The organism is Streptococcus sp. 1453, assembly GCF_013276955.1.
Classification (GTDB): domain Bacteria; phylum Bacillota; class Bacilli; order Lactobacillales; family Streptococcaceae; genus Streptococcus.
Window position 1 is genome coordinate 57,672 of record NZ_VMLZ01000004.1, and the last position, 57,671, is coordinate 115,342.

Consider the following 57,671-nt stretch of genomic DNA (forward strand, 5'->3'; position numbering starts at 1 on the left):
ATTTACTTTTACCCTATTTGAGGAACAGGGAGGATGAAAATCAATTTCCGAAAGAGTTACTCTCTAAATTTATTGATAAATATAATATTTTTTCCTCTTGTGTAGATAGTCAGCTTGATGGGTCGACTGTACCTTTTCTAACTCTTATTCGTCTGATTGCAAAGTATTTTCCAGCATTTTCTACAATTTTATTGACTCAAGCTTACTATGGAATCTACCCTTTTATGCGTTTTGGAACCATAGACCAGCAGTCTCACTATCTTGAATCATTAGTAAAAGGTGAGAGATTAGTAGGCTTGGGATTCTCTGAAGGAAAATCCATGGAAAGTTTGTCAGTAATTGAAACTACTGCTGCGAAAACAGCTACTGGTTGGCGTTTATCAGGTGAAAAATCAATTGTGTCTAATTGTCGATTTGCTGATATTTTATTGATACTTGCGAAGATAGAAGCAGATGGGGGAAAAGATTCTTTTGGTTTTTTCATAGTCGATACAAGAGACCCAGGTGTTGTTATTGGTGATGACATTAGCAAACCAGGTCTAAAGGGGTTACCCATCAGTTCTGTTGCCTTTGACAATGTGCTTCTGACGCAAGACAGATTATTGGGTTTGAGCTTATCAGGTGCTGAACAATTGAATGATATTCTTCAAAAATTACAGCTTGGTCTTAGTGCAGTCTCCCTCGGAGTTGCTGAAGGTGCATTTGAAAAAGGATTGTCTTTTGTGAAAGTTAAACGTGGGTTTGGCAAGCGTTTACTAGATGCAACTGTTTATCAGTATCAGTTTGCAGACTTGTATACAAAATTGTGTTCAGCAAAAGCGTATTTTAATTCGTATCAAGATAACATGGGAGATGCACTTTTGTTTGTATGTCAGATTAAACTTTATACAACAAAAGTTGCCTTGGAGATTTCTGAGGATATTATTCGGTTGATGAGCCCCCTGCATACTGTGGAAGATATTCCCATTGACCGGTATTTAAAAGATGCTAAAACGCTTGAAATGTATGGTAAATCAGGAGATTCGATTCGCAAGCGAATTGCCTGTCAGTGGCTAAAGGAGTAAAGAATGACAAATCTCACACTACAGGAATACCAGTTCCATGATATGAAGTTGACTTGGCTACGTGGTGCAGATAAATTAACTGATGCAGGAACACTTTTTGGCCCTGTTCCTAAAGTTGTATGGTCGCGCTATTATCCAACCAATGAGGATAATATGATGGCTGAGCTAACAGATCCAATTTTGATTCAATATAAGGAGAAAAATTACCTTATTGATACTAGTTTTGATACAGCTAAATTATCAGAAAAACAAAGACGAAATTTAGGTATTTTATCAGAGAGCAGGGTTGAGGAGAGTTTGGAACTCTTAGGATTGACTACTAGTCAGATTGATGTTGTTCTCATGACTCATATGCATCATGATCATTCAGGTGGTTTAACCTATAGAGATGTCTCTGGAGACTTGGTATCCAAGTATCCCAAAGCAAAAATCATTGTAAACGATGTCGAATGGTATGAAATGCGAAATCCTAATAATCGGACAAAAGGCACTTATCTTAGAGAAAACTGGGAACCAATTGAAAAGCAAGTAACAACTTTTTCAGAATACATTAATGTGATTCCAGAAATTCAAATGATTCGTACGAGTGGTCATAGTAATGGTCATAGTATTATTCTATTGAAACAAGGAAAGGATACGATGATTCATATGGGAGATTTGATGTTGACACATGTTCATCGGAATTCTCTGTGGGTTCCTGCAGTGGATGATTACCCTATGAAATCAATCTTGGCAAAAGAGAAGTGGCTCCGTCAAGCTTTTGAAAATGACTATAAATTTTTCTTTTATCATGATCAATTTTTAGCAGTCGCCCAGTTTGATAAAGAAGGTAAAGAATTTGTAGATTATGTGCCACGCTCTCGACCTCCAATAATTCCTTTTACAGATAGGCAAGATCGCAAACCAATTTTTTTAGGATAGTCGTATATAAGGAGACAAATGATTTCATTTTCTTGTTGACTTGGATCAGGTGGGATGACTACCCATACGCCAACAAGAAGCAACAGAAAATAAAGGAGTATTCACATGTCTATTACAAAACTTTTACAAATTAAATATCCAATTTTTCAAGGAGCTATGGCTCAAATTTCTCATTATCAATTAGCTGCAGCTGTATCAGAAGCTGGGGGATTGGGAATTATTGCCTCTGGTGGGATGACTGGAGAACAGTTACGTGAAGAAATTCGTGAGTTAAGAAAGTTGACAGATAAGCCTTTTGGTGTCAATATTATGTTGATGATGAAGAATATCAAAGATATTGTTACAGTTATTATCGAAGAAAAAGTGCCTGTTGTTACAACTGGGGCGGGAACACCAAAACATGTCATGCCTTATTTGAAGGAAGCTGGAATTAAGGTTATTCCAGTTATTGCTAGTGTGAAACATGCTCAAAAAATGCAAGAACTCGGAGTTGATGCTGTTATTGCAGAAGGTTCAGAAGCAGGTGGTCACATCGGAGAAAGTAACACTATGGCCCTTATCCCGCAAATTGTAGATGCTGTTACGATTCCTGTTATCGCAGCAGGAGGAATTGCGGATGGTAGAGGACTAGCTGCAGCCATTGCTTTAGGAGCAGCAGGTGTGCAGATGGGAACTGTTTTTCTAGCTTCAGATGAGTGTCCGATTGCTACAGAGTACAAAGAAGCAGTTTTGGAGGCAAATGACACGGCAACTGCTGTTACTGGACGGATTGCTGGGGCACCAGTTCGTTGCATCCGAAATGCCATGACTGATCATTATATTGAATTAGAGCAAAAAGGAACTAACCGTGAGGAATTAGAGGAAATTACTATCGGATCTCTTTCTAAAGCGGTTTATGAAGGAGATACAGAAAATGGTTCAATGATGAGTGGTCAGATTGCGGGGTTAGTCAAAGAAATCAAACCTTGTAAGTTTATTATAGAGTCTATTGTAAGCCAAGCCCAAGAAAGATTGAAAGGTCTTCAGATAGAAGTTGGAGAATAGTCTCTTTTAGTTAAAGAAACTATCGTTAATGAAGAAAATAGAGGATGACTACTTCTTCCTCTATTTTTTATGTTCAAATCAAGAAGAAATAGAGACTGAATGTATAAACTCACAGCTAAACTGTTAATGCTAATAGCCATAAACTTCTTTAAAAGTCGCTTTTTGAGGGGGATTATGGTATAATGGGTGCCAAGAGGTTTGGAATGAAAAAATTTTATGTAAGTCCATTCTTTCCTATTCTAGTAGGATTGATTGCGTTTGGAGTCTTATCCACTTTCATTATTTTTGTTAATAATAATCTGTTGACGGTTTTCATTTTGTTTCTTTTTGTAGGAGGCTATGTTTTTTTATTTAAGAAACTGAGAGTGCATTATACAAGGAGTGAAGTAGAACAAATCCAGTATGTAAACCACCAAGCGGAAGAAAGTTTGACATCTCTATTGGAACAGATGCCTGTAGGTGTTATGAAATTGAATTTATCTTCTGGAGAGGTTGAGTGGTTTAATCCCTATGCTGAATTGATTTTGACCAAGGAAGATGGCGATTTTGATTTGGAAGCTGTTCAAACGATTATCAAGGCTTCAGTAGGAAATCCGTCTACTTATGCTAAGCTGGGTGAGAAGCGTTATGCTGTTCATATGGATGCTTCTTCCGGTGTTTTGTATTTTGTAGACGTATCCAGGGAACAAGCCATAACAGATGAATTGGTAACGAGTCGACCAGTGATTGGAATTGTATCTGTGGATAATTATGATGATTTGGAGGATGCAACTTCTGAGTCAGATATTAGTCAAATCAATAGTTTTGTAGCTAATTTTATATCAGAGTTTTCAGAAAAATACATGATGTTTTCTCGTCGGGTAAGTATGGATCGATTTTATCTCTTTACTGACTACACTGTGCTTGAAGGCTTGATGAATGATAAATTTTCTGTTATTGATGCTTTCAGAGAAGAGTCGAAACAGAGACAGTTGCCCTTGACCTTAAGTATGGGATTTTCTTATGGCGATGGAAATCATGATGAAATAGGGAAAGTTGCTTTGCTCAACTTGAACTTGGCTGAAGTACGTGGTGGCGACCAGGTGGTTGTCAAGGAGAATGATGAAACGAAAAATCCAGTCTACTTTGGCGGTGGGTCGGCTGCGTCCATCAAGCGCACTCGTACCCGTACTCGATCAATGATGACAGCCATATCTGATAAGATTCGTAGTGTGGATCAAGTGTTTGTAGTTGGACATAGAAATTTAGATATGGATGCCTTGGGCTCTGCTGTAGGTATGCAGTTGTTCGCCAGCAATGTGATTGAAAATAGCTATGCTCTTTATGATGAAAATCAGATGTCTCCGGATATTGAACGTGCGGTTTCATTCTTAGAAAAAGAAGGAGTTACGAAGTTATTGTCTGTTAAGGATGCAATGGGGATGGTGACCAATCGTTCTTTGTTGATTCTTGTAGACCATTCAAAGACAGCCTTAACATTATCAAAAGATTTTTATGATTTATTTACCCAAACCATTGTTATTGACCACCATCGAAGGGATCAGGATTTCCCAGACAATGCAGTTATCACTTATATCGAAAGTGGTGCAAGCAGTGCCAGTGAGTTAGTAACAGAATTGATTCAGTTCCAAAATTCTAAGAAAAATCGTCTGAGTCGTATGCAAGCAAGCGTCTTGATGGCTGGTATGATGTTGGATACTAAAAATTTCACCTCACGAGTGACTAGTCGGACATTTGATGTTGCTAGCTATCTCAGAACGCGCGGAAGTGATAGTATTGCTATCCAAGAAATCGCTGCGACAGATTTTGAAGAATATCGTGAGGTCAATGAACTGATTTTACAGGGGCGTAAATTAGGTTCAGATGTACTAATAGCAGAGGCTAAGGATACGAAATGCTATGATACAGTTGTTATTAGTAAGGCAGCAGATGCCATGTTAGCTATGTCAGGTATTGAAGCGAGTTTTGTTCTTGCGAAGAATACACAAGGCTTTATCTCCATCTCAGCTCGTAGTCGTAGTAAACTGAATGTACAACGGATTATGGAAGAGCTGGGAGGTGGAGGCCACTTTAATTTAGCTGCAGCTCAAATTAAGGATTTAACCTTGTCAGAAGCAGGTGAAAAACTGACAGAAATTGTATTAAATGAAATAAAGGAAAAGGAGAAAGAAGAATGAAAGTAATCTTTTTAGCAGATGTTAAAGGAAAAGGTAAAAAAGGCGAAATTAAGGAAGTACCAACAGGTTATGCACAAAACTTTCTTATCAAAAAGAATCTAGCCAAAGAAGCGACTGCTCAAGCTGTAGGTGAACTTCGTGGTAAACAAAAATCGGAAGAAAAAGCTCACGCTGAGATGATTGCAGAAGCAAAAGCAATTAAAGCACAACTTGAAGCAGAAGAAACGGTTGTAGAATTTGTTGAAAAAGTTGGTCCAGATGGCCGTACCTTTGGTTCTATTACCAATAAGAAGATTGCAGAAGAATTGCAAAAGCAATTTGGAATTAAGATTGATAAACGTCATATTCAAGTACAAGCTCCGATTCGAGCAGTTGGTTTGATCGATGTGCCAGTGAAAATCTATCAAGATATCACAAGTGTAATCAATCTTCGTGTGAAAGAAGGATAAATTTACACCTTCTTGACAAGATTGTAAAAGGAAGGGAAGTCTGATGGCAGAAGTAGAAGAGTTACGAGTACAACCTCAAGATATCTTAGCTGAGCAATCCGTTTTAGGGGCTATCTTTATTGACGAGAGTAAGCTTGTTTTTGTGCGAGAATATATTGAGTCTCGGGACTTTTTTAAGTATGCCCATCGTTTGATTTTCCAAGCTATGGTCGATTTATCCGATCGTGGCGATGCTATAGATGCAACAACGGTTCGTACCATTCTTGATAATCAAGGTGATTTACAGAATATTGGTGGCCTGTCTTACTTGGTTGAGATTGTCAATTCTGTGCCAACTTCTGCTAATGCGGAGTATTATGCTAAGATTGTTGCAGAAAAAGCAATGCTACGTCGTTTAATCGCTAAGTTGACAGAGTCTGTCAATCAAGCTTACGAGGCTTCGCAACCAGCTGATGAAATTATTGCTCAGGCAGAAAAAGGCCTGATTGATGTCAGCGAAAATGCTAATCGAAGTGGATTTAAGAACATTCGAGATGTGTTGAATATCAACTTTGGAAATCTGGAAGCTCGCTCGCAACAAACGACTGATATTACAGGGATTGCGACAGGTTATCGTGATTTGGATCATATGACGACTGGTCTGCATGAAGAGGAGTTGATTATCTTAGCAGCTCGTCCGGCGGTTGGTAAGACAGCCTTTGCCTTGAATATTGCTCAGAATATTGGGACTAAGTTGGACAAAACAGTTGCTATTTTTTCACTCGAAATGGGTGCGGAAAGTCTAGTGGACCGTATGTTAGCGGCAGAAGGTTTGGTAGAATCGCATTCTATCCGTACGGGTCAATTGACCGATGAGGAATGGCAAAAATATACCATTGCTCAAGGGAATCTAGCTAATGCAAGTATCTATATCGATGATACGCCAGGGATTCGGATTACAGAGATTCGTTCTCGTTCTCGTAAATTGGCTCAAGAAACTGGAAATCTTGGTTTGATTTTGATAGACTATTTGCAACTTATCACGGGAACTGGTCGAGAAAATCGTCAACAAGAAGTTTCTGAAATTTCTCGTCAGTTGAAAATACTAGCCAAGGAATTGAAGGTTCCAGTAATCGCTCTGAGTCAGCTTTCTCGTGGTGTAGAACAACGTCAGGACAAGAGACCGGTCTTGTCTGATATTCGTGAATCGGGATCTATCGAGCAGGATGCTGATATCGTAGCTTTTCTCTATCGTGACGATTACTATGAGCGTGGTGGTGAAGAAGAGGAAGGCATCCCCAATAATAAGGTGGAAGTTATTATCGAGAAAAACCGTAGTGGAGCTCGTGGAACGGTGGAATTGATTTTCCAAAAAGAATACAATAAATTTTCAAGTATCTCAAAAAGGGAGGCATAAAATGACAGATGCATTTACAGATGTAGCTAAGATGAAAAAAATTAAAGAGGAAATCAAGGCGCATGAGGGTCATGTAATCGAAATGACCTTGGAAAATGGGCGTAAGCGCCAAAAAAATAGATTGGGTAAGTTAATTGAAGTTTATCCATCACTATTTATCGTGGAATTTGGGAATGTGGAAGGAGATAAACAAGCTAATGTTTACGTTGAATCCTTTACTTACTCAGATATCCTTACAGAAAAAAATCTAATTCATTATCTGGACTAAAGTGAGAAATTTTCTCACTTTTTCTTTTTTCTCCGAATAGTTTAAGTGAAGGTAATCTTCGATTTATATTATTTTCAAGGAGGAAGAATGAAAATTTTACCGTTTAAAGTAACAGAGACAAGGTTTTCTTTCAGAAAATCAGCTAAAAAGATTGTTCCCTTTTTAGTAGTAGGATTGATGCTAGCAGCGGGTAATAGTGTATATGCCTATTCTGGAGGAAATGGATCGATTGCGCGTGGGGATGATTATCCTGCTTACTATAAAAATGGGAGTCAGGAAATTGATCAGTGGCGCATGTACTCTCGTCAGTGTACTTCATTTGCAGCCTTTCGCTTGAGTAGTGTCAATGGTTTTGAGATTCCAAGGGCTTATGGAAATGCGAATGAATGGGGGCATCGTGCTCGTCGTGAAGGCTATCGTGTAGATAGTGTGCCAACGATTGGATCTATTGCTTGGTCTACTGCAGGAACTTATGGTCATGTTGCTTGGGTGTCAAATGTAATGGGGGATAATATAGAAATCGAGGAATATAACTACGGTTATACAGAATCCTATAATAAACGAGTTATAAAAGTAAATACGATGACAGGATTTATTCATTTTAAAGATTTGGCTGGTGGCAGTGTTGGGAATAGTCAAACCTCAGTTTCAATAGGAGGAACACATTATTTCAAGTCTGAGTCTGCTATCAAAAATCAGCCACGAGCTAGCGCAACTGCGATTGATTACTATTATCCTGGGGAGAAGGTTCATTATGATCAAATTCTCGAAAAAGATGGATACAAGTGGTTGAGTTATAAAGCTTATAACGGAAGCTATCGTTATGTTCAATTGGAGGCTGTGAATAAAAATCCTCTAGGTAATTCTGTTCTTTCTTCAACAGGCGGAACTCATTATTTTAAGAGCAAGTCTGCTATCAAAAATCAGCCACTAGCTAGCACAACTGCGATTGATTACTATTATCCTGGGGAGAAGGTTCATTATGATCAAATTCTCGAAAAAGATGGATACAAGTGGTTGAGTTATACGGCTTATAACGGAAGCTATCGTTATGTTCAATTGGAGGCTGTGAATAAAAATCCTCTAGGTAATTCTGTTCTTTCTTCAACAGGCGGAACTCATTATTTTAAGAGCAAGTCTGCTATCAAAAATCAGCCACTAGCTAGCGCAACTGTGATTGATTACTATTATCCTGGGGAGAATGTTCATTATGATCAAATTCTCGAAAAAGATGGCTACAAGTGGTTGAGTTATACAGCTTATAACGGAAGTCGTCGCTATATCCAGCTAGAGGGAGTGACTTCTTCACAGAATTATCAGAACCAATCAGGGAATAGCTCTAATTATAGCTCAAATAATGGATCGACTGTTGGTTGGAAAAAAATAAATGGTAGTTGGTATCATTTCAAATCAAATGGTTCTAAATCAACGGGATGGTTGAAGGATGGTACCAGCTGGTATTATTTGAAATCATCTGGTGAAATGCAGACAGGATGGTTAAAGGAAAATGGCTCGTGGTATTATCTGGATAGTCCAGGGGCAATGAAAACAGGCTGGTATCAAGTTTCTGGTAAGTGGTATTATTCTTACTCTTCAGGCGTCTTAGCTGTCAATACGACGGTGGATGGCTACAGAGTAAACAGTGATGGAGAACGAGTATAGAAAATTGGAGTAGGAAATTTTTCCTGCTCTTTTCTGTAAGCAGTTTCCTTGACATTTTTCTTATTTTGCGCTATCATATATCTATATAATATATGGGAGTCTGTGTACAGTCTGAGAGGAAGTGTTAAACTTCGACCGCACCTGATCTGGGTAATGCCAGCGTAGGGAACGATACTTAGTCTATTCTTGACCTTTTCCATATATGGTAAAGGTTTTTCTTTTTGTCAAAGGAAAACGAGAAGAGGAGGTTTTTATGAAAGCAAGCATTGCCTTGCAAGTTTTACCCCTAGCACAGGGGATTGATCGGATAGCTGTTATCGATCAGGTCATTGTTTATCTGCAAGCTCAAGAAGTGACCATGGTGGTGACACCATTTGAAACGGTCTTGGAAGGGGAGTTTGATGAGCTCATGCGCATTCTCAAAGAAGCGCTGGAAGTGGCAGGGCAGGAGGCAGATAATGTCTTTGCCAATGTCAAAATAAATGTAGGAGAGATTTTAAGTATTGATGAGAAACTTGAAAAGTATACTGAGACGACACATTAGTCTATTGGGCTTTCTCGGAGTTTTGTCAATCTGGCAGTTAGCAGGTTTGCTTAAACTTCTCCCCAAGTTTATCCTGCCGACACCTCTTGAAATCCTCCAGTCTTTTGTGCGTGATAGAGAATTTCTCTGGCACCATAGCTGGGCGACCTTGAGAGTGGCTTTGCTAGGTCTAATTTTGGGAGTTTTGATTGCCTGTCTTATGGCTGTGCTCATGGATAGTTTGACTTGGCTCAATGACTTGATTTACCCTATGATGGTGGTTGTTCAGACCATTCCGACCATTGCCATAGCTCCTATCTTGGTCTTGTGGCTAGGTTATGGGATTCTGCCCAAGATTGTCTTGATTATTTTGACGACAACTTTTCCTATCATCGTCAGTATTTTGGACGGTTTTAGGCATTGTGACAAGGATATGCTGACCTTGTTTAGTTTGATGCGGGCCAAGCCTTGGCAAATCCTGTGGCATTTTAAAATCCCAGTCAGTCTGCCTTACTTTTATGCAGGTCTGAGGGTCAGTGTTTCCTACGCCTTTATCACAACAGTGGTATCTGAGTGGTTGGGAGGCTTTGAGGGTCTTGGTGTTTATATGATTCAGTCCAAGAAACTGTTTCAGTATGATACCATGTTCGCGATTATTATTCTGGTATCGATTATCAGTCTTCTGGGTATGAAGCTGGTCGATGTCAGTGAAAAATATGTTATTAAATGGAAACGTTCGTAGAATAAGAATATTTCTGAAAAAGAAAAGAGGAAAGAAAATGAAAAAAACATGGAAAGTGTTTTTAACTGTTTTAACAGCTCTTGTAGCTGTTGTGCTTGTGGCCTGTGGTCAAGGAACTGCTTCTAAGGATAATAAGGAAGCAGAACTTAAGAAAATCGACTTTATCCTAGACTGGACACCAAATACCAACCACACAGGGCTTTATGTGGCCAAGGAAAAAGGTTATTTCAAAGAAGCTGGAGTGGATGTTGATTTGAAATTGCCACCAGAAGAAAGTTCTTCTGACTTGGTTATTAACGGTAAGGCACCATTTGCAGTCTATTTCCAAGACTATATGGCTAAAAAATTGGAAAAAGGCGCAGGAATCACTGCCGTTGCAGCTATTGTTGAACACAATACATCAGGAATCATCTCTCGTAAATCTGACAATGTAGCTAGTCCAAAAGACTTGGTTGGTAAGAAATACGGAACTTGGAATGATCCAACTGAACTTGCTATGTTGAAAACCTTGGTAGAATCACAAGGTGGGGACTTTGAGAAGGTAGAAAAGGTTCCAAATAACGACTCAAACTCAATCACACCAATTGCTAATGGAGTATTTGACACTGCTTGGATCTACTATGGATGGGATGGTATCCTTGCTAAATCTCAAGGTGTAGAGGCTAACTTCATGTACTTGAAAGACTATGTCAAGGAGTTTGACTACTATTCACCAGTTATCATCGCAAACAACGACTATTTAAAAGACAACAAAGAAGAAGCTCGTAAAGTCATCCAAGCTATCAAAAAAGGCTACCAATATGCTATGGAACATCCAGAAGAAGCTGCGGATATCCTCATTAAGAATGCACCTGAACTCAAGGAAAAACGTGACTTTGTCATCGAATCTCAAAAATACTTGTCAAAAGAATACGCAAGCGACAAGGAAAAATGGGGTCAATTTGATGCAGCTCGCTGGAACGCCTTCTACAAATGGGATAAAGAAAATGGTATCCTTAAAGAAGACTTGACAGACAAAGGCTTCACCAACGAATTTGTGAAATAATGACAGAAATAAGACTAGAACACGTCAGTTATGCCTATGGTCAGGAGAGGATTTTAGAGGATATCAATCTGAAAGTGATTTCAGGTGAAGTGGTTTCTATCCTAGGCCCAAGTGGTGTTGGTAAGACCACCCTCTTTAATCTAATCGCTGGGATTTTAGAAGTTCAGTCAGGGAGGATTGTCCTTGATGGTGAAGAAAATCCCAAGGGGCGCGTGAGTTATATGTTGCAAAAGGATCTGCTCTTGGAACACAAGACGGTGCTTGGTAATATCATTTTGCCCCTCTTGATTCAAAAGGTGGATAAGGCAGAAGCTATTGCTCGCGCAGATGAAATTCTTGCGACCTTCCAGTTGACAGCTGTACGAGACAAGTATCCCCATGAACTTAGCGGAGGGATGCGTCAGCGTGTGGCCTTGCTTCGAACTTACCTTTTCGGGCACAAGCTCTTTCTCTTAGATGAGGCCTTTAGCGCCTTGGATGAGATGACCAAGATGGAACTCCACGCTTGGTACCTTGAGATTCACAAACAGTTGCAGCTGACAACATTGATTATTACTCATAGTATAGAGGAGGCCCTTAATCTCAGCGACCGCATCTATATCTTGAAAAATCGCCCTGGGCAGATTGTTTCAGAAATTGATCTAGATTGGTCTGAAGATGAGGACAAGGAAGTCCAAAAGATTACCTACAAACGTCAAATCTTAGCAGAATTAGGCTTAGAATAAGTAGAAAAATAGGGAGTTGGTGAAGATTATCCTTTACTAGCGCCCTTTTTCTTTTAAAAATGAGAAAATTTCGGTATAATAGTCAAAGATAGTCAAGGTTTAAAGAGAGAGGTGGGTTTGTAATGAGATTTAAAAATACATCGGATCATATTGAGGCCTACATCAAGGCGATTTTAGATCAATCTGGTATTGTGGAGTTGCAACGGAGTCAGTTGGCAGATACTTTTCAGGTTGTTCCTAGTCAGATTAACTACGTGATCAAGACACGCTTTACGGAAAGTAGAGGCTACTTGGTTGAAAGTAAGCGTGGTGGCGGAGGCTACATCCGTATAGGACGGATTGAGTTTTCTAGTCATCATGAAATGCTCAGGGAGCTACTTTACTCAATTGGTGAGCGGGTCAGTCAAGAAATTTATGAAGATATTCTACAGCTTTTGGTTGAGCAGGAATTGATGATCAAGCAGGAGATGAATTTGCTGTTGGCAGTAGCTTTGGATCGCGTTCTAGGAGAAGAGGCTCCAGTTGTTCGAGCTAATATGCTACGACAGGTCATACAAGAGGTAGATAGAAAAGGGAAGTAAGATGAACTATTCAAAAGCATTGAATGAATGTATCGAAAGTGCCTACATGGTGGCTGGCCATTTTGGAGCTCGTTATCTAGAGTCTTGGCACTTGTTGATTGCCATGTCCAATCACAGTTATAGTGTGGCAGGGGCGACTTTAAATGATTATCCATATGAGATGGACCGTTTAGAAGAGGTGGCCTTGGAACTGACTGAAACGGACTATAGCCAGGATGAAACCTTTACGGAATTGCCGTTCTCCCATCGTTTGCAGGTTCTTTTTGATGAAGCAGAGTATGTAGCGTCAGTGGTCCATGCTAAGGTGTTAGGGACAGAGCATGTTCTCTATGCGATTTTGCATGATGGTAATGCCTTGGCGACTCGTATCTTGGAGAGGGCTGGTTTTTCTTATGAAGACAAGAAAGATCAGGTTAAGATTGCTGCCCTACGTCGAAATCTAGAAGAACGTGCAGGTTGGACTCGTGAAGACCTCAAGGCTTTACGCCAACGCCATCGTACAGTAGCTGATAAGCAAAATTCTATGGCTAATATGATGGGCATGCCACAGACTCCGAGTGGTGGTCTCGAGGATTATACGCATGATTTGACAGAGCAAGCGCGTTCTGGCAAGTTGGAGCCAGTCATAGGTCGGGATAAGGAAATCTCACGTATGATTCAAATCTTGAGCCGTAAGACCAAGAACAATCCTGTCTTGGTTGGGGATGCTGGTGTCGGGAAAACAGCTCTGGCGCTTGGTCTTGCCCAGCGTATTGCTAGTGGTGATGTACCTGCGGAAATGGCTAAGATGCGCGTGTTAGAGCTTGATTTGATGAATGTCGTTGCAGGGACACGCTTCCGTGGTGACTTTGAAGAACGCATGAACAATATCATTAAGGATATTGAAGAAGATGGCCAAGTCATCCTCTTTATCGATGAACTTCATACCATCATGGGTTCTGGGAGCGGGATTGATTCGACTCTGGATGCGGCCAATATCTTGAAGCCAGCCTTGGCGCGTGGAACTTTGAGAACGGTTGGTGCCACCACTCAAGAAGAATATCAAAAACATATCGAAAAAGATGCTGCCCTTTCTCGTCGTTTCGCTAAAGTAAAGATTGAAGAGCCAAGTGTTGTAGACAGCATGACCATTTTGCAAGGCTTGAAGGCGACTTATGAAAAACATCACCGGGTGCAAATCACAGATGAGGCGGTTGAAACAGCCGTCAAGATGGCTCATCGATACTTGACCAGTCGCCATTTGCCAGACTCTGCTATCGATCTCTTGGATGAGGCAGCAGCAACAGTGCAAAATAAGGCTAAGCATGTAAAAGCAGACGATTCAGGTTTGAATCCAGCTGACAAGGCCTTGATGGATGGCAAGTGGAAACAGGCAGCTCAGCTAATCGCAAAAGAAGAGGAAGTGCCTGTCTATAAAGACTTGGTGACAGAGTCTGATATTTTGACCACCTTGAGTCGCTTGTCAGGCATCCCAGTTCAAAAACTGACCCAGACTGATGCTAAGAAATACTTAAACTTGGAAGCGGAACTGCACAAACGTGTCATCGGGCAAGATCAAGCTGTTTCAAGTATTAGCCGTGCGATTCGCCGCAACCAGTCAGGGATTCGCAGTCACAAGCGTCCGATTGGTTCCTTTATGTTCTTAGGGCCTACAGGTGTCGGTAAGACCGAATTGGCCAAGGCTCTGGCAGAAGTTCTTTTTGACGACGAATCAGCTCTTATCCGCTTTGATATGAGTGAGTATATGGAGAAATTCGCAGCCAGTCGTCTCAACGGAGCTCCTCCAGGCTATGTGGGGTATGAAGAAGGTGGGGAGTTGACGGAGAAAGTTCGCAATAAACCCTATTCCGTTCTCCTCTTTGACGAGGTAGAGAAGGCTCACCCAGACATCTTTAATGTTCTCTTGCAGGTATTGGACGACGGTGTCTTGACTGATAGTAAGGGACGCAAGGTTGACTTTTCAAATACCATTATCATCATGACGTCAAACCTTGGTGCGACAGCCCTTCGGGATGACAAGACTGTCGGATTTGGGGCTAAGGATATTCGTTTTGACCAGGAAAATATGGAAAAACGCATGTTTGAAGAGCTGAAAAAGGCTTATAGACCTGAGTTTATCAACCGTATTGATGAAAAGGTGGTCTTCCATAGCCTATCTAGTGACCATATGCAGGAAGTGGTGAAGATTATGGTCAAGCCTTTAGTGGCAAGTTTGGCTGAAAAAGGCATTGACTTGAAATTACAAGCTTCAGCTCTGAAATTGTTAGCAAATCAAGGATATGACCCAGAGATGGGAGCTCGTCCACTTCGCAGAACCCTGCAAACAGAAGTGGAAGACAAGTTGGCAGAACTTCTTCTCAAGGGAGAATTAGTGGTAGGCAGCACACTTAAGATTGGTGTTAAAGCAGGCCAGTTAAAATTTGATATTGCATAAAAGAATAAAAGTATCAGCATCTGACCATAAGTCACAGTGGAGTGAAACTCAATGAAAATCAAAGAGCAAACTAGGAAGCTAGCCGCAGGTTGCTCAAAACACTGTTTTGAGGTTGCAGATAGAGATGACGTGGTTTGAAGAGATTTTCGAAGAGTATGAAACTAAAACCTATAGCTTCTAAAGGATCCGTGGTTTTCACTATTCAACCTAAAATTCATATGTTTATTACCCTCCATCGTATTTGTCTTAGAGCGTGTGTAGTAGAAAAAGAGCAGTCTTATCTGAAATTTTTATCCTTTCAAAAGAGACCTGTTTCTTTTTTGCCTGTCAAGCCCGTTCTAGCTGGTATTTGAAAAATCAAACTAAGTTGCAAGATGAATGATTTTCTTGTATTGACGTTGTTGTTGACAACAAGTAGCGGATAAATGAAATCCATTCCATTAGCATATATGATAGGTTGGTAGGAAATTTTCAAATAACATACAGGAAATAGATGTGTGAAGTTCCGGTAGTAGAAAGGGAGAAAGATGAACATTTTAGTTGCAGATGACGAGGAAATGATTAGAGAAGGAATTGCAGCATTTCTGACAGAAGAGGGTTATCATGTCATTATGGCTAAGGATGGACAAGAGGCCTTGGAAAAATTTCAAGATCTCCCCATCCATCTCATGGTACTGGATTTAATGATGCCTAGGAAGAGTGGTTTTGAAGTGTTAAAAGAAATCAATCAAGAGCATGATATTCCTGTCATCGTCTTGAGTGCTCTGGGAGATGAAACTACTCAGTCACAGGTATTTGATCTCTATGCTGATGATCATGTGACAAAGCCTTTTTCCTTGGTACTGCTTGCTAAGCGTATTAAAGCGCTTATCAGACGTTACTACGTCATAGAGGATCTTTGGCAATATCAGGATGTGACAGTGGATTTTACCTCTTACAAAGCACATTATAAAAATGAAGAAATTGATCTCAAACCAAAGGAATTACTGGTACTAAAGTGTTTGGTTCAGCATAAAAATCAAGTTTTAAGTAGGGAGCAGATATTGGAAGAAATTTCAAAAGATGTAGCTGATTTACCTTGTGATAGGGTTGTTGATGTCTATATTCGTACTCTTCGCAAAAAATTAGCTTTAGATTGCATTGTGACTGTGAAAAATGTTGGGTATAAGATTAGCTTATGATAAAAAATCCTAAATTATTAACCAAGTCTTTTTTAAGAAGTTTTGCAATTCTAGGTGGTATTGGTCTAGTTATTCATATAGCTATTTATTTGACCTTTCCTTTTTATTATATTCAATTGGAGGGGGAAAAGTTTAATGAGAGTGCAAGAGTGTTTACGGAGTATTTAAAGACTAAGACAGCTGATGAAATTCCAAGCTTACTCCAGTCTTATTCAAAGTCCTTGACTATATCTGCTCACCTTAAAAGAGATATCTTAGATAAGCGGCTCCCTCTTGTGCATGACTTAGATATTAAAGATGGAGAGCTATCAAATTATATCGTGATGTTAGATATGCCTGTTAGTACAGCAGATGGTAAACAGGTAACGGTGCAGTTTGTGCAGGGAGTGGATATCTACAAAGAAGCAAAGAATATTTTGCTTTTGTATCTCCCCTATACATTTTTGGTTACAATTGCTTTTTCCTTTGTTTTTTCTTATTTTTATACGAAACGCTTGCTCAATCCTCTTTTTTACATTTCAGAAGTGACTAGTAAGATGCAAGATTTGGATGACAATATTCGTTTTGATGAAAGCAGAAAAGATGAAGTTGGTGAAGTTGGAAAGCAGATTAATGGTGTGTATGAGCACTTGTTGAAGGTTATTCATGAGTTGGAAAATCGCAATGAGCAAATTGTAAAATTGCAAAATCAAAAGGTTTCCTTTGTCCGTGGAGCATCGCATGAATTAAAGACACCTCTAGCTACTCTCAGGATTATCTTAGAAAATATGCAATACAATGTGGGGGATTATAAGGATCACCCTAAATATCTTGAAAAGAGTATTGATAAAATCGATCAGATGAGTTTCTTGCTAGAGGAAGTGTTGGAATCTTCTAAATTTCAAGAATGGACAGAGTGCAGTGAGATTTTAATGGTAAATACCGTTTTGACAGATGTTTTGTCTCGATATCAGGAATTGGCATTTTCTAAAAATCTTGTGATTGATAATCAGTTGACTACTGATACAAAAGTAAGGATGAGCTTGAAGGCTTTGGATAAAGTCTTGACAAATCTTATCAGTAATGCTATCAAGTATTCAGATCAATCTGGCATTGTGACTATTTCTGAGCAAGATGGTTATCTTTCTATTAGGAATACATGTGCTCCGTTGAATCAGGAAGAGTTAGAACATTTATTTGATATTTTTTACCATTCACAAATTGTAACAGACAGAGAAACAGGATCAGGATTGGGTCTTTATATTGTTAAGAATATCTTAGAAAGTCATCGTATGTCCTATAGTTTCTTGCCTTATGAACAAGGGATGGAATTTAAAATCTGCCTGTTACCAGATAGTTAGCTTTAGTAAGACTCTTTTCTTACTTGAGGATAATTTAAGGAAGCATAGTTTGAATGGTAGTGATAGAGTAAATCAAAGAACGGAATCAGTTTTCGTTCTTTTTCTTTTTCAATTCATATTGGGTTAACATAGAGATGTTACAGTAGTGGTAAAGAAAGGGGATCGTGATGATAGCAATAATCATTATCTGTGTATTTTTAATTCGCTTGTTGTTCCTAAAGAAATCAATTGCAAATGAAAAACGGCTTCGTAGGGATGGTGGGCGAGAATTTGGCATTAAAAATACCAAACGTCTTACCTTGGTTCATATTGTTTTTTATCTGGCTTGTTTTATGGAAGCCCTAGTCTATCGACCGTCTTTCAATATGATGAGTGTTGTGGGTTTGGTGCTCCTGATATTTTCTATGTTGATGTTACTACTTGTTATTCATCTGCTTGGGGATATTTGGACAGTCAAGTTGATGTTAGCACCGAATCATAAGTTTGTGGATCATGTCTTATTTAGGACAGTAAAACATCCCAATTACTTTTTAAATATCCTTCCTGAGTTGATTGGCTTGACCTTGCTGAGTCATGCCTATATGACTTTTGTTTTAGTTTTTCCAGTTTATGCAGTTATTTTGTATCGACGAATAGCTGAAGAGGAAAAGTTATTACATGAAGTTATAATCCCAAATGGAAGCATAAAGAGATAAATACAAGATTCAATTCATATACAGTTCATATTGAAATGATATAGTAGTGTTAAGAAAAATATTGGAGGAAATAATTATGTTTGCATCAAAAAGTGAGAGAAAAGTACGTTATTCAATTCGTAAATTTAGTATTGGAGTAGCTAGTGTAGTGGTTGCTAGTCTGTTTTTAGGAGGAGTAGTCCATGCAGAAGTGGTTGGTGGTGGAAATAACCCCATGGTTACATCTAGTGGACAAGATAGGTTGAAGGAATACAAGCAACTTTTGTTAAAAGAGTTGGAAGATACGGATTTATCTAGTGATAGAAAAGCTGACTATAGAAAACAAATTGAAACAGAGACAAATCCTCAAAAGTTGGTGGAAATAGAGAATAATTTTCATAATGAAAGTCGGATAGATCATGATCAAGCTGTTGACCAAGCTAGCACTAGTTTGTCTATGTATATGACTAGCCTTCTAAATGAATTAGATACTTCTGCTCCCGGATTTGGAGATATTCTCCAGCAAGCTCAGGGAATTGTACGAGAGTACCAGGAGAAAATTGGTGGAGCTTCTGATAGAGAAAAAATAGAGAAACTGCAGCAAGAGGGGCAAACGAAGCTAGATAAGTTGGTAGAGGACTTTAAGAATAGTTTATCAAATCAACAAAGTGAACCATCAGGAAATTCTAATTCTTCTAATGGTAGAGGTGATACGACTAAGCCTGCGAATCAAGGATTAGATTCTGATTCACCTTCTGGAAAAGAACATAATAATCCAACTCCACCAAAAGTAGAAAATCAAGGAGGAAATATAGTTTCTACTGAAAAAACTACGGAGACAAATCTTAAAGAAGCTAAAGAAACAGCTAAAACAACTTTGGATAATTATATGCTTACTCGTTTAAAACGGGAAAATGGAGGAGCTTTTTGGTTTGGAGAACTTTTAAAAGAATCCAAAGAATCTGTAGAGAAGTATAAAAAGATGTTTGATGAGGCTTCGAGTAAAGAAAGAGTGGAGACCTTGGTGAAAGAAGCTGAACAGGAGATAGAAGCTCTAGTCGTTAAACATAAGGGACGAGAAATCGGCTTAGAGCGAGATAAGGCAAAGGAAGAGGTCACTAAACATCTAACAGGTTTATTGGATGACATCAAGAAAAATTTAGAAAAAGAGCAACATATCAATACTGTAGAGCTAATTAAAAAGCTAAAAGATATTGAAAAAACGTATTTGCATAAATTAGATGAATCAACCCAAAAAGCCCAACTAAAGAAACTGGTGGCAGAAAGTCGATCAAAACTAGATGAAGCTTTGTCTAACTTTAAAAAGAGCTTATCTTCTTCGTCAAATTCAGGATCCTCCACTAAACCAGAAACTCCAGAAAAACCAGAGAAACCTACTCCAAGCAAACCTGCGGAAAAAGAGCAGAACCCATCAGGAAGCACTGCAGGAAGTCACTCCGGTTCCACCAGCTCTTCAGGAAGTTCTAGTGCTTCCACTAAACCAAAATCTCCAGAAAAACCAGAGCGACCTGCTCCAAGCAAACCTGCGGAAAAAGAGCAGAACCCATCAGGAACCACTGCAGGAAGTCACTCCGGTTCCACCAGCTCTTCAGGAAGTTCTAGTGCTTCCACTAAACCAAAATCTCCAGAAAAACCAGAGGAACCTGCTCCAAGCAAACCTGCTGAAAAGGAGCAGAATCCATCAGGAACCACTGCAGGAAGTCACTCCGGTTCCACCAGCTCTTCAGGAAGTTCTAGTGCCTCCACTAAACCAGAATCTCCAGAAAAAGAGCAAGAAGTAGAACCATCTACCCCAAGTAAACCATCAGGAAACGAGACAAATTCTTCATCTCCTACAAGATCTAACAGTCTTTCTCCTACTCTCTCATCTCAACCGACATCTACTGTTCAAAAGGTATTTACAACTCAAAATGGAAATACCAAGATTACTGTTATGTTTGAAACTGCTACAGAAGCAGACTCTGTCAATCTTAAAGAGGTAACAACAAAAGAAATGATTGATAATGTTACCCGTCAAACAGGGCAAGGAACAGTGCGCATATTTGATATTTCCCTTTCAAAAGATGGAAAAGAAACCCATGTGAAGGGAGAGAGAGTAGTTCGTCTTGCAATTGGTAATATTGATTCTGAGATTCAAGTTTACCATGTGAAAGAAAACGGAGAATTGGAGTTGCTCCCATCAACAGTTGAAAATGGGCAAGTCGTTTTCAAAACGAGTCATTTCAGTTTGTTTGCGATTAAAATGCTTCCTAAAAAACAAATGGTTGCCGAGCCAGAGGCAAATAGGGAAGGAAAAACTCAATCTGATGATAAGGAAATGGTTCTTCTTGCTGATAAAGCAAATCAAATGAGTGAAAATCGTTCAAATTCAGATAAAAAAGATAAGCAAGCGCTCCCATCAACTGGAACAATGTCAACGTTGCTTATGGAATTCTTAGGTCTTATATCTCTAGTAGGTGTTTATCTATTAAAAGGAAAAAAGACGGAGAATGACTAATTTCATATAGATATTGCTTGCCTGTATAAATCAAAGAAAACCCGTAAACTTTAAGATAGTTACGGGTTTTTGTCTATTAAGCCTTATCTAATTGCAAGAGAGCCTCAATCTCTGCTAGGGTGCTAGCTTGTGAAATGGCTCCACGGAGTTTAGCTGCACCAGATGTTCCACGGAGGTAGTGAGGAGCGAGGCCACGGAACTCACGAACTGCGACGTTTTCCCCTTTGAGGTTAATCAAACGTTTCAAGTGTTCGTAGGCGATTTTCATCTTATCTTCAAAGGTCAAATCAGGGAGGATTTCTCCTGTTTCAAAGTAATGATTGATTTGATTGAAGAGGTAAGGATTTCCCATGGCAGCGCGGCCAATCATGACTGCGTCAGCACCAACTTCTTCGATACGTTGTTTGGCTTCTTGGACTGTACGGATGTCACCGTTGGCGATGAAGGGAATCTTGGTCAGAGCTTGAGCTACGTTGTGCAAGGTCTCAAGGTCTGCGTGGCCTGTATACATTTGCTCACGGGTACGGCCGTGCATAGCAAGGGCAGAAACACCTGCAGCTTCAGCAGCGAGGGCATTTTCTACTGCAAGAGATGGATCAGCCCAGCCTGTACGCATTTTGACAGTAAGTGGAATATCAAGGACAGATTGAACCTTGTTGATGATAGAGTAAATCTTATCTGGATCCTTGAGCCACATAGCGCCAGCTTCGTTCTTCACGATTTTATTAACTGGACAGCCCATGTTGATATCGACGATATCGGTCTTAGTGTTTTCTTGGATGAATTCTGCTGCGCGTGCTAGGCTGTCTTCATCGCTACCAAAAAGTTGGATAGAGACAGGGTTTTCGCCTTCATCGATATGAAGCATGTGCAGGTTTTTTTCGTTGTTGTATTGGATTCCCTTGTCAGAGACCATTTCCATGACAACGAGTCCAGCTCCGAGTTCTTTTGCGATGGTACGAAAGGCTGAGTTGGTCACGCCAGCCATGGGTGCTAAAACAGTACGATTGGGAATCTCAACATTGCCAATCATAAAAGGTGTATTAAGATTTGTCACGAATGAGTTCCTCCAGGTCATTTTCATCAAAGTTATAGGTAGTTTGGCAGAATTGACAAGTGATTTCTGCTCCGTGGTCTTCCTCTTTCATTTCCTGTAAGTCTGAGCTTGGAAGGCTAGCAAGAGCGTTCATAAAGCGTTCATGGCTACAGTCACATTGGAAACGGATTTCTTCTTCAGAAAGACGCTTGTAGGCCTCGTCCCCGTAGATAGCCTTGAGAAGGGCTTCGATATGGTCTTCACTTTCCAGAAGAGTCGAGATAGCTGGCATTTCTTGGATGCGTTTTTCAAAGCGAGCAATCTCTTCTTCCTTGGCTCCTGGTAAGACTTGAACTAGGAAACCACCTGCAACCTTGACCTTGTCTTCCTCGTCCAAAAGGACATTGAGGCCGACTGCTGAAGGTGTTTGTTGGCTTTCAGTAAGGTAAAAGGCAAGGTCTTCACCAATCTCTCCAGAGATGAGTGGGGTCAAGGAAGTATAAGGATTTCCAATGCCGTAGTCTGTGATAACGAGAAATTGACCATTTCCAACAAAAGGTCCGACTAGGACTTCACCAGTTGCAGTCTTTTTGATGTCAACACCAGGATTTTGAACGTAGCCTTTGACGTTCCCTTTGGTATCAGCGACGGTGATGATAGCACCTAGAGAGCTAGAGCCCAGTACCTTCACTGTTAGTTTGGTATTTCCTTTTTCATTGGCTGCGAGAATCTGGCTAGCGATAAGAGTTCGACCAAGCGCTACAGTTGAGCTAGCTTGGGTTTGGTGTTTTTCTTGAGCAGTGCGGACGGTTTCTGTGCTATCAAGGACAAAAGCACGAAAGGCTCCGCTTTCTGATATAGTTTTAATAATTTTATCCATAGCTACTATTTTAGCATAAAAATGCCCAAAGGTGGAGCCGTGTGTTTGCTGATTTTTAGGATAATGGACCAGGAAATCAGCATGAAAATAAAAAGAGAAACAGATTATTTCAGCATTTCTAAGATTTATGCTATGCTTAAGGTAGAAAATGAAAGGGGTAACAAATGTATTTAGGAGACTTGATGGAAAAGGCTGAATCTGGCCAATTTTCAATCCTTTCCTTTCTATTACAAGAGTCTCAGACGACCGTCAAGGCTGTAATGGAGGAAACAGGATTTTCAAAAGCAACCCTAACCAAATATGTCACCCTGCTCAATGACAAGGCTTTGGACAGTGGCTTAGAGCTGACTATTCACTTAGAAGATGAAAATCTGCGCCTGTCAATCGGTGCAGCTACCAAGGGAAGAGATATTCGGAGCTTGTTTTTGGAGAATGCTGTTAAATATCAGATTTTGGTCTATCTTCTCTACCACCAACAGTTTCTAGCCCATCAACTGGCTCAAGAATTGATGATTAGCGAGGCCACGCTTGGTCGTCACTTGGCTGGTTTAAATCAGATTTTGTCAGAATTTGATTTATCCATCCAAAATGGACGTTGGCGAGGTCCAGAGCATCAGATTCGCTATTTCTATTTCTGTCTTTTCCGCAAGGTCTGGTCAAGTCAGGAGTGGGAAGGTCACATGCAGAAACCAGAGAGAAAGCAGGAAATTGCTACACTAGAAGAAATCTGCGGTGCAAGCTTGTCTTCGGGCCAGAAATTGGACTTGGTTCTCTGGGCTCATATCAGTCAACAACGTCTCCGTGTCAATGCCTGTCAGTTTCAAGTCATAGAAGAGAAAATGCGAGGGTATTTTGACAATATTTTCTACCTTCGTTTGCTGAGAAAGGCTCCGTCCTTTTTTGCTGGGCAACACATTCCTTTGGGGACTGAGGATGGTGAGATGATGATTTTCTTCTCTTTCCTCCTATCTCATCGTATTCTTCCTCTTCATACTATGGAGTATATCCTTGGTTTTGGAGGGCAGTTGGTAGATTTACTGACGCAATTGATTCAAGAAATGAAAAAGGAGGAGTTGCTGGGCGGTTATACAGAGGACCATGTCACCTATGAACTCAGTCAGCTTTGTGCTCAAGTCTATCTCTATAAGGGCTATATTTTACAGGATCGCTACAAGTACCAGTTGGAGAATCGTCATCCCTATTTGCTGATGGAACATGATTTTAAAGAGACAGCAGAAGAGATTTTTCATGCTCTACCTGCTTTTCATCAGGGGACAGACTTAGATAAGAAAATTTTCTGGGAATGGCTCCAGTTAATCGAATATATGGCTGAAAACGGTGGCCAGCATATGCGGATTGGTCTGGATTTGACATCTGGTTTTCTTGTCTTTTCAAGGATGGCAGCCATTTTGAAACGGTATTTGGAATACAACCGTTTTATTACCATTGAGGCCTATGACCGAACTCGGCATTATGATTTACTGGTTACCAATAACCCCATTCATAAGAAAGAACAGACCCCAGTCTATTATTTAAAAAACGACTTGGATATGGAAGATTTGGCAGGGATTCGTCAGTTATTATTCACTTAAAAGGCTTGGTTGTTCCAGGTCTTTTTTGTGAAATTCACACAATCTCCTCACATTTTTTTAAAAATTAAAAAAAGTTGATGAACAAGAAAGCGCTTTATTTTATATACTAGTAAGTGTAAAGAGGAAACATCCTCAAGATCTTTATCAGGAGGACAGCACATGTCACAAGAAAAATACATCATGGCTATTGACCAGGGAACAACAAGTTCTCGTGCCATTATTTTTAATAAAAAAGGAGAAAAGGTCAGCTCGAGCCAAAAAGAGTTTACTCAGATTTTCCCTCAGGCAGGTTGGGTTGAGCACAATGCCAATGAAATTTGGAACTCAGTACAGTCAGTTATTGCGGGTGCTTTCATCGAAAGTGGTGTCAAGCCAAATCAAATTGAGGCAATCGGGATTACTAACCAGCGTGAAACAACGGTTGTCTGGGATAAGAAAACAGGACTTCCTATCTACAACGCTATCGTTTGGCAATCACGCCAGACAGCACCTTTGGCTGAACAACTAAAAAGCCAAGGTTATGTGGAAAAATTCCATGAAAAGACTGGTTTGATCATCGATGCTTACTTCTCAGCTACCAAGGTTCGTTGGATTTTGGATCATGTAGAGGGCGCTCAAGAGAGAGCAGAAAAGGGTGAATTGCTCTTTGGTACTATCGATACTTGGTTGGTTTGGAAATTGACTGACGGTGCGACTCACGTGACTGACTACTCAAATGCAGCTCGTACCATGCTTTATAACATTAAAGAACTCAAATGGGATGATGAGATTTTGGAAATTCTCAACATTCCGAAGGCTATGCTTCCAGAAGTTCGTTCTAACTCTGAAATTTACGGTAAGACAGCTCCATTCCATTTCTACGGTGGTGAAGTTCCAATCTCAGGTATGGCTGGGGACCAACAGGCAGCCCTCTTTGGACAGTTGGCTTTTGAACCTGGTATGGTTAAAAATACTTATGGAACAGGTTCTTTTATCATCATGAATACTGGGGAAGAGATGCAGTTGTCTGAAAACAACCTCTTGACAACGATTGGTTACGGAATCAACGGCAAGGTTTACTATGCCTTGGAAGGTTCAATATTCATCGCAGGAAGTGCTATTCAGTGGCTTCGTGACGGTCTTCGCATGGTTGAAAATTCACCAGAATCTGAAAAATACGCTCGTGATTCTCACAATGATGATGAAGTTTATGTCGTGCCAGCCTTTACAGGTCTAGGAGCTCCATACTGGAACCAAAATGCTCGTGGTTCCGTCTTTGGTTTGACTCGTGGAACAAGCAAAGAAGACTTTATCAAGGCGACTTTGCAATCTATCGCTTATCAAGTACGTGACATCATCGACACCATGCAAGTGGATGCGCAGACAGCTATTCAAGTATTGAAAGTGGATGGTGGAGCAGCTATGAACAACTTCCTCATGCAGTTCCAAGCTGACATTTTGGGAATCGACATCGCACGTGCTAAAAACCTGGAAACAACAGCTTTGGGGGCAGCTTTCCTAGCAGGTTTGTCAGTAGGCTATTGGAAGGACTTGGATGAGTTGAAACTCTTGAACGAGACAGGAGAACTCTTTGAGCCATCTATGAACGAATCTCGCAAGGAACAACTCTACAAGGGCTGGAAGAAGGCTGTGAAAGCAACGCAAGTCTTTGCGGAAGTAGACGACTAATACTGGCAGAATAAAGCGATTTATTTAGAAAGTGTGTAAATATGGAATTTTCAAAGAAAACACGTGAATTATCAATTAAAAAAATGAAGGAACGAACCCTGGATCTCTTGATTATCGGTGGAGGAATCACAGGGGCTGGTGTAGCCTTGCAGGCGGCAGCTAGCGGTCTTGAGACTGGTTTGATTGAAATGCAGGACTTCGCAGAAGGGACATCTAGCCGTTCAACTAAATTGGTTCACGGAGGACTTCGTTACCTTAAGCAATTTGACGTAGAAGTGGTCTCAGATACAGTTTCTGAACGTGCAGTGGTTCAACAAATCGCACCACACATTCCAAAACCGGACCCAATGCTCTTGCCAGTTTACGATGAAGATGGAGCAACCTTTAGCCTCTTCCGTCTTAAAGTAGCCATGGACTTGTACGACCTTTTGGCAGGTGTCAACAATACACCAGCTGCCAACAAGGTTTTGAGCAAGGAAGAAGTCTTGGAACGCCAGCCAAACTTGAAGAAAGAAGGTTTGGTAGGAGGTGGGGTTTACCTTGACTTCCGTAACAACGATGCGCGTCTCGTGATTGAAAACATCAAACGTGCCAACCAAGACGGTGCCCTCATTGCCAGCCACGTTAAGGCAGAAGGCTTCCTCTTTGATGAAAGTGGCAAGATTACAGGTGTTGTAGCTCGTGATCTCTTGACAGACCAAGTCTTTGAAATCAAAGCTCGTCTGGTTATCAACACGACAGGTCCTTGGAGCGACAAGGTACGCAATTTATCTAATAAGGGAACCCAATTCTCACAAATGCGTCCAACTAAGGGAGTTCACCTGGTAGTGGATTCAAGCAAGATCAAGGTTTCACAGCCAGTTTACTTTGACACAGGCTTGGGTGACGGTCGTATGGTCTTTGTTCTCCCACGTGAAAACAAGACTTACTTCGGTACAACTGATACAGACTACACAGGTGATTTGGAACATCCGAAAGTGACTCAGGAAGATGTAGATTATCTACTTGGCATTGTCAACAACCGCTTCCCAGAAGCGAATATTACAGTTGCTGACATTGAAAGTAGCTGGGCAGGTCTTCGTCCATTGATCGCAGGCAATAGTGCTTCGGACTACAATGGAGGAAATAACGGAACTATCAGTGATGAAAGCTTTAACAACTTGATTGCGACTGTTGAATCTTATCTCTCTAAAGAAAAAACGCGTGAAGATGTTGAGTCTGCTGTCAGCAAGATTGAAAGCAGTACCTCTGAGAAACATTTGGACCCATCTGCAGTTTCTCGTGGTTCTAGCTTGGACCGAGATGATAATGGTCTCTTGACCCTTGCTGGTGGTAAAATCACAGACTACCGTAAGATGGCTGAAGGAGCTATGGAGCGCGTGGTTGACATCCTCAAAGCAGAATTTGACCGTAGCTTTAAACTCATCAATTCTAAGACTTACCCTGTTTCAGGTGGGGAATTGAACCCAGCAAATGTAGACTCAGAAATCGAAGCCTTTGCGCAACTTGGAGTGTCACGTGGTTTGGATAGCAAGGAAGCTCACTACCTAGCAAATCTTTACGGTTCAAATGCACCGAAAGTCTTTGCTCTTGCTCATAGTTTGGAACAAGCGCCAGGACTCAGTTTGGCAGATACTTTGTCCCTTCACTATGCAATGCGTAATGAGTTAGCTCTTAGCCCAGTTGACTTCCTTCTTCGTCGTACCAACCATATGCTCTTTATGCGTGATAGTTTGGATAGCATCGTTGAGCCAGTTTTGGATGAAATGGGACGATTCTATGAATGGACAGAAGATGAAAAAGCAACTTACCGTGCGGATGTCGAATCAGCTCTTGCTAACAACGATTTAGCAGAATTAAAAAATTAAGAAAAAATAAAAGAGGTGGAGGGCAGGACTCCTAGTCTACCCCTCCTTCTTTTCAATGGAGACAGAAAGATGATGAATGAATTATTTGGAGAATTTTTAGGAACTTTAATCCTGATTCTTCTAGGAAATGGTGTTGTTGCAGGTGTGGTTCTTCCTAAAACCAAGAGCAATAGCTCAGGTTGGATTGTGATTACTGTGGGGTGGGGAATTGCAGTTGCGGTTGCAGTATTTGTATCTGGCAAGCTCAGTCCAGCTCATTTAAACCCAGCTGTGACGATTGGTGTGGCTTTAAAAGGTGACTTACCTTGGGCTTCCGTTTTCCCTTATATCTTAGCCCAGTTCGCAGGGGCTATGCTGGGTCAGATTTTGGTTTGGTTGCAATTCAAACCGCATTATGAGGCAGAAGAAAATGCAGGAAATATTTTGGCTACTTTCAGCACAGGACCGGCCATCAAAGATACTGTATCAAACTTGATCAGCGAAATCCTTGGAACTTTTGTATTGGTCTTGACAATCTTTGCTTTGGGTCTTTACGATTTTCAGGCAGGTATCGGAACCTTTGCAGTGGGGACCTTGATTGTCGGTATCGGTCTATCATTAGGTGGGACAACAGGTTATGCCTTGAACCCTGCGCGTGACCTTGGACCTCGTATCATGCACAGTATCCTTCCAATTTCAAACAAGGGAGACGGAGACTGGTCTTATGCCTGGATTCCTGTTGTGGGACCTGTTATTGGTGCAGCCTTGGCCGTTCTCGTATTCTCACTTTTCTAGTTTATACTCTTCGAAAATCAAATTCAAACCACGTCAGCGTCGCCTTACCGTACTCAAGTACAGCTTGCGGCTAGCTTCCTAGTTTGCTCTTTGATTTTCATTGAGTATTAGAAAACAATTATTTTGATAGAGCTTGAGATGAAAATCTCGGGTTCTTTTCTTTTGAAATATACATAGAAAAACCGCATAATTCTTAAAATAAACTGAAATCTATTGAAAACATACGGTAAACAATTGAAAAAATACTATATAAAGTGGTACAATGGTAGAAAAATAAGCTAGTAAGAATCACTCTTATTTTAGCGAAAAATTACAGAAATGAATGGTTTTTCTTGATGAAACAGAGAAAAGAATTGTACCTCTTTCTTGGTCGGACAGCCTTGTATTTTCTTATCTTTCTAGGGCTGCTTTACTTCTTTAGCTATCTTGGCCAGGGTCAAGGAAGCTTTATCTATAATGAATTTTAACTTGAAGGAGAATTCCTATTGTGTCAAATAAACCAATAGTAGATATGATTGAAACCATAGAGCATTTTGCTCAGACCCAGCCTAGCTATCCTGTTTATAATGTTTTGGGGCAGGAACACACTTATGGCGATTTGAAGGCTGATTCGGATAGTTTGGCTGCAGCCATTGACCAACTAGGCTTGCCTGAGAAGTCTCCTGTGGTCGTTTTTGGTGGCCAAGAATATGAAATGTTGGCAACTTTTGTAGCGCTGACTAAGTCAGGTCACGCCTACATTCCAATTGATAGCCATTCGGCCTTAGAGCGAGTTTCGGCTATTTTAGAGGTAGCAGAGCCAAGCTTGATCATTGCCATTTCAGACTTTCCATTGGAGCAGGTTTCAACACCTATGATGACTCTAGCTCAGGTTCAAGAAGCCTTTGCTCAAGGGAATAACTATGAAATCACACATCCAGTCAAGGGCGATGATAATTACTATATCATCTTTACTTCTGGTACGACTGGTAAGCCAAAGGGAGTGCAGATTTCACATGATAATCTCCTCAGCTTTACCAACTGGATGATTACGGACAAGGAATTTGCGACACCGAGTCGTCCGCAAATGCTGGCTCAACCACCTTATTCTTTTGATCTATCTGTCATGTACTGGGCACCGACATTAGCACTTGGTGGTACACTTTTTGCTCTTCCTGCAGCCATCACTCAGGACTTTAAGCAACTTTTTGCAACCATCTTTTCATTGCCAATCGCTATCTGGACATCAACCCCTTCTTTTGCGGATATGGCCATGTTGTCAGAAGACTTCAACAGTGAGAAAATGCCTGGTATCACGCATTTTTACTTTGATGGCGAAGAATTGACGGTTAAAACGGCTCAAAAACTGCGCGAGCGTTTCCCAAATGCCCGTATTATCAATGCCTACGGCCCAACAGAAGCGACAGTAGCCTTGTCAGCAGTTGCCGTGACAGACGAGATGTTAGCGACTCTCAAACGCCTACCAATCGGCTATACCAAGGCTGATTCTCCAACATTTATCATTGACGAGGACGGAAATAAATTGCCAAATGGCGAACAGGGAGAAATCATTGTTTCTGGGCCAGCTGTTTCAAAAGGATATATGAATAATCCTGAAAAAACAGCAGAAGCCTTCTTTGAGTTTGAAGGTCTACCAGCCTATCACACAGGCGATGTGGGAACCATGACAGATGAAGGCTTACTTCTCTACGGCGGACGCATGGACTTCCAGATTAAGTTCAACGGTTACCGCATTGAGTTAGAAGATGTCTCTCAAAATCTCAATAAGTCTCGCTTTATCGAGTCTGCTGTAGCTGTGCCACGTTATAATAAAGACCACAAGGTGCAAAATCTATTGGCTTATGTCATCTTGAAAGACGGTGTTCGTGAGCAGTTTGAGCGAGATATTGATATTACCAAGGCTATCAAGGAAGATTTAACAGATATCATGATGTCCTACATGATGCCGTCTAAATTCCTTTACCGAGACAGTTTGCCACTGACTCCAAATGGAAAGATTGACATCAAAGGATTGATTAACGAGGTGAATAAGAGATGATGGAGTTCTTTCAACAGCTTCCTCATTTAGAGCCATACGGCAATCCTCAGTATTTTGTCTATGTGATTGCTGCAACCTTGCCCATCTTTATCGGTCTCTTTTTCAAGAAACGCTTTGCCTGGTATGAAGTGCTGGTAAGTCTCTTCTTTATTGTCACCATGTTGGTAGGTGGGAAGACTAATCAGTTGGCTGCCTTGGGTATTTACCTTTGCTGGGAAATAGTGCTCGTACTCTTCTACAAGCATTATAGAAAAAGTAAGGATGGCAAGTGGGTCTTCTACTTAGTTAGTTTTCTGTCCCTCCTTCCGATTATCTTTGTCAAGGTGCAGCCGGCTATCAATGGAACACAGTCTTTGCTTGGATTTTTGGGAATTTCTTACCTGACCTTTCGTTCGGTTGGGATTATCATCGAGCTGAGAGATGGAGTGATTAAGGATTTTACCTTCTGGGAATTCCTCCGCTTTCTTCTCTTCATGCCGACTTTTTCAAGTGGTCCAATCGATCGCTTTAAGCGTTTTAATGAAAATTATCAGACCATTCCTGAGCGAGATGAGTTGATGGATATGCTGGATGAATCTGTTCGCTATATCATGTGGGGCTTTTTGTACAAGTTTATCCTAGCTCATGTTTTAGGAGAAACCTTGTTGCCTCCTTTGAAGAATTTAGCCTTGCAGTCAGGTGGCTTCTTTAACCTCTATGCCTTGGCAGTTATGTATACATTTGGTCTGGAGCTCTTCTTTGACTTTGCAGGTTACTCTATGTTTGCCTTAGCCATTTCAAACTTAATGGGAATCCGTAGCCCTATCAACTTTAACAAACCTTTTTTATCAAGGGATTTAAAGGAATTTTGGAATCGCTGGCACATGAGTCTATCTTTCTGGTTCCGTGACTTTGTCTTTATGCGAATGGTCATGGTGTTAACCAGAAAGAAAGTCTTTAAAAATCGCAATGTAACCTCAAGTGTGGCCTACATTGTAAATATGCTGATTATGGGATTTTGGCATGGAGTGACCTGGTACTATATTGCCTATGGACTCTTTCATGGACTGGGCTTGGTCATCAATGACGCTTGGGTTCGTAAGAAAAAAACGCTCAATAAGGAACGGAAAAAAGCAGGGAAAGCTGCTCTACCTGAGAATCGCTGGATTCAGTTGCTTGGCATGGTTGTCACCTTCCATGTCGTCATGCTGTCATTCTTAATCTTTTCTGGATTTTTGAATGATTTATGGTTTAAAAAATAAAGGAAATAAAATATGGATATCAAATCAGAAGTTATCGAAATTATTGATGAGTTGTTTATGGAAGATGTTTCTGACATGATGGATGAAGATCTTTTTGATGCAGGTGTCTTGGATAGTATGGGAACGGTTGAGTTGATTGTGGAGATTGAGAACCGTTTTGACATTCGTGTCCCTGTGACAGAGTTTGGTCGCGATGACTGGAATACAGCTAATAAAATCATAGCTGGTATTGTGGAGCTACAAAATGCTTAAACGCTTATGGATGATCTTCGGACCGGTCTTGATAGCTGGTTTGTTGGTTTTTCTGCTCATTTTCTTTTATCCTACTGAGATGCGTCATAATCTAGGAGCTGAAAAGCGTTCAGCGGTGGCTACTACTATCGATAGTTTTAAGGAGCGAAGTCAAAAAGTCAGAGCCCTATCTGATCCAAATATGCGTTTTGTTCCCTTCTTTGGCTCTAGTGAATGGCTTCGTTTTGACGGTGCTCATCCTGCGGTATTAGCTGAGAAATACAATCGCTCTTATCGCCCCTATCTTTTAGGACAGAGGGGAGCTGCCTCGCTCAATCAGTATTTTGGGATGCAACAGATGTTGCCACAGCTGGAGGATAAACAAGTTGTGTATGTTATCTCACCTCAGTGGTTCAGTAAAAATGGCTATGAGCCAGCAGCCTTCCAGCAGTATTTTAATGGAGACCAGTTGACCAGTTTTCTGGAACATCAATCTGGAGATCAGGCTAGTCAATATGCAGCGACTCGCTTACTACAGCAGTTTCCCAACGTAGCTATGAAGGATTTGGTTCAGAAGTTAGCAAGTAAAGAAGAATTGTCGACAGCAGACAATGAAATGATTGAATTATTGGCTCGGTTTAATGAACGCCAAGCTTCCTTTTTTGGTCAGTTTTCAGTTAGAGGCTATGTCAATTATGATAAGCATGTAGTTAAGTATTTAAAGACCTTGCCAGACCAGTTTTCTTATCAAGTCATAGAAGATATTGTTAAAGCAGATGCTGAAAAGAATACTTCCAATAATGATCTGGGAATGGAAAATTATTTCTATAATACGCAGATCAAGAAGGATCTGAAGAAATTAAAGGACTCTCAGAAAAACTTTACCTACCTTAAATCACCGGAGTATAATGACCTGCAGTTGGTGTTAACCCAGTTTTCTAAATCTAAGGTAAACCCGATTTTTATCATTCCACCTGTTAATAAAAAATGGATGGACTATGCTGGTCTACGAGAGGATATGTACCAACAAACGGTGCAGAAGATTCGCTACCAGTTAGAGAGTCAAGGTTTTACCAATATAGCAGATTTTTCTAAGGACGGCGGGGAGCCTTTCTTTATGAAAGACACCATTCACCTTGGTTGGTTGGGTTGGTTGGCTTTTGACAAGGCAGTTGATCCTTTCCTATCCAATCCCACACCAGCTCCGACTTACCATCTGAATGAGCGCTTTTTCAGCAAAGACTGGGCGACTTATGATGGAGATATCAAGGAATTTCAATAGATAATAGTATGGAAGAGTTCAAGAATAAAGCCGATTTTTACGTTTTTTCTTGACTCTTTTTTTGCTTGTGATATAATTAACTGGTAAATAAAATTCTACAGAATAGTATTTTTCTCTTAAAAAAGAGAAGTTAAAAAGGAAAGGAGTCAGATATGAGACAGCTAGCGAAGGATATTGATGCCTTTTTGAATGAGGTAATTTTACAGGCGGAAAACCAACATGAAATCCTAATAGGTCATTGCACTAGCGAGGTGGCCCTGACCAATACCCAGGAGCACATTCTCATGCTATTGTCAGAGGAATCTTTAACAAATTCAGAGTTGGCGCGTCGCCTCAATGTCAGTCAGGCGGCAGTTACCAAGGCCATTAAGTCTTTGGTCAAGGAAGGGATGTTGGAAACGTCTAAAGATCCTAAGGATGCACGTGTGATTTTTTATCAATTGACTGATTTGGCTCGTCCAATCGCTGAGGAGCATCATCATCACCATGAGCATACACTTTTAACCTATGAACAAGTGGCGATTCAGTTTACTCCAAATGAACAAAAAGTGATTCAGCGGTTTTTGACTGCTTTAGTAGGAGAAATCAAATAATGAGATATATTACGGTAGAGGATTTATCCTTCTATTATGATAAGGAGCCCGTTCTTGAACATATCAATTATAGTGTTGATAGTGGGGAATTTGTTACCTTGACAGGGGAAAATGGGGCGGCTAAGACGACACTCATCAAGGCCAGTCTTGGAATCCTTCAGCCACGCATTGGAAAGGTGACCATTTCAAAGACAAATACGCAGGGTAAGAAATTGAGAATAGCCTATCTTCCTCAGCAGATTGCCAGTTTTAATGCAGGTTTTCCAAGTACGGTTTATGAGTTTGTCAAGTCGGGTCGCTATCCGCGAAAAGGTTGGTTCCGTCGTTTGAATGCTCATGATGAGGAGCATATTAAGGCTAGTTTGGACTCAGTTGGTATGTGGGAACACCGAGACAAACGCTTGGGGTCTCTATCTGGAGGACAAAAGCAGCGAGCGGTGATCGCGCGTATGTTTGCTTCGGATCCAGATGTGTTTATCCTAGATGAGCCGACAACGGGGATGGATGCAGGAAGTAAAAATGAATTTTATGAACTCATGCACCACAGCGCCCATCATCATGGCAAGGCTGTTTTGATGATTACCCATGACCCTGAAGAAGTTAAGGACTATGCGGACCGCAATATTCATCTAGTCCGTAACCAAGACTCGCCATGGCGTTGTTTCAACGTTCATGAGAATGATCAGGAGGTGGGCCATGCTTAGTTTGTTATCTTATGACTTTATGCAACGTGCCTTTCTGGCCGTTATTGCCATGAGTCTTTTCTCGCCAGTATTGGGGACCTTCCTTATCTTGCGCCGTCAGAGTTTGATGAGCGATACCCTCAGTCACGTTTCCCTGTCAGGAGTAGCCTTTGGTCTGGTTCTGGGGATTTCTCCGACTATTTCAACTATTGCTATTGTCTTGATTGCGGCGGTCTTTCTGGAGTATCTACGTACGGTTTACAAGAGCTTTATGGAAATCGGGACAGCTATCCTCATGTCAACAGGTCTGGCTGTTTCTCTGATTGTCATGAGCAAGGGGAAAAGCTCTAGTTCTATGAGTTTGGACCAGTACCTTTTTGGTTCAATCGTGACTATCAGTGAGGAGCAGGTGCTTTCCCTCTTTGTCATTGCGGCAGTTGTTTTGATTTTGACCTTCCTCTTCCTTCGTCCGATGTACATTTTGACCTTTGATGAGGATACGGCCTTTGTGGATGGCTTGCCTGTTCGTACCATGTCCATTCTTTTTAACATGGTGACGGGGGTGGCCATTGCCCTTATGATTCCTGCTGCAGGAGCTCTTTTGGTGTCGACCATTATGGTCTTGCCAGCTAGTATTGCCCTGCGTCTGGGGAAAAACTTTAAATCGGTTATGCTGCTTGCCAGTGCGATTGGATTTTTGGGAATGGTAGCAGGACTTTACATTTCCTACTATGCAGAAACACCTGCAAGTGCAAGTATTACTATTATTTTTGTAACTGTTTTCTTGCTAATCAGTTTAGTAAGACGTTTTATCAAATAGGAGACTAAGATGAAAAAAATTAGCTTATTACTAGCCAGTCTATGTGCCTTGTTTTTAGTGGCTTGTTCCAATCAAAAGCAGGCAGATGGCAAACTCAATATCGTGACAACCTTTTACCCTGTCTATGAATTTACCAAGCAAGTCGCAGGAGATACTGCTAATGTAGAACTCCTCATCGGTGCTGGTACAGAACCTCATGAATACGAACCGTCTGCCAAGGCAGTTGCCAAAATCCAAGACGCAGATACCTTCGTTTATGAAAATGAAAACATGGAAACATGGGTACCTAAATTGCTAGATACTTTGGATAAGAAAAAGGTGAAAACTATCAAGGCGACAGGTGATATGTTGCTTTTGCCAGGTGGTGAGGAAGAAGAGGGAGACCATGACCATGGAGAAGAAGGCCATCACCATGAGTTTGATCCCCATGTTTGGTTGTCACCAGTTCGTGCTATTAAACTTGTAGAGCACATCCGTGATAGCTTGTCAGCAGATTATCCTGATAAAAAAGAGACCTTTGAAAAGAACGCATCTGCCTATATCGAAAAATTACAAGCCTTGGATAAGGCTTATGCAGAAGGCTTGTCTCAAGCCAAACAAAAGAGCTTTGTAACGCAACACGCAGCCTTTAACTATCTCGCTTTAGACTATGGGCTCAAACAAGTCGCTATCTCAGGACTTTCTCCAGATGCAGAACCATCAGCTGCACGTTTGGCAGAATTGACAGAGTACGTCAAGAAAAATAAAATCGCCTATATCTACTTTGAAGAAAATGCTTCACAAGCCCTTGCTAATACACTTTCAAAAGAAGCAGGTGTCAAAACAGATGTCCTCAATCCTTTAGAAAGTCTGACAGAAGAAGATACCAAGGCGGGAGAAAATTATATCTCTATCATGGAGAAAAACCTCAAAGCTTTGAAACAAACAACAGACCAAGAAGGCCCAGCAATTGAGCCTGAAAAGGAAGAAGATACGAAGACAGTCCAAAATGGTTACTTTGAGGATGCAGACGTCAAGGACCGCACCTTGAGTAACTATGCAGGTAACTGGCAATCAGTTTATCCTTTCCTTGAAGATGGCACGTTTGACCAAGTCTTTGACTACAAGGCTAAGTTGACTGGTAAGATGACCCAGGCTGAGTACAAGGCCTACTATACAAAAGGCTATCAGACAGATGTGACTAAGATTAATATCACTGATAACACTATGGAATTTGTTCAAGGTGGACAAAGTAAGAAATATACTTACAAGTATGTCGGTAAGAAAATCTTGACTTACAAGAAAGGCAATCGTGGCGTGCGCTTCCTTTTTGAAGCCACAGATGCGGATGCTGGACAATTCAAATATGTTCAGTTTAGTGACCACAATATTGCCCCAGTTAAGGCAGAACATTTCCATATCTTCTTTGGAGGCACAAGCCAAGAAGCCCTCTTTGAAGAAATGGATAACTGGCCAACCTATTACCCAGATAACCTATCTGGCCAAGAAATCGCCCAAGAAATGTTGGCGCATTGATGAAAAACTGACTAGTTCATAAGAGCTAGTCGGTTTTTTGATACTAGATGGCTAACTTCATTATAGACTTTTAAGATACCTAAGGCACTTAAAAAAAATAAATAAAACTCTTGAAATATCTGGGCTTATATGCTAGAATGTAGTTAGTGTATAAGGTTCATTAGAACACCAAAGCCCCTAACTACTGCCATAGTTAAGGGCTTTTTTGACGTATCTTAGCGATTTAACGGGTGTTGATAGGCTAGTCAGTCGGTCTACTTCTTACCATCTAGCCATTTGCAGACGAAATACAAGATAATTCCAGCTATAACATCCGCTATAATAGTAAGAGCAAGCTCAGGTATAAGGCTCATTAGTTTCACCTCCTCTCACGAACCCATAGGAACGTAATCGGTAACCGATGACAAAAATAGTATACCATAATAAATTTATATCATCAACCTCACTTAATGCTTGAAATATCTGGACCTGTATGTTAGAATAAACTTGATAGGCAAGGTTCATTAGAACACCAAAGCCCTTAACTATTGCAGTAGTTAAGGGCTTTTTTGACGTATCTTAGCGATTTAACGGGTGTTGATAGACTAGTCACTCGGTCTACTTCTTACCATCTAGCCATTTGCAAACGAAATACAAGATAATTCCTGCGATGACGTCCGCTATAATAGTAAGAACGAGCTCTGGGGCAAGGTTCATTAGTTTCACCTCCTCTCACGAACCGTAAGGAACGTAATCGGTAACCGATGACAAAAGTATTATACCACACTAAATTTAGATCATCAACCTTACTTAATGCTTGAAATATTAGGACTTATATGCTAGAATATAGTTAATTGATAAGGTTCATTAGAACACCAAAGCCCTTAACTATTGCCGTAGTTAAGGGCTTTTTTGACGTATCTTAGTGATTTAACGGGTGTTGATAGGCTAGTCACTCGGTCTACTCCTTACTATCTAGCCATCTGCAGACGAAATACAAGATAATTCCAGCTATAACATCCGCTATAATAGTAAGAGCGAGCTCTATGATAAGGCTCATTAGTTTCACCTCCTCTCACGAACCCATAGGAACGTAATCGGTAACCGATGACAAAAACAGTATACCACAATAAATTTAGATCATCAAGATTGCTTAATTCTTGAAGTATGGCAGCTTGTATATTAAAACTAACTTACATTGTGAGTAAAATTGCTATATATAACAACTCCCTTCATTAACTTGAGGGGTAAAACATTATATTAAAAACATTTGTCACAAACAGATTTACATTAGCTCAATATCTGTCTGTTTCCAGTTTGACTCTTATTTGTTTAAAATCGAAATAAGGGTGGTCTAGAAAGAACTGGCATGGTGCACCTAATTTCTTACCAGTTATTTTAGCAAGAGATTAGACGACAATGTGACAATTCACCTCTAATTATTGACATTTCAGGAAAAATCGCAGTAAAAACGGCACAGCCTTCTTTAAATGTGCTATAATACTAGAAAAATACTTGTGGAGGTTCCATTATGGCAATATTTTTCATGATTTTTCTGATTGTTTGTGTGCTCCTATTGGTGATAGTCACACTGAGTACGGTTTATGTGGTTCGTCAGCAGTCGGTGGCGATTATTGAACGCTTTGGGAAATACCAAAAGGTTGCCAATAGCGGTATTCATATTCGCTTGCCTTTTGGGATTGACTCGATTGCAGCACGCATTCAGTTGCGCTTGTTGCAAAGTGATATTGTGGTTGAGACTAAGACCAAGGACAATGTGTTCGTTATGATGAATGTAGCGACTCAGTACCGTGTCAACGAGCAGAGCGTGACAGATGCCTACTATAAACTCATGCGTCCAGAATCTCAGATTAAATCTTATATCGAAGACGCCCTTCGCTCTTCTGTTCCAAAATTAACCTTGGATGAATTGTTTGAGAAAAAAGATGAGATTGCCCTTGAAGTTCAACACCAAGTAGCAGAAGAAATGACTACTTACGGCTACATTATCGTGAAAACCTTGATTACCAAGGTCGAACCAGATGCAGAAGTCAAGCAATCCATGAATGAAATCAATGCGGCGCAACGTAAGCGGGTCGCAGCGCAAGAATTGGCAGAAGCTGACAAGATTAAAATCGTCACTGCAGCTGAAGCCGAAGCAGAAAAAGACCGCCTTCATGGTGTGGGGATTGCCCAACAACGTAAGGCGATTGTGGATGGATTGGCAGAGTCTATCACCGAACTCAAGGAAGCCAATGTTGGCATGACAGAAGAACAAATCATGTCTATCCTCTTGACCAACCAGTATTTGGATACCTTGAATACCTTTGCCTCTAAAGGAAATCAAACCATCTTTTTACCAAATACGCCAAATGGTGTAGATGATATCCGAACACAAATCTTGTCAGCCCTCCGTGCTGAGAAGAAATAATAGACTAAAGAGCTTGGCAACAGGCTCTTTTTGTATTGTTTTTGTTAAGAAAAACAAAGAACATTGATATACATTTAACTAAAAATTATTGTATATTGTCTACTTTAATTAGGAATGATAAGAGAATAACTAGAAAGATTTGTGAATACAGACTATTTCTGATATACTAAATATACAGTAATAATGAATGATGGGAGATGAGATGAAAGAATTTCAATTTGAGAGAAAGCAGCGTTTTTCTTTGAGGAAATATGCAATAGGAGCTTGTTCAGTCTTGCTAGGAACGAGTTTATTTTTTGCTGGTATGGGGGCTCAACCCGTACAGGCTACAGAAACGACTTCAACACTAATTTCAAGTCATTATTTGGATGAGCAGGATTTACCTGAAAAGCTGAAATCTGAGTTGCAATGGTTTGAAGAAAATAAGATTGAGGTAAAAGAGGGAAAAGAATACTATTTTGTCTATCGAAAATTGGCTACAAGATTACCAGAAACAGGTCTGTTTTCTAATGATGGGATGTTTATCTTGGGAGCAGGATTATTATTGCTTTCCTTCACTTTAATCAAGAGAAAAAAGGGAGCGACTTACTTCCTTGTGACCGTCTTTGCTGTTGGTGGCTGGGGAGCATCCATCTCTGCTATCGAAAATCTGGTAGAATTGCAACCAGTCCTTGTTAAAAGGGTAGAAGGTCAGTTTTTACCAAGTCCTGAAAGAGTCCAAGGATATGAATTTACGGGATATTATTTGGTAAGAGATAGTGGTAGCAAGGAACTTACTGTTGATAAGGTAGAGTCGCCAGCATTATCTCAAAAGGAGGACAGTTCAGAACCTCAATCTAAGAAGATTGTACCACAGACTGCATCTCATTTTAGCTCGACTGAAGACCTTGTGCAATCTCCTCAACCATCCTACGCAGTTGAGAAAATTGTTGAAGCTCCTGTAAGCAAACAAGCTCCTGCTGAAATTGGATCTATAGGGGCTAAGGAGGAAGTTACAGGAAATCCCCGAGTAGAACAACCGAAAGCAGAAGATAATAGTGATTATAAAACAAGTCCTGAGGAAGGTGTGTTAAATGCCACAGTAGAGAAACCAGAATTGCTAGTCACTACAGAGGAGGTTGCTTTCCAAACGATAGAACAAGAAGATGCAACCTTAGCTAAAGGGCAAACTAAAGTTGTTCAAGAAGGTGTTGTTGGTGAACGCACCATCTATACAGAAGTCACTATCGTTAATGGGGAAAAATCTAGCAAAGTTATAGAAAATATAATCACAAAAGAACCGGTGAACAAGGTGATTGCAGTTGGAACGAAGGAAGAAGTTGAACCAAAACCTGAGGAGGGTAGACCAGTTCAACCTGAAAAAACTCCAATAGTAGAGAATGAGACAGAGACAAAACCAGCTGATGGAATAGGACAACCAAGACCAGGAGCAGAAGAAACGCCGGGTACAGAAGCAACACCAGGCGAGAAACAAACACCTGACAAACCCGAAGCCGAGCCGAAGCAACCAGATCTAGCACCCCCAGCCGTGGAATCAGGGGGTGAGGAAAATCAAACTCTTGTCCAACAAGGTACTGAGTCCCAGCCACCATCTAAAGAAACTGCTGAGACCAAAGATTCTGAGCCAGAAGGCCCAGTCGTGGAATCAGGACGCGAAGAAGATCAATCTCCTGCGGAACAAAAGGGTGAGGAGAACCAGCTGGAGAATCCAGTTGAGGTGGTTAAAGATGTTGGTGAATCTGTCCAACAAGAAACCCAAAAACAATCAGAACAAACGCCTTCATCTCCAGAGGTCAACCCAAGTCCAGTAAACGAACCAGAACCAGCTGTTCAGCCTGACCCCTTAGCTCCTCAAGATCAGTCAGATTCTCAGAAGAAACCAACTGTCTCAAGTCCAGTAACGAAAGAAAAAGTATTAGAATATAAAACAATCTATACAGCATCGCCAGCTTTAAATTACAAAGAGCAACGAGTAGAAGTAGCAGGCGAAAATGGTAAGGAAGTGACAACTACTTCTTACAGTTTTGATGAAAGTACTGGGAAAATAGTAGAAAACACTTCAACAAAGATAGAAAAACATCCAGTAGATAGAGTTGTTAAGGTTGGAAATGTAGAAGAAACAACCTCAACAACCAAAAGAGGTGAACAGTTTGTTGCGGATGAGTCACTTGATAAAGGTGTCAAAGAAGTCAGAAATCAAGGTCAGGATGAAGAAACGACAACAATAAAAGTTTACAAAGTAAATGAACAAACAGGAGACTTGACTGAGCCAGATGTAACGACAAAAGTCGCTAAGCCAATGCAAGCGAAAATAACGGCAGTAGGAACAAAACCAACAGTTCAATCACAAGAAATTCCGTTTAAGACAATTTATAAAGCATCGCCAGTTTTAAGTTACAATGTGCAAGAAGAAGAAACGCCAGGGGAGAATGGTAGCTCAGTATCAACTACAAAATACACAGTAAATCAAGAAACAGGAGCTATCTCAGAAGAAACTACAACTGAAAATATTCCAGTTAAAGACAAAGTAGTAAAAGTTGGAAATGTGGAAAAGATAGTGTCACCTATAGAAATCACTGAGTTGAGAAAAGATAACCCTGAACTTTCGAAAGGAAAAGAAGAGGTTGAAGATGCAGGTGAACAAGGGGAAACAACCGTCACTAAAACTTATGAAGTTAATCCGGAGACAGGAGAGTTAACAAATCCAGTAGAGAAGACTGAAACAACTAAAGCTATGCGCCCAAAAGTAATCTTGGTTGGTACTAAAGAAGACAAACCGCATTTACTGCCAGAAAATAGTGAGTTAGAAAATGCAGTAAACGTAACGGAAGCTACTGCGGAGATGAGAAATGTAGACTTGTTGACAAACGAAAAATTAAAATCACAGTTAGCTCCATCAGATATAGAAATAAATCGAGATTTATTCTTAAAACGAAAAGAATTACAAAAAACTAATCCGCAGATAAGGGATGATGAAGTAAGAGAAATTCTACGAAAAGAATATCTTGAAAAATTATCGATTAAAGAAACACTCGATGCGACTAAAACCGATTTAGAAGCTAGTTTGAAAAAAGTTGCGGCGCATACCTTGAGTATTTTAGGTGACAATCAACAAAATAGAGAAAAAGTAAAAGGTGATATTGAAGCTAATAAAGAGAAAATATTGCTAGGATTATCCTATATCAATCGTTTTTATAATATTGATTTTGGAGATACCAACATCCGTGATATATTAGCGTATAATCCAAGCTCATTCGGTAAAAAAGACCTTACTTCTTTAGATTGGTTAACACACCTTGGGTCTATGAGTTATGATGAATTAAGATTAACCAATAGTCCAAAAACATTTGAGAAATACTTTAGTAAAATTACAGATAAACCAACATTATTAGATTTCCTAGATTACAACAGAACTACATTCACTAATATGGATGGCGATACGTGGTTGAAGAAAGCGACTAAAGCTATCGTAGTTGAAAAAGCTTCGAAAGAAAAAACTGATGAAAAAGTAGACTTATATACAAAATTAACTACTCCTCCTGAGAAATATGGAGCTGAAAATCTTCAAATTGAAAGTAGAAGACAACAAAATGTAGCTACATTATTAGGTTTGGTAAATATTAAAGAAGCAAGCGTGTATGCTATAACTAACATAGCGACGGTAACCTACGGAAACATCGGAACGTATATGGATACTTCTTTAGAGAAAACGAATCCAGTTAAGTATAAAGAAGAATTAGAAAAAGTTAAAGCATTGATAGAATTAACTGCGACAAGACAGGCTGATTATGTTGATACTTTATACAGAATTACAAAAGAAGAAAATCGTCCGAAACTAATTACAAATAGAGTAATTGTCGATACGATGAAGAAATATACGACAAATGTGACTGCTGGAATAGCAATAACATGGTCTAAAGAATCAGGACCAACAGCAGATAAAGGGGTTAAAGACTTTATGACACCTCTAGGATTGTATTCACCATCGCAAAATGTAGGTGCAGAAGCGAATGGAGTGGGTGTCCGTTACTTTATAGATAGAGTTCTGGATGATAGAGGTTCAGCGACTTACTCTCATGAAATGACGCACTTACTAGATAGAACTGTTTTGTTTAATAATCACGGTCGTCGAGATGGTACAGCTGCGGAGTTTTATGCTCGAGGAATCTTCGAGAACTCTTATACACCAGAGACAGATACATATTTCAACTTAAACTTTGTTTACGATGAAAGTAAGAAAAATGGCTTCTACAACAAAACACCAGATAGATTCAAAACAGATGCAGACTTGAAATCTTATATGCATGGAAGTTTTGATGTGTTATATAGTTTAGATTATTTAGAAGCGGAAGCAACAAGGGAACTTACAGCAGAAGATAAAACTAAATATTTCAAAAAAATAACACCGATTGCATCGACAGGAACTAGAGCGACAGTAACATATACAAATCCAGCGGTTAAAGCTACGCACAAGAGTGAAAAAATCTCAGAAATCACACTAGATGAAGCGAGAGAACTATCGGATATCAATAGCTTGATTGATAATAATATTTTAGTGAACCGTTACATTATAAAAGGATTTACTGATAAAGGTACTATTCAAGCTAATGGATATTATTTAGTGGATATGTTTGATACCATTTATGGTGTTAGTCAAAATGACTCTGGTATGAGTGGGGACATCACCTTTAGAAAACAAGCCTTTGAATTGATGGCTGCTTTGGGCTACTATGAAGGATTTGTTCCTTATGTGTCAAATCAATATAAAAACCAAGCTGAAGAAGAAGGTAAACCGCTATCTGATAAATATATTTTCGATAACATTTTGGGAAAATCTTACGCAGCTTTCAAAAAAGAGCAAATAACTGAGCGTGTTGATAAATTAGGTAAGTTAAAACCAATTACTATAAATTATAACGGAAAAGAAGAAGTGATTGATAGTAAAGAAAAATTACAAGAGCTTATGAATAAAGCTGTTAAAGAAGAACTTGCTCAAATAAAAGCAGGAAATACCACGGCTAAAAAGTTTGAGTTTATCGAAACACCCGTTCAAAAACTGAAAAAAGCGATTTATAAAGCTTATCTCAAAGATTCAGATGACTTTAGACAGTCGATTTACAATAGTTAAGACAAAAGGGACATCTCTCTGGAATGAACATTCAGAGAGGTGTTTTTTGCGCTCTTGTCAGATTTGACCTTATTTCTTGAAAATTATAGTTTGCTTGAACATGGAGTGATTTTCAGACTTTTCCACAAATTATAGAATCTTTTCTGAGTATTTAGGGAGTGATAGAGGAAGTCTTGAAAGCGCTTTTGTTTTATGCTATAGTCAAGTAAATCGAGTCGTTTAAAGAGGAATGTTTGTATGAGAAGAGAAGAAGTTTTACGAAATCACTGGTTTTTTAGCCAAGAGGTGGGGAAAGAAGAAGCCTTGGCACCGGATTTTCAGAGGGAAAATTGGCAGGCCATTCAAGTGCCGCATGACTGGAGTATTTACAATGATTTTGACCATTATTCCCCAGCGCAAAATGAGGGTGGCCAGCTAAATGGGGGTCAGGCCTGGTATCGGACACAGTTTTACTTGGAAGAAGATGCCAGTCTTGTATCGGTGCGTTTGTTGTTTGACGGGGTTTACATGAATGCCCAAGTCTATATCAACGGGCAAGTGCTGGGCTATTATCCCAATGGCTATACACCCTTTTCTTATGATATCACCCCTTATCTAAGAAACGATGGGACAGCCAACCAGCTTGCGGTTTTTGTGGAAAATCAGCAACCTAGCAGTCGTTGGTACTCTGGTAGCGGTATTTACCGGGAAGTAAAATTGTTGATTACAGATGCAGTTCATCTGGATTTGTATGGGATTAAGATAGAAAGTCCCAAGCTAAAGGAACAAAGAGATGGATGGGTGGAAACTCAGCTTACAAGTAAGGTTTCAAATGATGGAACTCAGTCCGTGTCGGTGTATTTGGAGCAGAGTATCTGGTATGATGGGCAGCAACTGTCTGACTGGCAGGCGACAGACTCTCTAGTGATTGAGTCTGGGGACAAATATTCTTTCCAACAAGCCATATCAATTTTCCAACCTTTGCTTTGGGATATTGATCATCCTTACCTTTACCAATTGAAGACTCGCCTCTACAAAAATGGCATTTTGGTTGATGAAGAAGAGGAGACTTTTGGTTACCGCTATATGGATTGGCAAGCGGATAAGGGCTTCTTTCTAAATGGTCGCTGGTTGAAGATTCATGGAGTTTGTCTGCACCATGACTATGGAGCGCTGGGAGCTGTGGAAAACAGGTCAGCTGCTGAGAGACGATTGCGCCAGATGAAGGAAATGGGCGTCAATGCGATTCGAATCACCCATAATCCAGCTAGTAGTATCTTGCTGGATGTGGCTGCCAAAATGGGGCTACTCATCCAAGAAGAAGCTTTTGATACCTGGTATGGAGGCAAGAAAGAATATGATTATGGTCGCTTTTTTGAGGAAGAAGCGACTCATCCAGAAGCGAAAGCAGGCGATTTCTGGTCAGATTATGATTTGCGTACTATGATTGAGCGTGGCAAGAACAATCCATCGATTTTTATGTGGTCCTTGGGAAATGAAGTCAGCGAAGCAAATGGTGATGCTCATTCATTGAAGACGATCAAACGCTTGCTAGGAAGGGTCAAAGAAGTGGATGATAGTCGTTTTGTGACCATGGGAATGGATCAATTCCGCTTTGGAGATGGGTCTGGAGGTCATGAAAAGATAGCCAATTTGCTGGATGTGGTGGGCTTGAATTACTCAGAAGACAATATTGATAGGATTCGCAAAAGACATCCCAAGTGGCGTCTTTACGGATCTGAAACCTCATCAGCTACAAGGACGCGTGACAGCTATTTTCGCCCAGATAAGGAATGGGTTGGGGATAATCGCCGCGTGCGGAATTTTGAACAGTCAGACTATGGCAATGATCGGGTTCCTTGGGGAAAGACAGCGACGGTTTCTTGGATAGCAGATAGAAATCGGCTAGACTATGCAGGTCAGTTTATCTGGACAGGAGTGGACTATATCGGTGAGCCCACTCCTTGGCACAACCAAAATGACACGCCTGTAAAGAGTTCCTATTTTGGGATTGTGGACACAGCAGGGATTCCTAAAAATGACTATTATCTCTACCAAAGTCAGTGGGTGGACCTAGATCAGCAGCCTATGGTTCATATCCTGCCCCACTGGAATTGGGAAATCCACAAGAGTTATCAACAAGTTGTGGATAAGTGTGGGGATATCCCTGTTCGAGTGTATTCAAATGCCCGTTCTGTAGAGCTATTTCTTAATGGAAAATCCCAAGGCAGAAAGACTTTTCAGGAAAAATGGACTTCAGACGGTAGAAAATACCAAGAGGGAGAAGGTTCTGACCAGCTCTATCTCGAATGGCGTTTGCCTTATCAACCAGGAGAATTGCATGCTGTGGCCTATGACCGTCAAGGTCAGATTGTAGCAGAAGATAGGGTGGTAACTGCAGGTAAGCCAGCCAAAATCGGGTTACATGCCGATAAATCACAACTGGAGCCAGATGGGCAAGACCTCCTTTATCTCTATTTTGATGTATTGGATAAATCAGGAAACTGGGTGCCGACTGCTTCCAATCAGCTTCATTTTGAAATTGAAGGGCCTGCTCGCATTGTGGGTGTTGATAATGGCAGGCAGGCCAGTCGTGAACGTTATCAGGCTCAGAAAAATGGTCAGTTTAAGCGGAAAGCCTTTCATGGCAGAGGTGTCCTCTTAGTTCAGAGCTTGGAGCAGGTAGGTCTAGTCAGAGTAAAGGCCAGTGCCAGAGGGCTAGAGCAAGCAAGTTTTGATCTCTTAGTGGGAGAGGCTTTTGATTGCAAGTCAGTAAAAAATCAGCGCTTATTTGAGATTCGAGTGGACAAGCAGGCAGGATTACCAGAAGGGGATTCCCCAGCCATTGGACTTTATCCACAAACTGTGGATAACCCTGTGAACAAGGTGGGGAATAGTGAAGTGATTTGGGAGACGAGTGGTAGTGCCCACGCCATTATCAAGCAGGGAGTACTTCATTGCTTGTCTGCAGGCGACTTGGCTATTCGCGCCATGTATCAAGGGAAGACCTATCAAACTCATTTGCAGGTCGCAGAAAATACCTCACTAGGGCAGGCAGTTTCTGTGCGACCACTTCGCTTGTATACAGCTAAGGGAACTTATCCACAGTTGCCATCTTCAGTTTTGGTGGACTATGAGTCAGGCGGTGTAAAACGGGTCAAGGTTGTTTGGGAGGCAATTCCTAAAGAAGATTTAGAAAAATTTCATGAATTTACGGTATCTGGCCATCTTGAGGGTCTGGATTTAAAGGCTTCTGCTCAGGTCTGTGTCCAAGGGATTTGCGCTATTGAGCCTGAAAGGGTTTGGACGCTTGTCAAGGAAGTCCCACATTTACCAGACCGAGTCAAGTTAGTCTTATCAGATGGCAGACGAGATGCGGCCAAGGTGACTTGGGATGAACTCGAACCTCAAGTCTATGCTCAGGTAGGAGAATATGTTCTTACAGGTCAAGTAGCGGGCTGTGAGTTGCCAGCAACAGTCACTATTCATGTGACAGACGCTAGTGTAGATGGGGAAGTCATTTCCAATCAGTGGACAGGGTCTAACCTGCCTCTGGTCTTTGCTTCTCACTCAGAACCGAATCACCCAGCCTCATATCTCAATGACAAGGTTATTACTCGGAAGAAATCGACAGCCAATACTTGGATTGCCAAGTCAGAGCAAGCTAGTGTCGGCATTCTTTTTGGAGATGCAGGGATTTTAAAACCGCGATTTGTGGATAACGTGACCTTGTATTATGTTGAGAATCAAGAATACGTGGCGGCGGAGCCTAGCTTTATTGATTATTACATAGGGAATGAGCCTGCCTTGCCTCGGACTCCAAACCATTTGGATAAGGATTCTCTGCTCAAGCAAGAGGAGAATTGGCACCCTGTATCAGCTATCCGAAAAGTTTCAAGCGACAAGGCTGAAGGGCTTCGTTTTGAATTTGACAAGGTGGAATCCTATGCCCTTCGTCTTCGATTTGAAGGCTTGACCAGTCCCCTAGCGTTAACAGAATTGCAAGTGTATGCAAAAAAAGTAAAGAAAAATGTAGATAGGAAGTAATATGGTAAGAGAAATAAAACCGCATGGCCCCTTGCCTAGTCAGGCCCAGCTAGCTTATTTAGAGGATGAACTAGCAGCCTTTATCCATTTTGGTCCCAATACCTTTTATGACCAGGAATGGGGTACAGGTCAGGAGGATCCTGGACGATTTAACCCGACAAGGTTAGATGCGCGTGAGTGGGTTCGCGTGCTCAAGGAAACGGGCTTTAAAAAGTTGATTTTGGTGGTCAAGCACCATGATGGCTTTGTCCTCTATCCGACGACTTATACGGATTATTCGGTCAAGGCCAGTCCTTGGAGGAATGGAGAGGGGGACTTGCTCCTTGAAGTATCCCAAGCTGCCACAGAGTTTGATATGGATATGGGGGTCTACCTATCACCCTGGGATGCCCATAGTCCCCTCTATCATGTGGACCGAGAAGCGGACTATAATGCCTATTATCTGGCACAGCTGAAGGAGATTTTATCAAATCCTGCCTATGGAAATGGAGGGAAATTTGCTGAGGTCTGGATGGATGGTGCCAGAGGAGAGGGGGCTCAAAAGGTTAATTATGAATTTGAAAAATGGTTTGAAACCATTCGTGAACTGCAGGGCGATTGCTTGATTTTTTCAACAGCAGGCACTAGTATCCGCTGGATTGGCAATGAACGAGGGTATGCAGGTGATCCACTGTGGCAAAAGGTGAATCCTGACAAACTAGGAGCAGAAGCAGAGCTGGACTATCTTCAGCACGGAGATCCCTCGAGCATGATTTTTTCAATCGGAGAGGCAGATGTTTCCATCCGTCCAGGCTGGTTTTACCATGAGGATCAGGATCCTAAGTCACTTGAGGAGTTGATCGAAATCTACTTTCACTCGGTGGGTCGGGGAACTCCACTCTTGCTTAATATTCCGCCGAATAAAGATGGGCTCTTTGATGCAAAGGATATTGAACGCCTCTATGAATTTGCGGCCTATCGCAATGAGCTCTATAAAGAAGATTTGGCTCTGGGAGCTGAGGTATCTGGTCCTGCTCTTTCCGCAGACTTTGCTTGTCGCCATTTGACAGACGGCCTTGAAACTAGCTCTTGGGCAAGCGCTGCAGACTTGCCCATCCAGCTAGAACTAGACTTAGGGGCGCCTAAAACTTTCGATGTGCTTGAGTTAAGAGAAGATTTGAAGCTGGGTCAACGAATCGCTGCTTTTCATGTGCAAGTAGAGGTGGATGGTGTCTGGCAAGAATTTGGCATGGGCTTTACCGTTGGTCATAAGCGTCTCTTGCGAGGTCCGCTAGTAGAGGCACAGAAGGTGCGCGTGATAATTACAGAGGCACAATCTATGCCTGTATTGACCAAGATTTCCCTCTATAAAACTCCTGGATTATCAAAAAAAGAAGTTGTTCAGGAACTAGCATTTGCAGAAAAAAGTTTAACTGTGACAAAGGGAGAAGCTCTTCATTTTAGGATTGAACGTAGCGAAAGTGACACTCCTTTGGAGGCTAAGATTTCGATTCAACCGGGGACAGGTGTCCATGGTGTCGCCTATCAGGACGAAATTCAAGTCCTTCAATTCCAAGCTGGGGAATGCAAAAAAGATTTACATCTACCAACCCTGTATTTTGCTGCTGATAAGACCTTAGATTTCTATCTAAATCTGACTGTTAATGGACAGTTGGTTGATCAAGCTCATATTTTAGTTGAAACGAGATAAAATATCTTCACAATTCATTTCTTTTCCGAATAAATAGATAGAACCATCGAATCTAGCAAAATTAGATTTAAAACTATGGTATAATAGAAGGAGGAAATGGATGACTTTAAGACATCCGGGCATCAGCCCAACTAATGACTTGGTTGCTAAGAAAATTTTCAGCAACCCAGAAATCACTTGTCAATTTATTCGCGATATGTTGGACTTACCAGCCAAAAATGTAACCATTTTGGAGGGGAGCAATATTCACGTCTTGCCTTCCCTGCCCTACTCGGCACAGGATTTCTATACAAGTATTGATGTTTTGGCGGAGTTGGATAATGGTACGCAAGTTATTATTGAAATTCAAGTGCATCATCAGAATTTTTTCATCAATCGCCTGTGGGCTTACTTATGCAGTCAGGTCAATCAAAACCTAGAAAAAATTCGCCAGCGAGAAGGTGACACACACCAGAGCTATAAACATATTGCACCAGTATACGCTATCGCAATTGTAGATAGTAATTATTTCTCAGATGACTTGGCTTTCCATAGCTTTAGTATGCGAGAGGATACGACAGGTGAGGTCTTAACTATCACAAACAATGGTCAAGAAAACCATCTAGTCAAGATGGCGTTCTTGGAACTGAAAAAATACAGAGAAACCAGCAAAGACGAGGTTCGCAAGCCCTGGTTGGAGTTTTTTGGTAATAAGCCCTTTACCCAACAACCTGAGCGAGCCATCAGCCAAGCAGACCAACTGCTGGACTATAAAAGCTGGTCCGAGGAGGATAGGGAAATGTTTAGTGAACAACGCAGGCGTGAAGAACAAGCATTATTGGCTCAGGATTATGCCTTGGAAACCGCTAGGGCTGAGGGGGTTGAACAAGGTTTAGAACGTGGTCTTGAACGTGGTCGTGCAGAGGGCATTGAACAGGGACTGGAGCGTGGGAAAGTTGAAGGAAGGGAAGAAGGGAAACTTTTTGCCTTCTTAGACATGGTTCGCCAACATGTCTTAACTTCTGAATTTGCAAGTCAGCAGTTGGGTATGTCAGTAGCGGAGTTTGAAGAGTTGCTGAAAGAACATCATAAATAAGATCTAACAAATACAGAGAAACCAGCAAAGATAGCATTCGCAAACCGTGGTTGGAGTTTTTTGGGAATAAACCCTTTACCCAGCAACCTGAGCGAGCCATCAGCCAGGCAGACCAACTGCTAGACTACAAGAGCTGGTCCGAGGAGGACAGAAAAATGTTTAGTGAACAACGCAGACGTGAAGAACAAGCCTTGTTAGCGCAGGACTATGCCTTGGAGCAAGCTGAAGAAAAAGGGTTGGAGAGAGGTCGTGCAGAGGGCATTGAACAGGGACTGGAGCGCGGGAAAGCTGAAGGTAGTTTCGCCATGTTAGCAAATCTAGTCCGCCAAGGTCTTCTGACACCTGAGGTAGCCAGCCAGCAGCTAGGCATGACTGTCGCTGAGTTTGAAGCATTGCTGTAAATAGGAACAGATGACATGTTGCCAAAATGAGGTAGCATGTTTTATTTTAGCTTTAGTTGTTAGTTGCAACAGGCAGACCAGCCAGAGAATGCTAACACTTTTAGGTCGTAATTAGGATATTTCTACGGTGAGGCGCCTCTAGCGTGTTTAGCCTTTGAATTTTAAGAGAATAGTGCATATGAAAGATAGGGTCTGGTTCTGTTGGGCTCTGCTAGAAAGCTATCAGAGAATCTGGGCATCTAACTGACAGGTTCTCTTTTTTGGAAGAAAAAAAGCTAAAAACCTAAAAATTTTTGTATATTTATTTTACGAATGTTTTGCTTAAAAATAGTAGAATAGTTCCTTTTAGGTATCAAAGTTATCTGCTTTTCAAAATAAAAAGAATTTATTCAAATTCATTTCCGAATTTCAGTTTTTAATACAATATAATAACATGAAGAAAACCAAAATATTTTCCTGATTTTAAAGTTAAAAAATTCATAATTTTGATTATAAAAACGAACGAATTGTAAAAATTGTCTGAAAATGTTTTTTTTTTTAGTAAATTTGATGAGCATTTAGTTTGCATATATATCACTTATCATGTACAATGAAGAAGTAAAGTATCATATGCAAAACCTCGTCCATGGCGAGGAATCTTTGCATGTAGATATGGACATAAAAAAATATTTTTAAGGAGAACACAATAAGTGGAGAAGAAATCGCCTATGAGTCGTGTTGAACGCTTGCACCGTGAAAAGGTCACACGTTACTCAATCCGTAAATATAGTTTTGGAGCAGCCAGTGTAGCAGTTGCTGCCCTGTTCATGTTCTTGGGAAATGGAGCTGTATCAGCTAATGAGCTAAGCAAACAAGAGACATCTCTAGCAGCTCCAGGGCTAGCCTCTGAACATGAGGGACCACAAGAAGCAGAAAGTGCTTCGGTAGTAGCACCAGCTTCTGATGCCCCATTAACTCCAGCAGCACAACCAGTTGTAGAAGAACCAGCACAACCAGCTGCACCAGAAGTAACAACTCCAGCTTTGGACAAAAAGCAACTTGAAAACTACATTTCAGAAGTTAAATCAAAACTTTCTGCAGGTACGTATGCTAATAAAACAGAGGAGAGCCTTGCTCTTTTGAATGGTGAATTGGCTTCTGCTGAGTCTACACTCGCTTCTGCAACTAGTCAAGATGAATTGAACGTAGCTTACAGAAACCTTGTCACTACAGTAAGCTCAAAATTAAAAAACAAACCAAAGGATTCAAAAGACGCTCCGAAAGTAGATACTACTAACGGACAAGCAACTGTAGGTAAAAAAGCCGAAAACACTGAGAAAAAATCAGAATCTAACGCAATCGAAAACTCTGGATCTCATGATTCACGTAATGGGAAAGAGATTGATAAAGAGAATGCTTTCCGTACAGAAGCGACAGCTACAACTCATGCACCTACAACGGTAACTTCAGGGAATTTAAGTTATACTATAGAATTTTCTAATGATAAGACAAAAGAAGTCTATGCTTATAACGAAGAAGATACAGACATTGAGATTTCTGTAAATTCAACAACTGGTAAAAAACTAAAAGAAGTGACAATTAAAAAAGGAAGTGGGCAGTATTTAGATGGAAGATCTATATCTTCGCCTATTAACCCAGTAGAAACAGATGGTTTCGGATGGTCGTACAGCTCAATTACAAGTCCAACAACAGGACCAGTAACAGTACGTGTAACAGGAAAACCAAACGACAAGTTTAAAGCTATTGCAACTTATACTAAACAAGAAAATCAAAATGCAGTATTAGGAGATAGATATTTACATATTGTTGATGAAGATGGAGACAAAATATCAGGTGGTACAAACTCATCTAATCCAGGTTACTTCAAAATGGTTGTTAAATCTCAAACTTATAAATACAGCATCCAGCAACCAGAAAATAACGCTAATAAAATTGCTGTTTCAGATATTAACAATCTAACAGAAACTGATATTCAGAAAATTAAAGACCAAATCAAGATTGGATATTCTACAACTAGCCAAGATGCTAGACTAGAATCTAAAAAAGGTACAACTTTAGATAATAGAGCTGAAGTTGTTGAAAACATTGAAGTAAATGGACAAAACATTGTTGTAACCTATAAAGATGGTTCAGTAGACACTACTCCAGTTGCAGATGTGGCACGTACAAACGAAAAACCAACCGTAGAGTTCCCATACTCTGATGCAGCTAAAAGAGAAATCTATGTCTATGGAGCAGAAGAAAATTCATTCGACATCAAAATCAAAGATGATGCGGATAAGATTTCAAGAGCTACATTACTACAAGGAGGAAATAGAACTTTCTCTCCTGTAGCAGGTGAAACTGATAAAATCAATACCCAATATGGATATACGGCTAATGTTATTTCTTCTGAAACACCAGCCACAGAAGCTAAGCCAGCGGTTATCACATACTCAGGTACCCCAGCTCCAGAAGGGTCATTTACACAAGCTAAGCTAGAGGCTGCAACCAAAGGAGAAAACCCTCCAGGGGTACCTTTAGGATGGCGTTATGTGCGAGTTACGGATACTGAAGGAACAGACTTTACCGGTTCCTCCGGGAATGAAGTAGCTAATGACCACGCTTTCCGTGTCATGCTTAAACCTCAAACTCAAAAATACGACATTCAAACACCAGCAGAAGCTGATAAAGTAGCAGTGGATGATGCATCGGAAGTAACTGAAGCAGAATTTAATAAAATTAAAGAAAAGCTTAAGATTGAATACTCTAAAAATAACATCGATGCTCGTCTAGCTGATAAAAAAGGTCAAGCTGTAGAAAATCAAGCAGACCGTATCGCAAGCATTAAAAAAGTTGATAACAATCTAGTTGTAACTTATAAAGATGGTTCAACAGACACTAGACCATTGACTGATTTTGCACGTACAAACAATGCTCCAGAAGTAACAATCCCTTATTCTGTAGACGGTAAAAAAGATGTTTACGTGTATGCGAACGAAGATTTTGAAATTCCTATTAAATTTACAGATGATTCAGGGAAAATAGCATCTGCGACAATTAAACGTGGTGGGAATCAGGATTCGCCAGCTAAAGATGAATCTAATCCTGATGTTTTAGATAATGAGTACAATACAACAGTTGAAAAAATTTCTACTGAAACGGTAGCAACAGCAGAAAATCCTGCTATTGTAAAAATTAAAGGTAATATTTCAAAAGATAACTCTGGAATTGCCGAGAGCAAATTCCCTAAAGAAGCAAATCAAGAACTTAAAATTGTAACTCGTTATGCAACTGCGACAGATACAGATGGTAAAGAAATCCATAATGTTGCTAAAGGTTCTTCATATGCAACTGACCCAGGTTCATTCACTATCAAATTAAAAGCTCAAACAGCAAAATATGACATTAGAGAATTAGCTGATGCTGATAAGACAGTGGTAACAGATATTGCTCATATTCCAGAGGTTGAATTAGCTAAGCTTAAAGAAAGTCTTCCATTAGAATACTCTAAGAAAAATGAAGATAAGAACTTAGAAGATAAAAAAGGAAAAGCAGTCGAAGCAGAAAATGCTAAGAAGGTTGTAAAAGATCTTGTTCAAGACGGTGAAAACTTAGTAGTAACTTACCAAGATGGTTCTAAAGATACTATTCCTGTCGATAAAGTTGTGAAATTAGATAAACAACCAGCAATCGATGCAGTAACTAACCAAGCAGATGCGAAAATTGCAGCTATTAAAGGTAATGATAACTTATCAAAAGCTGAGCAAGATAAAGCTATTGCTGATGTAGAAAAAGATAAAGCAGCAGCATTAGAAAAAATCGCTGATGCTACAAATGCAACAGATGTAACTGCAGGTAAAGATGAAGGTACTGGTGCTGTAGCGAAAGTAAATCCAATCGGTAAAGAAAAAGCTAAAGAAGAAATCGCTAAGACTTTGGAAGCTAAGAAGGAGGCTATTGAGAACAATGATAGCTTAACACAAGCCGAGAAGGAAAAAGCTAAAAAAGATGCTGAAGACAAGGCAGCAGCAGCCCTTGCTGAAATCGAAAAACAACCAGCAACAGCAGAAACAGCAGATGCGGCAACAGCAGCTCAAACTACTGTAAATGAAAAACAAGCTGAAGGAACCAAAGAAGTTGCTAAAATCAACCCAATCGGTAAACAAGCAGCATTAGACAAAATCGATGAAGCCTTAAAAGCTAAAGAAGCAGAAATGGATGCCCGAACTGACCTAACAGAGGAAGAAAAGGCAGAAGCGAAGGCAGAAGCTAAAAAATTTGCTGATGCTAAGAAAGCTGAAATCAAGGCTAAAAATGATAATGCAGAAACGCCTGAAGCAGCTACACAAGAGCAAGGTAAAATCGATACAGCTGGCGATACTGGAAAAACAGAGGTAGAGGGTGTTACCAAACCTGCTGCTAAAAAACCAGAAGCTAAAACAGAGGTAGAAACTACAGCCGCTGCTAAAAAGCAAGAGATTGAGCAAGATGGAGCATTGTCACCAGAAGCTAAGAAGAAACTTCAAGATGAGGTAGATGCTGTTAAGAAAGCTTCGGAAGAGGCAATCGATGGTGCTAAGAAAAATGCCGATGTTGCTAAAGCTAAGAAATCAGCAGAAGCAGCGATTAAAGCCATCAACTCTGCTCGTTTACCAGCGAACAAGGTAATCGCTGAAGATCCAACAAACTTAAAACCTGAAGAACAGGAAAAACTTAAAAAAGCGATTGAAGCGGTAAACCCTCCAGGGACTACAGTCGTTGTTAAGGCTGATGGAAGTGCTGAAGTAACCTTGCCAGGGAAAACAGTAGCCGAACCATTAAAACAAGAAGATTTAACAAAAGATGTAAATGCTTTAGATACTGCAGGTGGTGGTAACAACATCAACCGTCCAACGGATAAAGTGATTGTTGAAAATCCTGAAAGTTTGACAGATGCAGATAAAGAAAACATCAAAAAAGCTGTTCGTGAAGTAAACCCTAATGCTGTTGTGACAATTGATGATAACGGAACAGTAACTGTTTCAACACCAGAAGGAAATACAGCAGGATTCCCAGCATCAGAATTAGTACGTACATTAGCTGATGCAGCAAATCCTGATTCAGGTAATGCAGGAGTTCGTAAGCCAGCAGATAAGTTGGTTGGAGATGCAACAAATGCAGATCTTCAAGCAAAAGCAACTGAAAAACTGAAAAAATTGAATGGTGAAGATGCTAAGGTTAAATATGACGATGAAGGAAATGCAACAGTAGTTCTTAAAGACGGAACAATTGCGACAATTCCAGCAGGTGACTTATTCAAGACAGAAGAAGATGCTAAGAAAGCAAACGGTGGCGATGATATCAATAAACCGAATGCTCAAACAGTTGTAGAAGATATTGCAGCATTAAGCCCAGAAGAACGTACTAAAGTAAAAGACGTGATTAAGGCGAAAGTAGAAGCAGTAAACCCAGGTGCAGTTGTAGTAGTAGACGACCAAGGAAATGCAGTTGTAACAACACCAGAAGGTAAAACAGCAGTTATTGACGCAGATGATTTAATTAAAAAACCTAATGAAACATCAACTGCCAAAGCTGGTAACAACATCAACAACCCAGCTGACAGAGTACGTGTTGATAACAGTAAGCAATTAACAGACCCTGAACTTGCTAGAATTAAAGCAGCAGTTGAAGCAGTGAACCCAGATGCTACAGTAGTAGTGGATGACAACGGAAATGCGACTGTAACAACTAAAGATGGTAAAACTGCAACAATTCCAGTGGCAGATTTAGTCAAATCAGATGCGGATAAAGAGAATGTTAACGGTGGAAACCAAGTAAACACTCCAGCAGATAGAGTAGTGGTAGATAGTACAGATGCACCATTACCACAAGAAGTTACAGACGCTATTAAAGCTAAAATTCAAGCAGTAAATCCAGATGCAACAGTTGTTGTAGATGAAAAAGGAAATGCAACAGTAACAACGAAAGACGGAGCTGTGGCAACAATCCCAGCGA

General features: G+C 40.5%; 39 protein-coding genes, 1 pseudogene and 1 riboswitch (2 of these 41 cut by a window edge). Of the genes and pseudogenes, 38 read left to right on the plus strand and 2 right to left on the minus strand.

Features of this window, described 5'->3' with window-relative positions; all coding sequences use genetic code 11:
* The 18 genes from HW098_RS03335 to HW098_RS03420 form a co-directional block, all read left to right on the plus strand.
* A protein-coding gene (locus HW098_RS03335) for an acyl-CoA dehydrogenase family protein (RefSeq protein WP_240149452.1) crosses the window boundary here: on the plus strand, nucleotides 1-1,064 show its 3' portion. 52 nt of this gene lie to the left of the window's left edge; the window shows 1,064 of its 1,116 coding nt (coding positions 53-1,116); its start codon lies off the left edge, out of view; its stop codon occupies nucleotides 1,062-1,064.
* Between the two features lie 3 nt (nucleotides 1,065-1,067).
* Nucleotides 1,068-1,985 (plus strand): MBL fold metallo-hydrolase, encoded by a 918-nt coding sequence (locus HW098_RS03340; RefSeq protein ID WP_050242826.1) that lies wholly within the window; start codon nucleotides 1,068-1,070, stop codon nucleotides 1,983-1,985.
* Nucleotides 1,986-2,090: 105 nt separating this feature from the next.
* Complete coding sequence (locus tag HW098_RS03345; RefSeq protein WP_050242825.1) at nucleotides 2,091-3,029, plus strand: DUF561 domain-containing protein; 939 nt, start codon at nucleotides 2,091-2,093, stop codon at nucleotides 3,027-3,029.
* Between the two features lie 203 nt (nucleotides 3,030-3,232).
* Entirely contained in the window at nucleotides 3,233-5,206 is a 1,974-nt protein-coding gene (locus tag HW098_RS03350; RefSeq protein WP_176139289.1) for a DHH family phosphoesterase, read from the plus strand.
* A complete protein-coding gene (gene rplI, locus HW098_RS03355; RefSeq protein WP_000864214.1) occupies nucleotides 5,203-5,655 on the plus strand; it encodes a 50S ribosomal protein L9 in 453 nt (150 codons plus the stop codon). The genes HW098_RS03350 and rplI overlap by 4 nt, the downstream gene beginning before the upstream one ends.
* 43 nt (nucleotides 5,656-5,698) lie before the next feature.
* Nucleotides 5,699-7,051, plus strand: a complete 1,353-nt coding sequence (gene dnaB / locus HW098_RS03360) for a replicative DNA helicase (RefSeq protein ID WP_120770774.1) — start codon at nucleotides 5,699-5,701, stop codon at nucleotides 7,049-7,051.
* Nucleotide 7,052: 1 nt separating this feature from the next.
* Nucleotides 7,053-7,319, plus strand: coding sequence for a Veg family protein (locus tag HW098_RS03365; protein ID WP_000128619.1), 267 nt, complete (start codon nucleotides 7,053-7,055; stop codon nucleotides 7,317-7,319).
* Nucleotides 7,320-7,406: 87 nt separating this feature from the next.
* A complete protein-coding gene (locus HW098_RS03370) occupies nucleotides 7,407-8,981 on the plus strand; it encodes an SH3 domain-containing protein (RefSeq protein WP_176139290.1) in 1,575 nt (524 codons plus the stop codon).
* An 82-nt stretch (nucleotides 8,982-9,063) separates the two neighbouring features.
* A riboswitch (TPP riboswitch) is annotated at nucleotides 9,064-9,166 on the plus strand.
* 68 nt (nucleotides 9,167-9,234) lie between these two features.
* Entirely contained in the window at nucleotides 9,235-9,525 is a 291-nt protein-coding gene (locus HW098_RS03375) for a thiamine-binding protein (protein WP_176139291.1), read from the plus strand.
* A complete protein-coding gene (locus HW098_RS03380) occupies nucleotides 9,488-10,246 on the plus strand; it encodes an ABC transporter permease (RefSeq protein ID WP_173276011.1) in 759 nt (252 codons plus the stop codon). Before HW098_RS03375 ends, HW098_RS03380 begins: the two co-directional genes overlap by 38 nt.
* A gap of 37 nt (nucleotides 10,247-10,283) precedes the next feature.
* Nucleotides 10,284-11,291 (plus strand): ABC transporter substrate-binding protein, encoded by a 1,008-nt coding sequence (locus HW098_RS03385; protein ID WP_176139292.1) that lies wholly within the window; start codon nucleotides 10,284-10,286, stop codon nucleotides 11,289-11,291.
* Nucleotides 11,291-12,016, plus strand: coding sequence for an ABC transporter ATP-binding protein (locus HW098_RS03390; RefSeq protein ID WP_176139293.1), 726 nt, complete (start codon nucleotides 11,291-11,293; stop codon nucleotides 12,014-12,016). The genes HW098_RS03385 and HW098_RS03390 overlap by 1 nt, the downstream gene beginning before the upstream one ends.
* 122 nt (nucleotides 12,017-12,138) lie before the next feature.
* A complete protein-coding gene (locus HW098_RS03395) occupies nucleotides 12,139-12,597 on the plus strand; it encodes a CtsR family transcriptional regulator (protein ID WP_176139294.1) in 459 nt (152 codons plus the stop codon).
* Between the two features lies 1 nt (nucleotide 12,598).
* Nucleotides 12,599-15,031, plus strand: a complete 2,433-nt coding sequence (locus HW098_RS03400; RefSeq protein ID WP_176139295.1) for an ATP-dependent Clp protease ATP-binding subunit — start codon at nucleotides 12,599-12,601, stop codon at nucleotides 15,029-15,031.
* A gap of 527 nt (nucleotides 15,032-15,558) precedes the next feature.
* On the plus strand, nucleotides 15,559-16,212 hold the full coding sequence (gene rr06 / locus HW098_RS03405) for a two-component system response regulator RR06 (protein ID WP_176139296.1): 654 nt from the start codon (nucleotides 15,559-15,561) through the stop codon (nucleotides 16,210-16,212).
* Nucleotides 16,209-17,552: a HAMP domain-containing sensor histidine kinase gene (locus HW098_RS03410; protein ID WP_050266648.1), complete on the plus strand. Its 1,344-nt coding sequence runs from the start codon at nucleotides 16,209-16,211 to the stop codon at nucleotides 17,550-17,552. Before rr06 ends, HW098_RS03410 begins: the two co-directional genes overlap by 4 nt.
* 167 nt (nucleotides 17,553-17,719) lie before the next feature.
* On the plus strand, nucleotides 17,720-18,247 hold the full coding sequence (locus tag HW098_RS03415; RefSeq protein ID WP_050112024.1) for an isoprenylcysteine carboxyl methyltransferase family protein: 528 nt from the start codon (nucleotides 17,720-17,722) through the stop codon (nucleotides 18,245-18,247).
* A 76-nt stretch (nucleotides 18,248-18,323) separates the two neighbouring features.
* Nucleotides 18,324-20,744 (plus strand): RICH domain-containing protein, encoded by a 2,421-nt coding sequence (locus HW098_RS03420; RefSeq protein WP_176139297.1) that lies wholly within the window; start codon nucleotides 18,324-18,326, stop codon nucleotides 20,742-20,744.
* Nucleotides 20,745-20,820: 76 nt separating this feature from the next.
* On the opposite strand, the gene dusB is transcribed toward HW098_RS03420, so the two are convergent.
* Together dusB and hslO are read right to left on the minus strand one after the other, a co-directional pair.
* Entirely contained in the window at nucleotides 20,821-21,801 is a 981-nt protein-coding gene (gene dusB / locus HW098_RS03425) for a tRNA dihydrouridine synthase DusB (protein WP_176139298.1), read from the minus strand.
* Nucleotides 21,788-22,660 carry an Hsp33 family molecular chaperone HslO gene (gene hslO / locus HW098_RS03430; RefSeq protein WP_050087534.1) on the minus strand — a complete coding sequence of 291 codons (873 nt, stop codon included), beginning with the start codon at nucleotides 22,658-22,660 and terminating at the stop codon, nucleotides 21,788-21,790. The genes dusB and hslO overlap by 14 nt, the downstream gene beginning before the upstream one ends.
* Before the next feature lie 164 nt (nucleotides 22,661-22,824).
* Here hslO and HW098_RS03435 point away from each other — a divergent pair, with 164 nt between their 5' ends.
* From HW098_RS03435 to HW098_RS03530, 20 genes and pseudogenes are all read left to right on the plus strand, one after another.
* Nucleotides 22,825-24,252 carry a helix-turn-helix domain-containing protein gene (locus HW098_RS03435; RefSeq protein ID WP_176139299.1) on the plus strand — a complete coding sequence of 476 codons (1,428 nt, stop codon included), beginning with the start codon at nucleotides 22,825-22,827 and terminating at the stop codon, nucleotides 24,250-24,252.
* A gap of 159 nt (nucleotides 24,253-24,411) precedes the next feature.
* Complete coding sequence (gene glpK / locus HW098_RS03440) at nucleotides 24,412-25,920, plus strand: glycerol kinase GlpK (protein ID WP_050146574.1); 1,509 nt, start codon at nucleotides 24,412-24,414, stop codon at nucleotides 25,918-25,920.
* Nucleotides 25,921-25,961: 41 nt separating this feature from the next.
* On the plus strand, nucleotides 25,962-27,788 hold the full coding sequence (gene glpO / locus HW098_RS03445) for a type 1 glycerol-3-phosphate oxidase (RefSeq protein WP_176139300.1): 1,827 nt from the start codon (nucleotides 25,962-25,964) through the stop codon (nucleotides 27,786-27,788).
* A gap of 69 nt (nucleotides 27,789-27,857) precedes the next feature.
* Nucleotides 27,858-28,562, plus strand: a complete 705-nt coding sequence (locus HW098_RS03450) for an MIP/aquaporin family protein (RefSeq protein WP_176139301.1) — start codon at nucleotides 27,858-27,860, stop codon at nucleotides 28,560-28,562.
* 335 nt (nucleotides 28,563-28,897) lie between these two features.
* Nucleotides 28,898-29,029, plus strand: coding sequence for a teichoic acid D-Ala incorporation-associated protein DltX (locus HW098_RS03455; RefSeq protein WP_000813667.1), 132 nt, complete (start codon nucleotides 28,898-28,900; stop codon nucleotides 29,027-29,029).
* Nucleotides 29,030-29,049: 20 nt separating this feature from the next.
* Nucleotides 29,050-30,600, plus strand: coding sequence for a D-alanine--poly(phosphoribitol) ligase subunit DltA (gene dltA, locus HW098_RS03460; protein ID WP_176139302.1), 1,551 nt, complete (start codon nucleotides 29,050-29,052; stop codon nucleotides 30,598-30,600).
* Nucleotides 30,597-31,841, plus strand: coding sequence for a D-alanyl-lipoteichoic acid biosynthesis protein DltB (gene dltB, locus HW098_RS03465; RefSeq protein WP_176139303.1), 1,245 nt, complete (start codon nucleotides 30,597-30,599; stop codon nucleotides 31,839-31,841). Before dltA ends, dltB begins: the two co-directional genes overlap by 4 nt.
* Nucleotides 31,842-31,853: 12 nt before the next feature.
* Nucleotides 31,854-32,093, plus strand: coding sequence for a D-alanine--poly(phosphoribitol) ligase subunit DltC (gene dltC, locus HW098_RS03470; RefSeq protein ID WP_000351967.1), 240 nt, complete (start codon nucleotides 31,854-31,856; stop codon nucleotides 32,091-32,093).
* Nucleotides 32,086-33,354: a D-alanyl-lipoteichoic acid biosynthesis protein DltD gene (gene dltD, locus HW098_RS03475; RefSeq protein WP_176139304.1), complete on the plus strand. Its 1,269-nt coding sequence runs from the start codon at nucleotides 32,086-32,088 to the stop codon at nucleotides 33,352-33,354. Before dltC ends, dltD begins: the two co-directional genes overlap by 8 nt.
* 152 nt (nucleotides 33,355-33,506) lie before the next feature.
* Nucleotides 33,507-33,947, plus strand: coding sequence for a zinc-dependent transcriptional regulator AdcR (gene adcR / locus HW098_RS03480; RefSeq protein ID WP_164226154.1), 441 nt, complete (start codon nucleotides 33,507-33,509; stop codon nucleotides 33,945-33,947).
* On the plus strand, nucleotides 33,947-34,651 hold the full coding sequence (locus HW098_RS03485) for a metal ABC transporter ATP-binding protein (protein WP_001269496.1): 705 nt from the start codon (nucleotides 33,947-33,949) through the stop codon (nucleotides 34,649-34,651). The genes adcR and HW098_RS03485 overlap by 1 nt, the downstream gene beginning before the upstream one ends.
* Nucleotides 34,644-35,450: a metal ABC transporter permease gene (locus HW098_RS03490; protein WP_049539418.1), complete on the plus strand. Its 807-nt coding sequence runs from the start codon at nucleotides 34,644-34,646 to the stop codon at nucleotides 35,448-35,450. Before HW098_RS03485 ends, HW098_RS03490 begins: the two co-directional genes overlap by 8 nt.
* A 9-nt stretch (nucleotides 35,451-35,459) precedes the next feature.
* A complete protein-coding gene (gene adcA, locus HW098_RS03495; RefSeq protein ID WP_176139305.1) occupies nucleotides 35,460-36,965 on the plus strand; it encodes a zinc ABC transporter substrate-binding lipoprotein AdcA in 1,506 nt (501 codons plus the stop codon).
* 1,525 nt (nucleotides 36,966-38,490) lie between these two features.
* Nucleotides 38,491-39,375 (plus strand): SPFH domain-containing protein, encoded by an 885-nt coding sequence (locus HW098_RS03500; RefSeq protein WP_025168872.1) that lies wholly within the window; start codon nucleotides 38,491-38,493, stop codon nucleotides 39,373-39,375.
* 202 nt (nucleotides 39,376-39,577) lie between these two features.
* Nucleotides 39,578-44,503 (plus strand): ZmpA/ZmpB/ZmpC family metallo-endopeptidase, encoded by a 4,926-nt coding sequence (locus HW098_RS03505; RefSeq protein ID WP_176139306.1) that lies wholly within the window; start codon nucleotides 39,578-39,580, stop codon nucleotides 44,501-44,503.
* 237 nt (nucleotides 44,504-44,740) lie between these two features.
* Nucleotides 44,741-48,529 (plus strand): sugar-binding domain-containing protein, encoded by a 3,789-nt coding sequence (locus tag HW098_RS03510; RefSeq protein WP_176139307.1) that lies wholly within the window; start codon nucleotides 44,741-44,743, stop codon nucleotides 48,527-48,529.
* Nucleotide 48,530: 1 nt separating this feature from the next.
* Nucleotides 48,531-50,219 (plus strand): alpha-L-fucosidase, encoded by a 1,689-nt coding sequence (locus tag HW098_RS03515; RefSeq protein ID WP_176139308.1) that lies wholly within the window; start codon nucleotides 48,531-48,533, stop codon nucleotides 50,217-50,219.
* Between the two features lie 100 nt (nucleotides 50,220-50,319).
* Complete coding sequence (locus HW098_RS03520; RefSeq protein WP_176139309.1) at nucleotides 50,320-51,294, plus strand: Rpn family recombination-promoting nuclease/putative transposase; 975 nt, start codon at nucleotides 50,320-50,322, stop codon at nucleotides 51,292-51,294.
* A gap of 8 nt (nucleotides 51,295-51,302) precedes the next feature.
* Nucleotides 51,303-51,695: pseudogene (locus tag HW098_RS03525) on the plus strand (hypothetical protein); the annotation flags it as partial.
* A gap of 689 nt (nucleotides 51,696-52,384) precedes the next feature.
* Nucleotides 52,385-57,671, plus strand: partial view of a DUF1542 domain-containing protein gene (locus HW098_RS03530; RefSeq protein ID WP_176139256.1) — the start only. The gene runs 6,035 nt beyond the window's last position; the window shows 5,287 of its 11,322 coding nt (coding positions 1-5,287); its start codon is at nucleotides 52,385-52,387; its stop codon lies beyond the right edge, outside the window.

Excerpts from the sequence above, each read along its gene's own strand:
- glpK (WP_050146574.1), top strand. The coding sequence starts at position 24,412 with ATGTCACAAGAAAAATACATCATGGCTATTGACCAGGGAACAACAAGT.
- adcR (WP_164226154.1), top strand. The coding sequence starts at position 33,507 with ATGAGACAGCTAGCGAAGGATATTGATGCCTTTTTGAATGAGGTAATT.
- HW098_RS03410 (WP_050266648.1), top strand. The coding sequence starts at position 16,209 with ATGATAAAAAATCCTAAATTATTAACCAAGTCTTTTTTAAGAAGTTTT.
- HW098_RS03415 (WP_050112024.1), top strand. The coding sequence starts at position 17,720 with ATGATAGCAATAATCATTATCTGTGTATTTTTAATTCGCTTGTTGTTC.
- HW098_RS03340 (WP_050242826.1), top strand. The coding sequence starts at position 1,068 with ATGACAAATCTCACACTACAGGAATACCAGTTCCATGATATGAAGTTG.
- rplI (WP_000864214.1), top strand. The coding sequence starts at position 5,203 with ATGAAAGTAATCTTTTTAGCAGATGTTAAAGGAAAAGGTAAAAAAGGC.
- HW098_RS03500 (WP_025168872.1), top strand. The coding sequence starts at position 38,491 with ATGATTTTTCTGATTGTTTGTGTGCTCCTATTGGTGATAGTCACACTG.
- HW098_RS03520 (WP_176139309.1), top strand. The coding sequence starts at position 50,320 with ATGACTTTAAGACATCCGGGCATCAGCCCAACTAATGACTTGGTTGCT.
- glpO (WP_176139300.1), top strand. The coding sequence starts at position 25,962 with ATGGAATTTTCAAAGAAAACACGTGAATTATCAATTAAAAAAATGAAG.
- HW098_RS03375 (WP_176139291.1), top strand. The coding sequence starts at position 9,235 with ATGAAAGCAAGCATTGCCTTGCAAGTTTTACCCCTAGCACAGGGGATT.
- HW098_RS03450 (WP_176139301.1), top strand. The coding sequence starts at position 27,858 with ATGATGAATGAATTATTTGGAGAATTTTTAGGAACTTTAATCCTGATT.
- HW098_RS03505 (WP_176139306.1), top strand. The coding sequence starts at position 39,578 with ATGAAAGAATTTCAATTTGAGAGAAAGCAGCGTTTTTCTTTGAGGAAA.
- hslO (WP_050087534.1), bottom strand. The coding sequence starts at position 22,660 with ATGGATAAAATTATTAAAACTATATCAGAAAGCGGAGCCTTTCGTGCT.
- rr06 (WP_176139296.1), top strand. The coding sequence starts at position 15,559 with ATGAACATTTTAGTTGCAGATGACGAGGAAATGATTAGAGAAGGAATT.
- HW098_RS03395 (WP_176139294.1), top strand. The coding sequence starts at position 12,139 with ATGAGATTTAAAAATACATCGGATCATATTGAGGCCTACATCAAGGCG.
- dltC (WP_000351967.1), top strand. The coding sequence starts at position 31,854 with ATGGATATCAAATCAGAAGTTATCGAAATTATTGATGAGTTGTTTATG.
- HW098_RS03370 (WP_176139290.1), top strand. The coding sequence starts at position 7,407 with ATGAAAATTTTACCGTTTAAAGTAACAGAGACAAGGTTTTCTTTCAGA.
- dnaB (WP_120770774.1), top strand. The coding sequence starts at position 5,699 with ATGGCAGAAGTAGAAGAGTTACGAGTACAACCTCAAGATATCTTAGCT.
- HW098_RS03345 (WP_050242825.1), top strand. The coding sequence starts at position 2,091 with ATGTCTATTACAAAACTTTTACAAATTAAATATCCAATTTTTCAAGGA.
- HW098_RS03400 (WP_176139295.1), top strand. The coding sequence starts at position 12,599 with ATGAACTATTCAAAAGCATTGAATGAATGTATCGAAAGTGCCTACATG.
- adcA (WP_176139305.1), top strand. The coding sequence starts at position 35,460 with ATGAAAAAAATTAGCTTATTACTAGCCAGTCTATGTGCCTTGTTTTTA.
- HW098_RS03420 (WP_176139297.1), top strand. The coding sequence starts at position 18,324 with ATGTTTGCATCAAAAAGTGAGAGAAAAGTACGTTATTCAATTCGTAAA.
- HW098_RS03390 (WP_176139293.1), top strand. The coding sequence starts at position 11,291 with ATGACAGAAATAAGACTAGAACACGTCAGTTATGCCTATGGTCAGGAG.
- dltD (WP_176139304.1), top strand. The coding sequence starts at position 32,086 with ATGCTTAAACGCTTATGGATGATCTTCGGACCGGTCTTGATAGCTGGT.
- HW098_RS03435 (WP_176139299.1), top strand. The coding sequence starts at position 22,825 with ATGTATTTAGGAGACTTGATGGAAAAGGCTGAATCTGGCCAATTTTCA.
- HW098_RS03455 (WP_000813667.1), top strand. The coding sequence starts at position 28,898 with ATGAAACAGAGAAAAGAATTGTACCTCTTTCTTGGTCGGACAGCCTTG.
- HW098_RS03490 (WP_049539418.1), top strand. The coding sequence starts at position 34,644 with ATGCTTAGTTTGTTATCTTATGACTTTATGCAACGTGCCTTTCTGGCC.
- HW098_RS03485 (WP_001269496.1), top strand. The coding sequence starts at position 33,947 with ATGAGATATATTACGGTAGAGGATTTATCCTTCTATTATGATAAGGAG.
- dltB (WP_176139303.1), top strand. The coding sequence starts at position 30,597 with ATGATGGAGTTCTTTCAACAGCTTCCTCATTTAGAGCCATACGGCAAT.
- HW098_RS03385 (WP_176139292.1), top strand. The coding sequence starts at position 10,284 with ATGAAAAAAACATGGAAAGTGTTTTTAACTGTTTTAACAGCTCTTGTA.
- HW098_RS03365 (WP_000128619.1), top strand. The coding sequence starts at position 7,053 with ATGACAGATGCATTTACAGATGTAGCTAAGATGAAAAAAATTAAAGAG.
- HW098_RS03350 (WP_176139289.1), top strand. The coding sequence starts at position 3,233 with ATGAAAAAATTTTATGTAAGTCCATTCTTTCCTATTCTAGTAGGATTG.
- HW098_RS03515 (WP_176139308.1), top strand. The coding sequence starts at position 48,531 with ATGGTAAGAGAAATAAAACCGCATGGCCCCTTGCCTAGTCAGGCCCAG.
- HW098_RS03510 (WP_176139307.1), top strand. The coding sequence starts at position 44,741 with ATGAGAAGAGAAGAAGTTTTACGAAATCACTGGTTTTTTAGCCAAGAG.
- HW098_RS03380 (WP_173276011.1), top strand. The coding sequence starts at position 9,488 with ATGAGAAACTTGAAAAGTATACTGAGACGACACATTAGTCTATTGGGC.